The organism is Nonomuraea sp. NPDC003201, from assembly GCF_053590415.1.
On the sequence record NZ_JBSFTC010000027.1, the window covers coordinates 1 to 55,839 of the forward strand.

Below are 55,839 nucleotides of genomic sequence, written 5' to 3' on the forward strand. Positions count from 1 at the left end.
GCCGTCGCGATCGGGCCCGTCGTGAGGCTGAAGAGCAGGGCGAGCCCGGCCGTAAGCACCCCTCTGGTTCTCATGCGGATACCTTTCTGCGCGCACCGGAGGGGCGATGCCCTCGGACGGCGCGCGAATCTTGACTGCTGACTTTGCGTAGCGCCCTTGCCGGTGATCAAGATTGGGAGCCCCGCGTACAAAGAACATCCAAAAGAGCTACAAAGGCCCTCCTACCTTGGACGCTTCGCTCAACGGGGGTCCGGCACGAGGTCCGGCTCGGGGAAACGCGCGGTCATGGTGGTTGAACAGCCCGTAGTCAAGACCCTCGCGCTGTTCGTGCTGACGGTGTTCCAACTGGCCCGCACGGTGAACCCGCTGCCCGACAAGCCGATGTGGTTCGCAGAGGCGATCATCCTGACGGTCCTGATCGCCCGAGGCCGGGTACGGTTGGCGCTGCCCCTGTCCCTGGTCGTGTTCGGCGTGCTGCCCCAGGGATGGACTCCATCGATCCGCGGCTGGGCGGCGTGGGCGACAATGGCGGCGCGGGACGCGCGCTGGGCGCTGGCAGGTGCCATCTATGTCTGGACCGGCCTCGCTCTCTTCCAGTTCGGTGGCGGCGACCTGACCTGGCACAGCACTCGCGACTTCCTCTACTGGGGCGGATCGTCGCTGCTCGTGCTCGTTGCCTTCGCCATGGCCCGTCGCAGCAGACGGGTGATTTGAGCGCATACGGCAACGGGGGAACGCGCCGCGGATTAAAAGCCGACAGAAATTATCCCGGCTGCCACACCGTATTCAAAAGCCGTGACCGAGCCGCTCCGTTGCGTAATATTCCGGCCCCTGGCCACGGACTCCGCACGAATCATCGACCTGAACATACGTCGCCGAGACCGGCTCGGTTAAGGGCGTTCCGGTCAACGTGGTGTCCCTATATCCAGCATTATTGGGTGGGGCGGAGGCTCGGTCTCCCTTCGTCGTGTTCGATCGGGATGCGGGCCTGTAAGGCCTGGTCAGCGGCCACTTCAAGTCGCGGCGGGATGAGCCGTACGGCCTTTTGCGCGCTCATCTCGCCCGGCTTCGCACCGATTCCGGTTCGAGTTGAGTGACGACCGTGAGTGCTGTTACCTTCACACGGTGGACGACAGGCGTGCACGGGCGGAGATAATCGAGGACTTTGCGGCGACGCTGCGGGAGTTACGCAACGCGGTCGGCAACCCACCATTCCGTGAGATGTCCGGCCGGTCAGGGGCGATTTCTCACACGACGTTGCATGAAGCCACGAAGGGTAACCGGCTCCCGAGTTGGGAGACCACCGTCGAATTCGTCAAGGTGTGTAACGCGGACCCGGCCGCGTATCGCGAACTCTGGGAGAGGGCGAACCAGGCGGTCAGATCGACGAGCGCCGGGGATCCCGCGATCCGCGTGGACACCTCGGTGGACGGTCTGTCCGGTGGACTCGCAGTGTCCGCCACGGAGCTTCGTACTATGCAAGTGCCCCGGTTGGTCGGCGAGACCACGGCATCCGTGCCTACGCCGCGGCCACCGTCCGACGAGCTCGCGGGCGACATCCAGCCTCTGCTTCTCGCACCGAGGAGCAGCGGACGATTACGGCTCACCAGCGTGGCCGCGTTCGCGGCAGCGGCTGTCGTCGTGGGGGCAGCGGTCCTCGTCGTGGTCGTCGTCAATCGCGGCTCCGAGCCCGAGGTGAACAGCCCGAACCCGACCGGCAGCCCGTCGATCGCCGCGCTGGCCCCAGCCGACTGCCCGGTGCGTTCGACCAACCCGCCTTGGTCCCCGCCGTTGTACAAGGGTGACGCGGCCGCGTTCATCGAGGACGTCACGCTGCCCGACTGCACGCGCGTCGGCCCCGGCAAGACCATGACCAAGGTATGGCGGCTCAAGAACGCCGGGACCGTGCCGTGGAAGGGATATTCGCTGCGGCGCCTCGACCCCACGCAGCAGGCTGACCATTGCCAGACCATCTCCGACGTGCCGATCAAGGACACGCAACCTGGCGAGACGGTCGACATCCGGACCGACATCACCACGCCCAAGAAGCCCGGCTTGTGCTACGTGCGATTCAAGATGGTGGACGCTTCGGGAGCGGTCGTGTTCCCCGGAAGCCGGCCGATCAACTTCCAGATCATCGTCGACGCACTCTGATTCCCCGACGTGCGTGGCACGCCGGGGAACCGGAGTCGGACGGTCTCAGGGGAGTCAGGAGCCGAGAGCGATCCCTGTGTAGTAGTTCTGGAGGATCCTGGAGTAGCTCCAGCCCGCTCTGGCCTTATCGCGAGAGCCGTACTGCGACATCCAGTCGCCGTCGACCCAATTACCGCAGGCCGTCGTCGTAGAGCAGTACTGGGCACGGAAGATCTTCCCGCTGCGAGTCAGCCGGGTGCCCCAGGTCGCGTCCACCGCGGCGCTCGTCACCGCCTTCGCTGAGCCGGGCTTGTACACCTGGCTCGACGTGTGGTCGTAGACGTCGAAGCACCGGCCGTCTGCCGTCTTGCGGTTGGAGTGCAGCGCCCAGTACCAGCCGAAGTTCTTCACGGCCATCGCCCCGGCCTTGAGGGACTCGCTCGGCCAGCTCGACACCCACTCGTTGGGCAGGACGTTCTTGACGTAGGTCTTGAACTCCACCCGCTCCACGCGATCGAGGGACTTGCGGTACACGAGGATCGTCGTGGGCAGCTTGGTGTCCGTGCCGTCGGTCTTGCACCCGGTCGGCGTCGGCGATGTGGAGCTCAGGAACTGGTGCGAGGCGTTCTGGTTCTTGAGGGTGGCGTTCAGGTTGCCCTTGGCGCCTGCGGCGAAGTCCTGGTATGTGCCGGTGTGGCCGCTGTTGAAGTAGACGCGGACGGTTTTGCTGCTGCGGTTCCAGACGGAGGCGGCGGCGTTCTTGACGCATTTGCCCTTGCCGTCGCCGGGGCCCTTGAAGTCGTAGCAGGTGGGCTGGGTGGTGGCGTAGTCGTCGATCGATCCGGTGAAGTCGGAGAGCGATCCCTGGTTGTTGCTGTTGAAGTAGTAGCAGAATTCGCCGGTATCGCAGACGCCGTCGCGGCTTGCGGCCGAGGCGGGCGATGCGGTGGCGAGGACCGTCCCGCCGAGCGCCATCACGGCGGTCGCCGCGGCCGCGAGCCGCGAGATCAGCCGGACAGTTCGTAAAGGCACAGTGGTCTTCCTCATCTTGTCGGTGGCCGCGGAGCGTTATCGGACGGTGTAGCCCTGGGAGTTCCAGAACGAGGTCGGGTTCGGGTTCTCCAGGTGCGGGTCGCCGACGCTCTTGGCCGCACGCGTCTGCTGTCCGAGACGCATCTCGACGTGGGTGTGCGCGGATGAACGGCTCGACACCCCGTGCCACGACTCGGTGGCGATGACCTGGCCGCGGCTGACCTGCTGGCCCACGCGCAGGGAGGACAGCGGAGCGGAGTGCAGGTAGATCACCGTCTTGTTCGCTGCGGCGTTGTAGACGGCGATCGTGGAAAGTCCCGCCCTGCCGGTGGAGCCGCGTACGACGTTGATGACCTTGCCGGCCACCAGGTTGTAGACATTCGAGCCGATGCCGCGGGCGATGTCGATGCCTTCGTGCCGGCCGGAGGTGGAGGTGTAACCGTCGAAGCCGCAGGTGATCGTGGCGCTGGCCTTGTAGAGCGAGGTCGACATGTTGCTGCGCGACGGCGATGACGACGGGCTGAACTGGTGCGAGGCGTTCTGGTTCTTGAGGGTGGCGTTCAGGTTGCCCTTGGCGCCTGCGGCGAAGTCCTGGTAGGTGCCGGTGTGGCCGCTGTTGAAGTAGACGCGGACGGTTTTGCTGCTGCGGTTCCAGACGGAGGCGGCGGCGTTCTTGATGCATTTGCCCTTGCCGTCGCCGGGGCCCTTGAAGTCGTAGCAGGTGGGCTGGGTGGTGGCGTAGTCGTCGATCGATCCGGTGAAGTCGGAGAGCGACCCTTGGTTGTTGCTGTTGAAGTAGTAGCAGAACTCGCCGGTATCGCAGACGCCGTCGCGGCTTGCGGCCGAGGCGGGCGATGCGGTGGCGAGGACCGTCCCGCTGAGTGCCATCGCTGCGGTCGTCGCGGTGAGGATCCTGGTGAGCGTTCTCATGTGCTGTTCCTTTTCTCTGTGCGGAGTCTGGGTTTCGGATGGAGGAGTCAGCGGCGCTGGTACTCCTCCCAGGTACGGATGGTCACCTTCGGGCCGTCGTCCGGGCCGCGGCCGGCGAGCCCGTTCAGGCCGAGGTAGTAGTCACCGATCTGGTGCTGGGCCTGGCCGGAGAGGCTGGTGTCGTTGATGGCGGTGGCGTGGATGTGCCACGGCCAGTCGTCCTGCTGGGGGTTACGCAGCCATGCGGCGAAGCCGACGAGGCGCAACGCGCGGACGGTCGCGGTGCGGGTGGCGGAATTCATCCCCTTGACCGAGATGTCGACGACGCCCCCGCCGTCGTGGGTGCCCGCGGACGTGGGGTCGCCGCCGGGGTTGTACGAGCCCTGATCCAGCTTGAGGTCGCGGCCGAGCAGCCGCTTGGCCTCCGCCAGCATGTTTCGTGTGCGAGCGTTGATGACGAAACCGCCGGTGGAAACCCGGGCGCCCGGGTCGATGACGCCGGTGACCTTGAAGCGGCCGGCACCGAGCTTGGTGAGCGACGTCTTGCCCGGCAGGCCGTTGGCGTCGAGACCACTGAGGCCGAGCGACTTCTGGTACTTCGCGTAGGCGGTGACCGTTGTGGAGCCGAAGTAGCCGTCCACCCACTTCGCGTCGAGAAAGCGTCCGTCACGCAGCGCCTCCTCAACGAGGAGCACGCTGGCCTTGGCGCCCGGAGTCAGCGTATTGTCGGGACGCCGCGGGTCGATCTGGGCCGCCTTGACGGTGGCTTCCATGTTCACGCTCGGAAGGGCCTCAGCGTCAGCCGTCTGTGTCGCCGCCGACGCCTCGGACACTCCCGTCAGCGAAGTGAACAGGACGGCCGCCATGAGGGCGGCGGCGCGTGAGGGCAGCTTCATCGTTACTCCTGGTTCAGGGGCTGGGGCGATTCCGGTGTGGCGGGATCCAACGTTTCGGTTCGCTCGCGTGTCCGGTAGAAGATCGGTGTTGTCAGCCTGTTCGACAGGCTTTTCCGGACGGGCGTACGCGCCGTTTGACAGGTGATCCGATGACGGGAAACACCAGCTCAGACCGGGTGATGAGGCGGTACATGAGCTCACGTACGGCCAAGATCGTCTGAGGCGGTCACTTACGCGGGCGGCTCGGTTCGCGAACGCTCCGCGGGTCCCCGTTTCCGCCCGCCCAGAGCCTTCGGCCGCTCGGAGAAGTCCCCGGCCTGCCCGCTACCGCCGGTATTTGGTGGGCATAGGGTGGGCGCCATGGGGCTGCAATTCGTTCAGGTGAATTTCAAGGCTCGGGATGACTCGGCGCTCGGCCGGTTCTGGGCGGAGGCGCTCGGCTGGGGTGTTTCCAGCGAGGGACCCGGTGTGACCAACGTCGAGCCCATCGGTTTCGTCTGGCCGGACCCCGTCGCCGTCTGCGTCGATGTCGTCACCGTCCCGGACCCCGAATCGGTGAAGTACCGCGTGCACATCGATCTCGCCACCACCTCTGCGGCCCATCAGACGGAGTTGGTCGCGCGCCTGAAGGAGCTCGGTGCGACGCCCGCCGATGTGGGCCAGGGTGACGTCCCGTGGACGGTGCTGGCCGACCCGGAGGGCAACGTGTTCTGCGTGCTGGAGCCTCGGGAGATCTACCGGGACACCGGGCCGATCGCCGCGGTGGTGGTCGACTGCGCGGACCCGCGGGCCATGGCCCGGTTCTGGGGCGAGGCGATGGACTGGACCGTGCACGAGGTGACCGACGATCACGCGCGGCTGCGCTCCGCCAAGGGTGTCGGGCCGTATCTTGAGTTCCTCCGCACGGCGCCCGGTGCGAAGACCGTGTGGAACCGCGTCCATCTCGACCTGCTGCCGTACCGCGGTGAGGATCAGGCGGCGGAGGTGGCCCGGCTGCAGACGCTCGGCGCGACGCTCGCCGACGTCGGCCAGGGCGACGTCCCGTGGATGGTCCTCGCCGACCCGGAGGGCAACGAGTTCTGCGTCCTCCGTCCGGCGGCAGCCTGACGCGAAGCCTGCTTACCGCTCTCCGGCGGCAGCCTGACGCGAAGCCTGCTTACCGCTCTCCGGCGGCAGCCTGACGCGAAGCCTGCTTACCGCTCTCCGGCGGCAGCCTGACGCGGAGCCTGCGTGCCGGAGAGCGGCAAGCCGCTCGACGTAATCGCGTCGGAGACCGGCGAGCTCTCAGGACGACACTCCGTAGCGGGTGGCGAGCGCGGTGGCCCGGTTACGCAAGGAGTCGCGCAACCACTGCGGGGACAGGGCTTCCGCGTTCGTGCTGAGCTGCCACAGCGCCCATTCGGCGTGTCTCGAATCTTGGAAGGCCACCTCCATCCGCAGCCAGCCGTCTGAGTCGGCTTCCTCGGCGCGGACGGCCAGCGCGGTGCCCAGCAGGTCCTCCCGCCGCGCCGGGTTCACCCGTAGCAGCACGGTGACCTGGTCGCCGCCGGTCCGGAACCGCGTGCTGCGTTCCTGCCAGGCCCGGTCCAGATCGACCCGGTCCGGTCGCTGCGCGGGTTCGTCGAGTTCCTGGGCGGCCAGGACCCGGGACAGCCGGTAGGTGCGCTCCGCGCCAGACCTCGTGGCCAGCAGGTAGCCCTGGTCGCGTACGGTGACCAGGCCGATCGGGTCCACCGTGCGCCACTTCGGGCTCTGGTCCACAGCCGCGTAGTGGATGCGCAGCTTGTGTCCGGCGAGCACCGCGCGCCGGACCTCGGCCACCACGGTGTCGGGCACCTCCTCGGCGACCAGCCGACGCGAGAGGAGGTCGGTCTCCGGGTCGATGAGCAATCGCTCGGCCGCGCCGGCCGCGGTGTCCCGATAGCTTTCGGGCAGCGCGTCAACCACCTTGAGCATCGCCGAAGCGAGCGCCGAGCCGAGGCCGAACGCCTGCGCGCCGCGCCGCGATCCGGCGATCAGCAGGGCAAGGGCCTCGTCGTGGTTCAGCCCGGTGAGCTCGGTCCGGAAGCCGGGCAACAACGCGAAACCGCCGTGCCGGCCGCGTTCGGCATAGACCGGGACGCCGGCTGAGGACAGCGCCTCGATGTCGCGCAGCACGGTGCGGGTGGATACCTCCAGCTCGCGGGCCAGCGCGACCGCGGACAGCCGACCGTGCTGCCGCAGCAGCAGCACCAGCGAGACCAACCGGTCGGCACGCACACGGAAACATTACAAGGGATACACGACACAGGATGTCGTGATTTGTTGGGAGGCTCATCAGCGCGACCCAGAAGATGACGGCTACCGAGCCGATCTACGTGCATCAATCGAATGGAGCTGATGTGGCAATGGAGCGAACGGCGGTCAACCCGTGGGCGTGGTCGGTGGAGATGGGCTACAACCAGGGTGAGATCGTCTCCGGGCACACCCGGACGCTGTACTGCTCCGGGCAGACCGCGATGAGCGGCGACGGCAAGCCCCGGCACGCCGAGGACATGGCGGCGCAGCTGGCGCTGAGCCTCGACAACCTGGAGGCCGTGCTCGGCGAGGCCGGCATGTCCCTCGCGAACCTCGTCCGGCTCAACGTCTACACCACCGACGTCGATCGGCTCTTCGAGCACTACGGCGTGCTGGCGTCGCGGTTGGGCGCCGCCGGGGTGGCGCCGTCCACCACGATGCTCGGGGTGACGCGGCTGGCGATCCCCGACCTGATGGTCGAGCTTGAGGGAACCGCCGTCGCGTGATGCGACCTCGCCGCCTCCGGCAGGACCGCACTGCCGGAGGCTCGTTGATCGCCCAGCGGCTGACCGAGCAGCACCGCGTCACGATCGAGCACCTGCGCCCGTTGTGACGAGCGTCCGTACGATCATGACGCCGCGGAGTGGCTCACCTGCGCGGCGACGTCTCCGTCCGCGATCCACGCGCAGCCGCTGGCCGGGCTTCCGGCGAAGGCGATGACCGCGTCCAGCTGGTCACGGGTGCGGGTCAACGCGGCGATCTGGGCATCGATGCGATCACGCTCGGCGGCCAGCCGGGCCCGCGATTCGGGGGTGCTGACCTTGGCATCGACGCAGGGCAGCAGCTCGGCGATGGTCCGGCTGGACAGGCCGGCGGAGTAGAGCATCTGGATCAGCTGAACGCGGTCGGCCGCCGCTTCGGGATAATGACGCTGCCCGGAGCCGCTCCGGCCCGCCTCCAGCAACCCCTGCTCCTCGTAGTAACGCAAGGCCCGCACACTGACGCCCGACCGCGCCGCCAACTCGCCGATACGCATCGTGACCTCCATCACAACACTTGCCTCTGACGTCAACGTCAGGTTTTAACCTATCCGGTATGCAGATCAACGGAGCACATGTGCTGGTCACCGGCGCCAACCGGGGCCTCGGCCGGCAATTCGTCCTTTCCCTCCTCGACCGCGGCGCCGGCAAGGTGTACGCCACCGCCCGCCGTCCCGACCTCATTGACGTACCAGGAGTCATCCCGCTGCGCCTGGACATCACAGACCCGGCGTCGGTCGCCGCCGCGGCCGCCGCGGCACCCGACGTGAAGATCGTCATCAACAACGCGGGCATCTCCACCGGCGCGAACCTCATCACCGGCGACCTGGACACGATCCGCCGCGAGATGGACACCCACTTCTACGGCACCCTCAACGTGATCCGCGCCTTCGCGCCCCAACTGGCCGACGGAGCGATCCTCAACGTCCTGTCGGCGATCTCGTGGCTCGCCTTCAACGGCGCGGGCGCCTACCACGCGGCCAAGGCCGCCGAGTGGGCGCTCACCAACAGCGTCCGCCTGGAGCTGGCCGACCAGCGCACTCTGGTGACTGGCCTGCACCTCGGCGCCGCGGACACCGACATGATGGCCTGGTACGACGGCGACAAGACCGCCCCCGAGACGATCGTCGCGGCAGCCCTCGACGGCATCGAGGCGCACCGGCCAGAGGTGCTCGCCGACGCCTGGAGCCACCAGGTGAAGGCGTGGCTGTCCGAGGACCCGAGCGTCATCTACCGGGAAGCCGCGGCCGCCCTCACGGCCTGACCCGTGCTGGGCCAGGGTCCGGTCAGCCCGGCGATGCGCGATCGGGCTCCTGAACGGGCTGGATTCGTTCCAGCTCATGTCGGTAGGCGTCGAGGACGAGGCCGTGGAAATGGTGGACCGCGTGCTCGGACAACCCGGACTCCTGGGGGTTATAGACGATCTTCCCCTGGGTGAAGGCAGGAGTGCGCATCCCGCGCTGCACGCTCTCCACCAAGGCGATGTCCTCCACCTGGAGAACCTCGTCGATGTAGCGGATGCTGTCCAGCTCGGCCTCGTTCGGCTCCGCGGTCTCCAGGTAGAAGTCCCAGATCTCGCGAGTGCGTTCCGGCCCGTCAGGGACGATCTGCAGCACCATGAAGTTTCCGCGGCCGGGATAGCGCAGCAGGCAGGTGTTGGGCCACAGCCACCAGACCGCGTGCTCGGTGACCGTCGCCCCCGACACGTCATAGGCGGTGTTCTCCGCCTTCCCCGCCTGGGCCATATGACTGGAGTAGATCCCGTACGTGGTGACCTTGTAGGTGCTCATGTCCACCAGGGACACAAAGTCCTTGTGGGCCACGTGGCAGTGGTAGCACTCCAGGAAGTTGTCGACGACGTTCTTCCAGTTGGAGGCGATGTCGTACGTGAGCCGGCGGGCGAGGGTCAACTTGGCCACGTCCGGCGCCCGCGCTTCGATCTCCGCCCCCAGGCCTCCGGCCTGCTCCGGCAGCGGGGTCGCCCCAGGGTCGAGGTTGACGTAGACCATGCCGCCGAACTCGGCAACCTGGATCTGATCCAGGCACACCGCGGAGGGGTCGAAGCCCGGCATGGCACCGGTGTTGCGTGCTCGCCTCAGCCGGCCGGTCAGGTCGAAGTTCCAGGCGTGGTACGGGCACACGATGCTGCGCCGGACGCCGGAACCGGACAGTAGTTCGTGCGCCCGGTGCTTGCACACGTTGTAGAACGCCCGCAGCGTACCGGCCTCGTCCCGGACGGCGACGATCGGCATGCCGGCCACCGTGCCCGTCACGTAGCTGCCTGCCTCCCGCAGCTTCTCCACATGGCACAACCACTGCCACGTACGCGCGAAGATCGCCCGCTGGTCGACGTCGAACCACTTCACATCGGTGTAGGCATCGGCATGCAAGGACATCGACAGCACGGGATCGGGGTCGTATCCGGCCGAAATGTGATCAATTTCGGGGGCTGGGTCCGAGGCCACCGTACCTCCAATGCAGGCACCAGATGAGAGCCTAATGATCCTTCCGATGAGGATTCAAGGCTCCCAGCCCCGCAACGCCGGCATCGTCGCGCCGGCCACGTATGCGGCCTCATCGCGGGCCGACGGAGCCGACAACAGCCACCCGATCACGACGAGCGGCCGGGGACACCTAACAAGATCGCCCCTCCAGGAGCGGCAGGCCCGCCGCGTACCGGCGGAAGAAGCCGGCGGTCGGCGTGTCCGCCGTCGCGACGACGTCCGGGGTGCCCTCCGCGATCACCGCACCTCCATTCGGCCCGGCCCCCGGCCCCAGGTCGATCACCCAGTCCGCGGACGCGGCCACGGGGATGTCGTGCTCGGCCACGACGACGGTGTTGCCCGATTCGAGCAGCACATCGAGCGCGTCCACCACCCGCTGGATGTCGGACGGGTGCAGGCCCGAGACGGGCTCGTCGAGAACGACGAGGCCGGCCCTGCGGCTCGCCGCACCGCGTTGGATCGCGGACGCCAGCTTCAGCCGCTGCGCCTCGCCGCCGGACAGCTCTGTGGCACTCTGGCCGAGTTGGAGATAGCCGAGCCCGACCTGGTTCAAGGCTCCCAGGGTCTCTGCGAGCTGCCGGGGCTCGGAGAACTGCTCCACGGCCTCGGCGACGGTCAGCTCCAGCACCTGATCGATGGCCAGCCCCTGATACCTGATGTCCAAAGCCTCCCGCTTGTAGCGCCGGCCCTCGCACGCGTCGCAGACCACCCACACATCCGGCAGGAAGTGCATGTCAACCAGCTTGCGGCCATAGCCGGTGCAGATCTCGCAGCGGCCACCACCGGCGGTGTTGAAGCTGAACCAGGAGGCATCGACCCCGCGCCCCCGCGCCGCGCCGGTTTCGGCGAACAGCCTGCGGACGATGTCGAACGCCTTGCTGTAGGTAGCCGGGTTGGACCTCGGCGTCCGCCCGAGCGGTTCCTGATCGACGACGGCGACCCAGCCGAACCCCGCGAGGCCGGTCACTTCCCGCACCATGTCGGTCGCCGTCCCGTTCAGGGCGGCCTCCACGCTCGTCCCGAGCGCGCCGAGCAGGCTGCTCTTGCCGCTGCCGCTCACCCCGGTCAGGCAGGTGAGCCGACCGGCGGGGAAACGTACCAGGTCAGCGGCCACGTTCTGCGCACGCAGGCCGTGCAGCTCCACCCAGCCGGTGTCATCCCCGACCGGGCGGCGGGTCCGGCGCAGCCGCGGCCCCTCGCCGGCCAGATAGCGGCCGGTCAGCGACTCCGGGTGGGCGGCCGCGTCGGCGGGCGGCCCCGACACCAGGACCTCACCGCCGAGGCGGCCCGCGCCGGGCCCCATGTCGATCACCCAGTCGGCCCGGGCGATCAGCTCAGGGTCGTGCTCGACCAGGAGCACCGTGTTGCCGGCCGCGCGCAGCTCCAGGGCGATGTCGAGCAGGTGGGCCTTGTCCGCCGGATGCAGCCCGGTTCCGGGCTCGTCCAGGACGAAGATGATGCCGCTCAACTCGGTGCTGAGCTGCGCGGCGAGCCGGGTTCGCTGCAACTCACCCCCGGACAGCGTCGCCGCGCTCCGGGACAGCTGGAGATGGGCGAGGCCGAGCCGGTCAAGGATGGCGAGCCTGCGGCCCAGGTCCTGCAGCAGCGGCTCACCCACCTCGCGCTGCCGGGCGCCCAGGTCGCCGGCCACCCGCTTCGCCCAGCTGCGCACCTCCCGTACGTCCACCTCGAGCAGGTCGGGGAAGGCCAGCCCGCCGAGCCGCACGGACCGGGCCACGTGGTCGTACCCGCTGCCGCCGCAGGTGCCACACGGCTGCTTGCGCATGTACGGCAGGTAGCGCTGCTTGGCGCTGGAGGTCTGGGCGTTCACGAACACCCGCTCCACCTCGGCGAGCGCGCCCCGCAGCGGCTGGCTCGAGGTGTAGGTCACCGAGACCGTCTCCTTTTTGCTGGACATGTCGACGGTCGCCTCGATCTTCTCGTCACCCGTGCCGTACAGCACACAGCGGCGGAACTCCTCAGGCAGCGACTGCCACGGCCGGCCGAGGTCCACGCCGCGTTTCTCGGCGAGCGCCGGTACGAACGCGTGCTCTCCCGACCGCCACTTCGCGTACCAGGGCGAGGCCCCCTCGAAGAGCGGAAGCTCCGGGTGGGTGATGACCAGGTCCTCCTGCGCCTGCCAGCGCCCGCCCACGCCGTGGCAGTCCGCACAGCTCCCTTCCGGCGTGTTGCGGTCGAAGTGAGCGGTCGTCAGATGCCCGTCTCCGCTCTCCGCCGCCGGGTCAGCGCCGATTCCCGGTAGGCGCGAGTACAGCAGCCCCAGGTGCCCGTCGATACCGGTGATCGTCGCGACCGTGGAGCGGGGGTTGCGGTTCAGGCGGCGCTGGTCGACCGCGAGCGTCGCGCCGAGTCCCAGGATGCGGTCGACCTTCGGCCGGTTGCGCTGGGTGATGTACTGCCGTACGAACGGCGAAAGCCCCTCCAGATACCGTAGTTGCGCCTCGTTGTGCAGGGTGTCGACGGCCAGCGAGGTCTTGCCGCTGCCGCTCACTCCGGTGAAGGCGACAAGCCGCCCTTTGGGGATGCTCACCGACACGTCCCGCAGATTGTTGGTACGAGCCCCCACCACCTCGATGGTCTCGACGTCCCGTACGAACGCGGTCAACCTTCGTCCCCATCGTGCAACGCGGCAGTGAGCTTGGCGACGTCGGGGGCGTAGGCGGTCATCCAGTGCGGGTGCAGCCGGTAGTAGACCACGTCGTTGTCCCAGTCGAAGGCGTCGTCGCCGTAGAAGTCCTTGAAGTACGCGAGCAGGTCCGGCCAGTCCGCGGCCGGCTCGCCGTTCCGGGGGTTGAGGATCTCCACCGTGCCGTGCGTGAACACGCCCAAGTCCTCCCCGCGCATGTGCGCGACGCTGACGGCGGGGCGGGCGGCCAGGTGGCGGGCCTTGGCGGCGCCGGGCGCCGTGCCGAAGTGCCACTTGCCGTGCAGGAAATGCCCGTCCGCGCCACTGATTCGCGGCTCGCCCTTGGCCGTCACGGTGGACAGGGCAAGGGTGCACATGCCGGTGAGGAGTCCGGTGAGTTGCTCTGCGGTCAGCGTCCTCTCGGTGTTGATGATCGAACGGAGGTGCGCGTTGGAGCGGGAGAGGGAGGCGTCCAGGAGGACCTGGAGCCTTTTGAGATCTTCTGGTGTTTCGCGCATCGAGGCCCTGTCTATCCGTCTATCCGTGTCACCGGTCCACGTCCGCCGACCGGTGACACGATCCTCGACCAAAAACCCGACACCTTCTGTCGCATTTTCCGGCGTTCTGCGGACGCCATGTCATCCAGGTGCGCGGAGCAGCCGGACGGCGTCGGCGATGACCACGCCGTTCGCGTTGTTGCTCAGCTCGACCCTGCCCACCCCCTCGCTGATGCGGTACGTGCCGAGCGAGACCCAGGAACCGCCGCGCGGCTCCGTCACACCGCTCCTGCGCTGATCGACGCGTACGAGCGTGGTGCCACCGGCGTGACGGACCGTGAAGGGAGCGTTGCCGGCGCGGTTCGCGTGCGCGGTGTACGAGACCTGTACCTCGTAGTCGCCGGTGAGCGGGACCACGGGCCGCCACCGGACGACGTGCCCGCCCGTGCCGGCGGGGGCGTAGTGGTAGTTGCCGCCCCGGTAGCCGGGCACGCTCGAGCTGGCCGACCAGGTGCCGCTGATGACCTCGTAGCCGAGTTCGTCGTTGTCGACCACCACCTCTTCCCGTACGTCGGGTCGGGAGGGCGCGTCGATCAGGCTCAGCGTGTCCAGCGAGACCAGCCTGCCGCCGCCGCGGCCCACCCCGGAAGCGGTGAACCGGATCTTGTGCGAGCCGGCCGTCAGATCGAGGCTGCCGAGTTGCGCGACGTCGTGGCCGTCAGCCCGGTCGGCGGTGGTGTCCACCAGCGCAGCCCGCGGTTTGATGCCGTCGACCGAGACGGTGACCAGACCTCCGTCAGCGGTACGGAAGTAGCGCAGCAGCAGCTCATAGGTTCCGGATGCCGGGACGTTCACGGTGTATTCGAAGTACGTGCCGGTCTGGGAAGTGGTGAACGCCACCCGTTTCCCGCCGCGGGCCATGGGGTCCTGGACGACGGACATGGTGCCGCCGGACGTGGCGGCGCCGGTGGTGAGGTCGATGAGACGTTCGGTGTAGCCGGGGCCGCCGGACAGGCTGTCCCGGTCGCCGCTCAGCCATTCGAGCGAGAACCGGCTCATGACCACGCGGCGGGGGAAGCTCGGGTCGTCTCCGTCACGGCCGTAGAGGAGCAGGATCCTGCCGTCGGAGAGCCGGCCGAGTTCGGAGTAGTACGACCGGCCCTCGTTGATCACGCGGCTGTAGCGGAAGGAGTGCGCGTCGTCGTAGCTGATCGACACGGTCAGGTTGGTACGGACGGGGGAGTCGGGGCGGCTGAACAGCACCCGGCTCACTTCGGACGTGCCCGGCCCGCCCGTGTAGCGCAGCAGGCTGGCGTCCACGGCGTTGAACGTGCCGGTGGCCCCGTCGAGCTGCGGCGGCGACCAGCTGAGCCCACGGTCGGCGCTGACCGACACGATCCGCTGCCGGTTGCCGCCCGCCGCGGCCCGGCCGTTGATCAGCACCGTGCCGTCGGACCTCTGGATCAGCCTGGCCTCGTTGATGGGGTAGGCGGCGGAGACGGGCACCTCCCCGGTGGCGTGCCAGGTCTTGCCGTGGTCGTCGCTGTAGATCGACGCCACGCCGTAGCGGCGTTCGGCGACGGTGTTGCCGGTGACCTCGCGGCGGTGGGCGCAGTTGAGCAGCAGCCGGCCGTTGTCCAGCTGGATGCCGTGTCCGGGGCCGGGGCCGTGCAGCGTCCATCCGTAGGGGAACTGGCTGAACAGACCTGACATGTCGCGCGGCGCGCTCCAGGTGAGACCGCCGTCCGCGCTGGAGATCATGAAGAGGTCGCCCTTGTCGCCGGAGCAGCCGGTGTTCTCCGGCAGCCGGGTGGAGAGCATGTAGAACAGGAAGATGCCGCCGGTGAGCCGGTCGACCACGAAGGTCGGGTTCCCCCACGACTGGCCTCCGACCGAGGCGACCAGCGTTCGGGTCGGCTCCCAGGTGTCGCCGCCGTCGGGGCTACGGCGTACGAGCAGGTCTCGGGGGCCCGCGTCGCACACCTCGTGGCGACCTTCCGTGACGACCAGGATGGTGTCGTCCGGCAGCACGGCCAGCCCGTGGACGTGGTAGCTCTCCAGCGGATCGACGGTGTTGTCCCACAGCGTCGTCTCGTCGAAGGCCGTGCTGTCGGACAGTGTCGCCCGCCGCCGGGACGTCGTCGCGTCCGCGGACAAGGCGGGACCGAGTGCGACGGTCAACGAGGCCGCGGCGACTCCGAGGCCGAAGGCTCTGCGCCCGATGAGGGGGTGATGGGGATCTGGCTGTGGCATGTGCTGCCTCCGGAGTGGGGGGTGGGGGCCGGGGCCGGCGATCCGTCACGTGCAGGTACGGGGGCGGGAGTCTGAGGGTCGCCGCGGAGATCATCTCACCGGATGGATGAGATGACGATCACAACGGCGCTGCCGACGAGCATGGTGCCGGCTGTTGCTGATCAGGTGACGGGGGCCGCGTCCCCAACAGGACGCAGTACCACGGCGACCTGCCGGGCCTGCCGGACTCCCCATGTAGCGGCGGCCGTTGACGGTGATCGGAGCGGTCGTTCCAGGAAACGCGGAGCTCGACGCCGCGGCCTCGACCAGGGTCGCCTCGCCGTCGCGGTCCCATACCTTCGGTTCGCCGGTCTCAGCATCCACCGCGACGATCGCGCCGGCGGAGGTGCCCACGATGAGGTCGGCTTCGGCGAGGTCGATGCCCTCGCGGCGCAGCCCTGCGGCGAGGCCCGTCAGCCACGCTGGCGCCGACCTTGTACCGCGTTCAAACGGCCGGCGGACTCCCTTCGATCACCCTTCTGCGCGCTCAGGCGTGAGATCGCGGTCGGCCAGCAGGTTGACGGCGACGGTGTTGCCCAGATGGGCGTGGGCGCGGAGCACGGTGATGGCCTCCTCCTCCCGCCCCAGCCTCGTCAGGAGATGGCTGAGCAACGGCAGGACGGCATACGCTTCGACGGATTGAACCGCTGGGACAGCGTGGTGCAGGAGCAGGGTGACCGCATCCTCCAACCGCTCCTGCTGGGCAAGCAATCGGGCGAGGCTGTGGGCCGCGTGCGGGTCGCCTGCCGTGGCGCGGGCCCGCAGTTCTTCCACGCGCCCCTGTTCGGCCAGCAGTCGGGCCAGCCGGTCGCCGGTGGCCCAGTCGCCCTGGTCGGCGTGGGGGCGCAGCAGGGTGATGGCGTCCTCCACGCAGCTCTGCCCGGCGAGCCGGAAGGCGGCGTCGGGGTCGCCTGCTGTGGCGCGGGCCCGCAGTTCTTCTACGCGGCCCTGTTCGGCGAGCAGTTTGGCCAGTTGGTTGCCGGCGGCCCGGTCGCCTTGGTCGGCGCGGACGCGCAGCTCTTCAGTCCGGCCCTGCTGAGCCAGCAGCTCGGCCATCTGGAGAGTCCAGTTGTCGTCCTGGTCGGGGTGGGCGTTGAGCAGGTCGATGGCCTCCTGAGCACCATCGTGGCGGGCGAGGAGCCGAGCCAGCTGCGGGGCGGCGCCTCGGTCCGTGTGGGGACGGAGTACGGTGATGGCCTCCTCGATCCGGCCCTGTCGTTCCAGCCGGTAGGCCAGTATCGCGACGGCATGCCCGTCGCCCGCGTCGGCACGGGTGCGCAGTTCCTCGACGCGGTCGTGCTCGGCCAGCAAGGCGGCCAGTTTCAGGCTGGCCGACGCGGCGGTGCCGGAGGTGTCGTGGTCGGCCCAGGCGCCGAGCATGGCGATGGCCTCATCAAGCCGGTCCTCTTCGACCAGCCGGTCGGCGATGCGTCCAAGGGCGCCCGCGTCACCTTGGCGGGCGCAGGCATACAGGTGCTGGGTGTACGGGGTGGCGGCGAGGTGGTGTTGAAGCAAGGCGTGGCGAAATTGCCAGGCAGTTCCAGATTGGCGCAATGTCTGGCGTTGGTGCTGGTCTTCGAGGAATGTCCACAGTCTCCAGGGGAGGCGGCCCTTGGCGGCAAGACGAAGATGGGTGATCTTGTAATCGATCCAGGTCCACAGGCCCGCACCGCAGGCTGCGACCCATCCGTAGACGGCGGCCGCGGTGACAGCGGGGATCCAGAGGGTTGATGCCGGGGCGAGCACCGCGACAGAGGCGGTGAACACCAATGCGCCGGTGATGCCGTGCTGGGCGGCGGCGATGGCGGTGGCGTGGTGATTGGCGTTCAGCGTGGCGCGTGGAGTGGTGCCCCGAGGCCGGGTCCTGGAGGGCAGGGTGGGCATGACCAACGCGAGTAGCCCGGTGACCAGGGCGCCGGCCGCTCCGATCAGCGGATTGCCGAGAATGACCCCGGTCAGCAGCCCCGGCGCGATACCCAATCCGGCCCGCAGCGCCAGGACCCGGCGACGACGTTCGCGAGCCAGCGAGTAGGAGGTGGGGGTGTACGCCGGGTAAGCGTGGGGCCACAGCGGCCGCAGCAGGCCCGCCGCCGCGGTCAAGGCCGCGGCGGACACGGTGAACGCTGCCGCGCCCCCCGACACGGGCCCGGCCGCGGCACTGACACCGGCACCCACGCCGACTGCGACAGCCAGCACCGTGCGGGTCCTGATCACCTCCGCCTTGAAGGTGAAGAGGTCGGGGGACAACTGCCACCACACCAGTTCCGTCCTCCCCACCAGCTGCAGGTGCAGGGCCAGGCAGCCGAGCCAGCGCTGGGCGGCGGCGGGACCGTAGCGGCGCGCCGGCCGGCCTTCGGGCGGCGTCGGCCGGTCGGGGTCATGAACGCTGGTCACGAATGTGTCCAGAAGCGTCGCGGCGATGGCGTCCTGGCTGTCGAGGCGCGTCAGGGCGATGGGGTCGGTGTTCGGGGGCCTGTAGGCGGTACGGGCCAGTGAGACCATCAACGGCGTGGACAACACCCGCGCCAGCGGACCCTCGCTGTCGTGGCGGAGGTGGGTGAACACCGGTTCCCAGCGATGCCGGAACGGCTCCGGGTGGGACAGGAACGCGATCGCCTGTTCCACATCGACCGGCATGATCTCCACCACCGCGGCCCGGGAGATGATCGAACGACTGGCGTCCACGGCTCGCTGGTATTCGCGGGCCCGGCAGGTCACCACCAGCGGCCGTCCTGTCGCGGCGAACTCATCCAGCCTCCGCAGCGCCCGCTCCTGCGACTCGGCCGGGAGCTCGTCCAGTCCATCCAGCACCAGCAGTACCCGACCTTCGCTCATCAGCAGCTCCGCCACGCAGCGGCCCTCCGACAAACCGGCCGGCATCGGATAATCCTCAGCCATCCGCCGAGCCGCGAACCGGCGTACCGACTCGTCCTGCGGGTTCCAGGAGGTGATCGACAGGAGCACCGGCACCGGGTCGTCCTCCACCGACCGCTCGATCAGCCCGAGAGTGAGCAGCATCGCCAGGACGCTCTTGCCCGCGCCCGCCTCTCCGAGCACCACCAACTGCCGATGGGGCAGCTCGCAGAACTTCTCGACGACCTGCGTGACGTCGCCTTCCAACGGCCTGTCCTGCCACGTGGTCTCCGGCTCGTCCAGCACCACCTGACGCGTCTCCGCGACCTGCCGATCGGTCGAGGACCACCGCACCCGCAACGGCACCGGCTGCCGAACACCCCGCAGCACCGTCTCGTGCTCCCACTGCTCCCGGACCATCCGTCGCAAACCCGCCGCAGCGCTGCGCATCGCCGCCTCCCGGCTCTGCGGCACAACGCGCGACTGCACGATCTGCGACGCGGTGGCGACCACGACCAGCACGCCGGTCAACACCCAAGTGGCCGGGGTCCACCACCAAGCCTTCACCTCAACGGTGCCGGTCGCCAGATTCCCCACCAGCCCGATCCCGACCGGCACCACCGCGAGCGCGACCGGCGACACCACCCAGCGGCCCCGACCTCCACTGCCCATGCTGCCAGCATCGCTACCAGGCGTCACCGGCGCAACACTCAGCGGAAAACCACGGTCCGAAGGGTCAGGAGATCTCCGCGATCAGATCCCCTTCATCCAGGACGTCACCTTCGCCGACGGGCAGCGCGGTGACGACGCCGGACGTCTCGGCCTCGACAGGGATCTCCATCTTCATGGATTCGCGGATCACCAGCGTGTCGCCGGCGGCGACGCTGTCACCCGTGGCGACGAGCACCTTCCAGACGTTGGCTGGAGTGCCGCCTCACCAAGACCGACCTGCGCCACCGCCTCACGCCCGGCGTCATGGTGGACGGCTCACGGATGGAGCTGTCCCGGCTGCTGAACAACCTGCTGGACAACGCCGAACGCGACCCCGGCGGCACCGGGCTCGGGCTGCCGATCGCGCGGCACATCGCCCAAGCCCACGGCGGAACCCTGACCGCCCAGGACAGTCCCCGCGGGGCCCGGTCCGTGCTGCGTCTGCCCGAGCACGGCACGCCTCGGCCCCCATCGGGGTTCCCCCATGGCTGAGTGGGCTCGGCCGGCGGTGCTCAGCGTCGGCGCCTGGACATTCTCCCGAGCGAGGCGCACGCCACGCCGATCACCAGGATGACCGCTCCTGTGGCGACGTTGTTGGCGATCGTCGAAGCGCCGGCTCCGTGTGGGGGCAGCACCCACGGCGTGATGATGGTCCAGACCCCGATGATCGGCAGGACCCAGGCGAGACCGTGGATACGGCCGTTGGCCGAGGCGATTCCGGCCGCCAGCAGGGCCACCGCTATCCCGGTGATCAGGTTGCTGACGGTCAGGGTCGTGTGGCCGAAGAAGCCCACCACCCATGGTGAGATGGCCAGGTAGAGCCCGCTCAGGAAGGCGAGCCCACTGACGGTCTGCCCCGACGGCCGCTGCACCGCCCAGTCGTAGCGCGCGCGGAGCGCGGCGATGTCGGGATGCTGATCTATATCGGAAATCGGGTGCGTCGGCCGTTCGGCCATGATGTACACCACCTTTCCTCTCGCAGGGAGGAGCGTTCACTGATCCCATGCCCGCCCCGTCGTCCCAACACCGCTGTTCAGGTAAAGGGTCTCTTTAGCCCTCCGGCAGCGCGCGCTCATCGCTGCGCGCCGCCCTGCTCCGGCGGACGCGTTCGCTGCGGCGTGCCGCTTCGGCGCGAAGGGCCGACTGGCCGCGACGGGCCGCCGTGACGACCAGAACCGCCAGCAGCGCGGTCATGGCGGCTGCCACCGCGAAGGCGATGCCGGTGGCCGCGTCGGGGTGGATCAGCGACTGGCCGCGCAGTGCCTGCCAGGCGGTGATGGCGAACACGGAGCCGTAGCCGAAGATGACGACTCCGGCCGACTGGGCGCGGACGCGTTCGCTGCGCAGCCGGCCCACCCGGGCCGCGAGGGCGGCGAGGACCAGCGCCGTGAGCACGAACACCTGGATGGAGTGCAGACCGATGAAGTGCGGGACGCGCAGGTCGCCGCCGGTGGTGCTCCAGTTCGTGATCGGCATGCCGTCGCCGTCCGGCACCCCGACGCCGTGTCCGCCCACCAGCGGGACCGGGCGGCCGTAGGCGTCCTCGACCGTGCGAGGCCCGGCCGATGACGTCCACCCGGTGATGAAGGACGCCAGCGCCATGCCGGCGACGGCCAGGCCGAGCCCGGCACGCAGGGACCAGGTGAGCACCGCGTCGCCGACGCGCTGGAAGAGCAGCATGACGGCGACGATCAGGCTCGTGCCGAACAGCCCGAACACGCCGCCGGAGAAGATCTGCTGCCCGATCTGGTCGAACGGGTCGGTGCCGGCGTTGAAGTGGCTGTAGGTGCCGCGCGCGGCCTGCACCGCGATGAACCCGACGTCGATCATCCCGGCGGTGGCGAAGACCGTTCCGAGGGTCCACATCGTGCGCCGTGCCCGGCTCAGTTGCGGTATCAGCCAGGCGAGCGTCGCGCCGTACATGACGAACGACACGCCGAACTTCAACGGTTTGGCCCACACCGACTGGTGCATGAGTTCGCGACCGTCGGCGAACAGGCCGATGCCCGCCACGACGACGAGCACGGACATGGCCGCCGTCATGATCACGAGGGGACGGTGCCAGGACCTACGTAAGACGGTCAGCCGGCTCATTCGTCGAACCGGTGCGTACGGTGTACCAAGTGTCGTGCGTACATCGTATGCACGGCGGACGAGTCTCCATGTCTCACTCCGACAGAGCAGGCGACAAAGTGTTCTAGTGCACTAGCAAGTGAACTAGGACACTAAGCTTCAAGGTCCACGCGAGTCATAAGAAGAATCGGAGGGCGACCAAGGTGGTGGCGGCTCTTCGTGATGAGGGGCTGGTCGAGGCGAAGGTCGGCGCGGGCACGGTGGTCCGCGCCCGCCCGAGCCGCAACGAGCGACCGGCGGCTCCGCCAGGGTCGGCGAAGCGGACCTGCCCGCATCCGGGCCGGAGGGGTGGCGGGCCAAGCTCGAACTGATCTCCCGCCGGCAGTGGGAGCTGTGCCGGCGACACCTCTGGCTGCCCAAAGCCGTCTCTTTCACCCGCCCGCTGCTGGTGCCCAACATGATGGCCCACACCGAGTGGACCCTGCGCGCACTCGACGAGCTCGACCTGCCCATGGACATCCGGATCCGCGAAGCGCTCACGCTGCCCGCACTGGTCATCACCGTGGCGCTGTCCCTGGCCCAGGAGGCCGAAGCCGAGCAGGAGACCGGCACGACGCTCCACGGGTGGTGGCTGATCCAGCGCAAACGCGCCGACGCGCTCCTCAACGGCGAGCCTGGGCGCCCAGTAGCAGGCCGCGCTGCCGGCATCTCCACGGTCTCTGCCGACACGTTGCCTTACGGCAGCATGCCCACCAGCGCGGCCAGCTCGGGGTCGCTTTCGTACCGTCGCCGGTGCAGGTCGGCGATCTTCGCCCCCATCTGCGGGTCGTCATCGTCGGTGATGTCGTACGACTCGTACTTCTCGACCAGGGGCATGCCGATCCGGTCGGTGTGCGCGTGCGCCGAATGCGTCAGGTACTCCCAGTAGCCGTCGAGGTCCTCGATGACGAACACGCCACCCCAGTCGAAATCGCCTCCGAAGTCGCGGCCGACGACGAACGACTTCACCGCAGAGATGACCCGGCCCTGGTTGCGCATGCTCTCCAGCGCCTCCTCGACCTGCTCCTGCGTCACGCCCGCCTTGGCCTTCATCCGGATGCTGTGGTAAATCATCGTGCTCCTTTTCGTGGGTGCTGAACGTAGAGGTCCAGCCGCCTGGCCTTGACCATGGCGCGTACGGTGCTGAGCACCCGACTATGAGCTGGCCTGGTTTCTCGTCGCATCGGCAGGACTTGCCTATTCGACGGCAACGGCGCGTAGGCACACGCCCGTCGGCGAAGGCGCCCCTCGGCCGACCGCAATTCAAGCTCGCTGTTCCGCAATCTCCCGCATCGACTTCATGTCCCACCTGCGCCTACGGTTGCCGCTTGATCGGCATCGCTTGTGGCGAGGCGAAGGCCCGCTGCCGCCGACTTCGCGCATTGCGCCCTTTCCTTCTCGTTCCCGCGCAGGTATTGGAGTTCGCGTGTCCACTGCGACCATGTCACGGGCCGTTCGCCGCCGCTGGTGGTGGACCCTGTGGAGTCTTCTCACCGTGTCGGCGATCGGCATCACGGCCTACTTCGTTCCGCCGTACCTGGTCGGAAGTACGAACATTCCGAATCTCGACATGAGCATCCCGGGCTACTACACGAGTCTCGTGATCCATGGGGTGCCGGCCGGCCTGGCACTTCTCATCGGGCCGTGGCAGTTCGTGCCGCGGTTGCGGGCCCGTTTCCCCCGGGCGCACCGGATAGCGGGGCGGGTGTACCTGATCTCGGTCTTGGCCGCCGCGATGGCGGCGCTCTACTCCGCCGCGGTGACGCCGAGCGGCTTCACGCTGCAGGTCGCGTTCTTCGGGCTGGTCGTGGTGTGGTTGTACACGGCCGCCAAGGCGTACCGGGCGATCCGGCGCCGTGAGGTGCGGTTGCACCGGATCTGGATGGTCCGCAACTACGCGTTCACGTTCGCCGCCGTGACTCTGCGGCTCTACCAGCTGGCCCTGCTGCCGCTGATGAACGTCATACCGTCACTGGAATACAGCTCCGTCTACGAGTCGGCCGCGTGGCTGTCCCTGCTGGGCAATGTGCTGGTCGCGGAGTACTTCATCGTTCAGCGCACGCTGGCACCGCTGGCGCGGCGGCAGCCATCGGAACAACCGGCCGAGGAGGTTCTACTGCCGCAGTGAATCGACTTCGTCGGCGTACAGCAGCGCGACGTCGATGTCCATGCCGGTGAAGTGGCCGGCGAGTTCGAGGGACAGCACGCCGTGCAGCCGGGTCCAGAACGTCATGGCCTGGCGCAGGACGGCCGCCGGCGCCGTGGGATCAGGCGACCAGTGCCGGTGGCTGTCGAGGTGAGCGGCAAAAGGGGTTTCCGGCGATGGGATGTCCGCCTTGCGATAAGCGGCGATCAGCACGGACATGATCTCCTGCGTCATCGCGACGGTGTCCGCGGGCGCCTGGTACCCGGGCACGGGTGTGCCGTAGATCAGCAGGTACCGGTGGGGATCGCTCAGGGCCCACGCGCGTACGACGTGAGCCAGAGCGGCGATGTCGGCGCCGGAGTCGTACGCCTCGCGAACGGCGTCGGCGAGGCTGCGGTAGGCGTCCCTGATGAGCGCCGTGATCAGATCGTCGCGACTGGCGAAGTACCGGTAGAGGGCCGGGCCACTCATGCCCAGGTGCTTGGCGATCGCCTTCAGGGACAACGCCGACACGCCCGTGGTGGCGATCTGCTGCCAGGCGTGTTGCTTGATCTCGGCTTGCACCTGCGCCCGGTAGCGCTCACGCGGGCTCACCACATCGCGGTCCATGGGTCAGCCTCTCCGAGTTCCATGCGACTAACTGGAGTTAGAGGCTATCACCATCGCGATTGACGAAAATGGGGAGTGAGTTATATGGTGTAACAGGAGTGAGTTGGCGTAACGCAGCGACTGCACGTGCGCCGCTGCTCGTCACCCGTACCGGAGAAGTGGTCTCGCTGATGCAGAGGGAATCGCGCTTCGACATGGGCGGCTACGCCGGCCTGGACCTGGACCGGTTCGTCCGCCGATCGTTGTGCAGCTGGGAACGGCCCGGATGGCGCTCGCTGCTCGTCCAGAAGTTCGAGCACCTCGAGGCCGCCGGTGAGATGGTCATGCCGGCCTCGGCCGACACACACCTGTGGCTGATCACCGGCGGCGCCGGCAAGCTGCACATCGACACCGGCGAAGGCTGGCGGACCACACCCATCACGCCGGGCGAGATCGGCATGGCCACGCCGGGCGTACCGACTCGCCTGCGGTACGAGACGACGGCGCCGATGCACTCCATCCACGTCCATCTCCCCGCTGACGTGGTCGGCCGGACGGCTGCCGAGCTCGGTGGCCCGGCACCCCCGGCGCGGCATCCGGCCTCGGGCAGCGGCGAACTGATCGGCGCGGTGCTCAAGTCGCTGGCCGCCGCCACCGCGGCGGGTGCGGACGAGCTCTATGCCGATGCGGCTGCGCGATTTCTGGTGGTGCACCTGGCGATCCGCGACGGCCGGCGAGGCTCGGCGGACCGTACGAGGCGTGAGGACGTTCGCGTGCAGAAGGCCATCGCGTACATGCATGACCGGTTGAGTGAGCCGGTGCGTCTGGCGGAGCTGGCCGAGGAAGTGCGGTTGAGCCCTTATCACTTCCTGCGGGTGTTCAAGCAGGCGACGGGAGAGACCCCGGGCCGGTACCTCACCCGGCTGCGCATCGCGCACGCCACACACCTTCTGGAGAACGGGATGACGGTGAGCCAGGTGGCTCGGCGTTGTGGTTTCAGCAGCCCCGGGCACCTGTCGTCGGCGTTCCTGCGGGAGACCGGTGTACGGCCCTCAGCGGTGCCGGCCAGGTAGCACGTGACAACAATCCAACCGAGGAGCCTTCGATGACCGGCACAGCCCTTGAGATCGTCATGCCCGGCAAGGTCGAGCCGGACGGGTTGCAGCTCCGCACCCGGCCGCTGCCGACACCGGCCGCCGGCAACGTCCTGCTGCGGATGGAGGCGACCGGCATCTCGTTCGCCGAGCAGCAGATGCGCCGCGGCCGGTATTACGACCAGCCGAGCTTCCCCTTCGTACCCGGCTACGACGTGGTCGGCACGGCGGTCGCGGCGGGCCCCGGCGTGGACGCCACGCTGATCGGCAGGCGGTACGCCGCCGTGACCAAGATCGGCGCCTGGGCCAGCCACGTCCAGGTGGACGCCGCCGACCTGGTACCCGTGCCGGACGGCCTGGACGCGGCCGAGGTGGAGACGGTCGTCGTCAACGGGATCACTGCCTGGCAGATGCTGCACCGGATGGCCAAGGTTCGCCGCGGCGGGACGATCGTGGTCCTCGGTGCCAACGGCGGCGTCGGCACGACGCTGGTGCAACTGGCCCGCCACGCCGGGATCACGGTGATCGGCACCGCGTCGGCACGTCACCATGAGACGGTGCGGAAGCTGGGTGCGACCCCGGTCGACTACCGCGACCCCGGCATGTACCACCGGATCCGGCAGCTCGCCCCGAACGGCGTGGACGCGGTGTTCGACCACGTCGGCGGCACCGGGCTGCGGCAGTCGTGGCAGTTGCTGCGCCGCGGCGGAACCCTGGTGTCGTACGGGACCGCGGCCACCAAGGACAGCGAGGGCAATGCCCGGATTCCGGTCCTCAAGTCGTATTTCCGGCTGATGCTCTGGAACTACCTCCCCAACGGCCGCAACGCCTACTTCTACGACTTCTGGGCCGGCCGCCGGCGCGCGGACGCCTTCCGTACCCGCCTGCGCGACGACCTCACCGAGGTGCTGCGACTGCTGGCCGACGGCACTCTCGCCCCGCAGATCGCCGCGAGGCTCCCGCTCTCCGACGCCGCGGCGGCGATGACCCTCGCCGAGTCACGAACCGTGACCGGCAAGGTCGTCCTCGTGCCCGACGCCGGATAGCGGTTCCCTTCCGGGGAGCGGTCTCACCGGCCGTCGGGTCTGTCCTGGATGGCGAGGTCGGGGTGATCCTTGAGCTGCCTGCGTGAGTTGATGCCGAGCTTGCGGAAGATGTTGCGCAGGTGGGCGTCCACGGTGCGTTTGCTGACGTAGAGCTGGACGGCGACCTCGTTCGAGGTGGCGCCCGAGGCCACGAGGCGGGCGACGGCGACCTCCTGCATGGACAGCTTCCCGTACGTTCGCTCGGACCGGGCCGGGACCTTCTCGCCGGTGGCGCGCAACTCGTCGGCGGCCCGCCGGGCGAATGCCTCCGCTCCGGCTCCGGACAGCAGCTCGTGGGCGGTGCGCAGGTGCTCGCGGCAGTCACGCCGTCGCCCTTCGCGCCGCAGCCATTCCCCGTACAGGAGGTGCGCCCGGGCCAGGTAGGGGAGCAGCGGGCCCTCGGCGAGCAGGTCGACGGCTTCCCGGTAGTGATCCTCGATGCCGGTCACGAGCCCTCGTGAGTAGGCCGCGACTCCCCGGCCGGTGATGGTTCCGCCGGCCTGTGTGCGCTCGGTGAGGGAGTCCAGTGCCTGCGATGCGGTGAGGTAGTCGTCACAACGGACCGCGGCTTCGATCAGCTCCGGCAGGGCCGCTCCGGTGAGGAACAGGTCACCGTGCTCGGTGGCCCTACGGGCCGCGGCCAGCGCGGCCGGGTAGTCGGCCAGCCCGTTGTGAAGCATGGCTGTGGTCCAGTGCAGGTTCGTGACCTGCCCGGGCCATCCGGTGGTCGGTGCCGCGGTGGCCGCCTCGCACAGCTCGAGAGCCTCGTCGCGGCGGCCGCGCAGCGCGGCGAGATGCAGCCGGTGATGGAGCAGCGGGGGAGCGCCGGTCGCGTCGGCGATCGCCGCCTCCTCCGCGGTGGTGGCGATCGCCTGCCCGATGTCGCCGATCAGGATGGCCTCGACCGCCTTCTGCGCGAGGCCGAGCCTGAGCAGCAGCGGCGAGCCCGACGCCCGGCCCGCCTTCACCAGCCATGCGGCGATGGCGGCCAGGGTGTCCAGGTCCCACAGCTCGACGGCGATCATCGTGGCGAGCGCGGGACGGCGCGTCCAGAACCGCTCGCCTCTGTCGTAGAGGGCGTGGCGAAGCAGCGGTACCGCGGCCTCGTACCCGTCGGTGGCCAGCACGATCAAGGCGTCAAGGGCGTCCGGTGAGCTCGGCGCCGGCGCCGTGGACCGGGCCGCGGTGAGGACCCGATCGATGACGACACCGCCGCGGCCGACGGACAGGCTCATCTCGACGGCATCGAGGAAACAGTCACGTGCCCGGTCCGGATCGAGACTCGCCAGCCGTTGGGCGGCACGCACCATCAGCATCGGTCCGGAGCCGTCGCCGTGCCGGGTGAAGGCGATCCGGCCCTGCAGCAGGTCGACGTCAGCGTGCTGGAACTCGTCCAGCGGGGTGGTCTCGAGGATCGCGAGCAGGCTCGCCGCCTTGCCGGACGCCCCCGCGTCGAAGCTGGCCTGGGCGGCGTGCAGAGTTCGAACGATCCGGCGTTCCGGATCCAGCGACAGCGCCACCGAACGCTCGAGGAAGGCCGCCGCGGCTGCCACGCCCCCGCGTCCCTGAGCACGCGTCGCGCACCGTTCCAGCTCGTCGGCGACGCCGTCATCGGGGCCGGGGCTCGCCTGGGCGCGGTGCCAGGCCCGGCGGTCCGGCGCCGTGATCGGGTCGGTGACCGCCGCCAGCGCCTCGTGTGCCGAGCGGCGTTCGACGGCGTCGGCGGCGCGGTAGACCGCCGAACGTGCCAACGGGTGACAGAAGCGGATGCGGGCACCGAACTCGACCAGTCCCGTCGCGTCCGCCTCCGCGCTGGCCGGTGTCACATCGAGGTTCAGCTGACCGGCGGCCGGCCAGAGCAGGCCAGGGTCGCCGGTCGGGTCGGCGCTCGCCACGATCAGCAGCAGCCTGGCCTCGGCGGACAGACCGGCCAGCCTGGCTCGGAAGCCGTACTCGATCCGGGTCGGAACCGAGGACCCGTCAGGCGGGACGAAGCCACCGGCGCGGGGCAGCTCCAGCAGCGCCAGCGGGTTCCCGTGGGCCTCGGCGACGAGCCGGTCCCGGACCTGATCATCGAGGGGGAACGGGCTCCGCGTCGTCAGCAGAACCTTGGCGTCCTCGTCGCTCAGACCATGGACGGCCAGCTGCGGCAGCTCGCCGAATCCATGCGCCGCGTACGTCGGCCGCACCGCGAAGATCATCGCTGCAGGGTCGGCGGCGACCCGGCGGGCGAGGAAGACCATCGCCCTCGCCGACGCGGTATCGACCCACTGCGCGTCATCGATCAAGCACAACAGGGGCCGCTCCTGGGCCGCCGCTGTCACCAGTCCGAGCGCCGCCAGACCGATCCGGAACGGGTCGGGTGTGCCCTCGGCCAGCCCGAAGGCCACCCGCAGGGCGTCGCGATGCCGGTCCGGCAGCTCATTGAGGTGCTTCAGCATCGGCACACACAGCTGGTGCAGCGCGGAGTACGGCAGTTCCTGCTCGAACTCCGACCCGGACGTCCGGACCACCCGGAACCCGGACGCCGCATTTCTGGCGTATTCCAGCAGGGCACTCTTGCCGATGCCCGCCTCGCCTTCCAGCACCAGTGCGCCGCCCTGTCCCGTACGAGCAGCGCCGGTCAGTTCGTCGACGCGCTGCTGTAACTCGTGCCTGCCGACGAGCACATCGGTTGTGAGCGCAGGAGTCCGCATAACGGGAACCGTAGGTGATCGCCGCTTACCGGGCACGGGCTTCCCTCAGGAGTGCGGTCAACGTCTCGCCGCATGCCGTTCCGTTCGTGCGGCATCCCGCCGAGCCGGCCCATCGACGCCACCGGCCACTCGACGCTTCCTCAAGCGTGGCGTGTCAAAGGAGCCATTTGTCCGGCTGCTGTAGCGGCACCGCGGCCGGCAAAGGGCGAGGACATGCGCGGTGATCTGAGAGTGGCGCGGCTGCACCGAGACGGTCACCAGCCGGCCGAGGAGCTCGGCTGCTGGAGGCTGCTCGCCCGGCATCGCGCGCGACTTCGACCCGGGGCCGGCATCCAGACCGTACTCACCGCGATCCGGATGCCGCGCGTGAACGCGGTCATGGAGCGATGGGTGCAGTCGTGCCGCCGAAAGCTTCCCGTCACCGCCGCCCACACCAAGGTGGACGAAGTCAAACCCCGGGCGACCTGCGCATACATCTCGACCTGACCGGCATGGTCGTCACTGCTGTGGAACGATTTTCAGGCGTCCGGGATCCAGTTTCCGTGGAAGCCGAGGGGCACGCGTACGGGCAGGTGGACGCGTGCCACGGGCGGCCCGGTGAAGTCCTGAGCGGACAGGATCACCAGGTCCGAGGCGCCGCGCTCGGGATCGGCGACGTAGGCCATCAGGTAACCGGCGTCCTCCGCGTCCTCGTTCTGGTCGCCGCTCGGGTTCGCGGCGAAGGCGGCCTCGCCGACGGCGGCGTCTCGCGCGAAGCCGTGCACCTCCGTCGTGCCCCGCACCAGGTCGTGCTTGACCAGCGCGTTGGTGAACGCGTCGTCGGGGTGCGGGCCTTCGGGGGTGAATTGCATGCCGTACACCGGGGTCACCGCGGAGTAGCCGTAGCGGTGCGGACGGGAGGCGTAGGCGTCGTTCACGCGCGGGAAGTCCTGGGCCCGGTCGTCCACGCACCGCTGCTCCAGCCGTCCGGCGCGCAGGTCGATGCTCCAGCGGTCGAGCCTGGGCTTGATGCCGCCGGGATCGGCGACGTCCACGGGCCCGTCGGCGACGATCAGGTCCACGGTGATCGTCGAGCCGTCGTCGTAGGCGTTGAGGATGTGGCTGACGAAGAAGGCGTCGACGGGGAACCAGCGGACCTGCCCTCCCGCCCGGGGCAGGACGCCCACGTGGGCCTGGTGCGCGGGGTTCCAGCGGAAACGCATCGCGTCCATGTTGAACGTCAGCGGGATGTCGAACACGACCACGAAGTTCTCCGACAGCGCGAAGTCGTGGAGGAACGGGAGTTCCCCGGGCAGCGGGATGTCAGTGATCCGGGTGACCGTTCCCGCCGGGTCGGTGACGATGTGCTGCGCGAACGGACGTCCCAGCACATACGCCACCGAGTGCAGGTCGCCGGTGCGCGGATCGACCTTGGAGTGTGCGTTGGCGCTGGAACCGTCGGGCGTGGCGCCCATGGGGCACTCCCCGATCGTGTCGAGCTCGTAGCCGAGCTCGTGCGGCAGCCCGCCGGCCTCTGACAGGGCCAGGGTGCGCCCGGCGTGACGGAGCACGTGGATGTTCGGGGAGGGCGGCAGGAACGCGGGCGGCTGCAGCCCGCGCCGCATCCTGTCCAGTGCGTCGGAGACCTCCGTCGAGCGGACCCACCGGTTGCGGTACCACTCGGCGCGGCCGTCGCGGATGCGCACTCCGTGCACCATTCCCGCGCCGAAGGCCCAGAAGTGCGTGACGGGGTCCTCCACGCCGAGCGGGTTCGGGCCCAGTCGCAGGTAGCGGCCGTTCAGATCGGCGGGCAGGCGTCCGGTCACGGGCAGGTCATAGGCGGTGATCTCCTCCTTCACTGGTGCGAAGGGTCCGTGCAGGTAACGGTCGTAGTGGTCCATGTTCACCTCGGTCAATCAGTTGTACGGTGTACGAAGCGAGACGGTACACCGGACAAACGCCCGGTACAGCGCAGCCGCTCGCGATGTGCTAGGCCAAGAATCGACCGTTCACCAGGGGCGGGACGAGGGCTGCTCGGCCGCTGCGGCCGCGTCGCAGCTGCCCTAGTACAGAAGTTGGGAGACGATTGGCCGTGCAACGAGCCGGGAGCGGTTCCGAGCCGCCGTACCTGCGGATCGTGCGGGAGATCGAGCGGCGCATCAACAGGGGCGAGTTGCGGCCCGGCGACCGCGTCCCCTCCATCAGGCAGGCCGCCGCACAGTGGGGAGTGGCCACCGCGACCGCCACCAAGGCGCTGGACACGCTGCGCCGGCGGGGGCGGGTGATGGCCGTCCCCCGCGTCGGCACCGTCGTGGCCGAACCGGCCCCCGTAACCGCACCCGCGCCCCGTCCCGGGGCGGGCCGGGCTCGCGCTCGGCGTCCGGTGGCGGCCCGCCAGAACGCCGAGCGCGAGCGGGTCGTGCGCGCGGCGATCGCCATCGCGGACGCGCAGGGCTTCGAGGCGGTGTCCATGCGCGGCGTCGCGACAACGCTCGGCATGCCCACCATGTCGCTGTACGGCCTGGTACGTGGCAAGGAGGAAATGGCCACGCTCATGGCCGACGCCGTGTTCGGCGAGCTGGAGCTACCGCAAGAGCCTCCGCCGGGCTGGCGGGCCCATCTGGAACTCGCGGCGCGCCTGCAGTGGCGCCTCTATCTGCGCCACCCCTGGTTGCCCCGGCTCATGTCGCTCACCCATCCGCAGCCGCGGCCCAACATGCTCAGGTTCGGCGACTGGGGCATGAGCGCCGTACTGGGGCTCGGCCTCGACCCCGAGGCGGCCCGGGTCGTGTGGTGGGCGGTGGCCAACCACGTAAGGGGAACGGCCACGAACCTGGAGGCGCAGCACGACGCGGAGCGGCACACGGGGCTGTCGCCTGACCAGTGGTACAACGCCCATCTCCCGTCCTTTCATGCCGGGCTCTCAACGCACACGGCGCCGCTCGACGACCGGCTGCAATTCGACCTGACCGCGTTCTTCGAGGCCGGGCTGCGGCTCTTGCTGGACGGGGTCGCGGTCCAGATCGGGCGGCAGCACCGGCCGTAGCCGCCGTCGCCGTCACGGCGCGCTGTGAGCTGACCGCGTCAACCGCGGGCTCCCGAAGCGCTCCCATCGTGGGCGATCCCTTGCGGTCGGCCGCCGGACCTCGGGCTGTGAACCCCTGGATGCCACTACTGGATCGGGATCTGCAGGTCGCGGAACGGGCCGATCTTGACCTTGAGGGTGTCGGCGGTGTCAGGCAGGGCGAAGAGGTTCCAGAACTCGCGGGTCCGGCCTGGTGCGAACTTCTCGGTGCTGATGCGGACGCCGGAGACGTCGGTGCATGCGCAGTAGGAGTCCACGCCGTCATCGGTGGGGACCTCCAGGCGGCCGGGCAGGTACTGGCGGCGGGCGGCGACGTCGGTCACGCGGACGTTGGTTGCGGCCTGGTATTTGTACGCCTCCCAGTCCTGGGTGTGGTGAAGGTCTCTGAACCACGTCTCGGCCGTTCCCTCATTGGTGATCTTGTAGGTGAGCAGGCCGAGGCCGCCGGGCAGCCGGCGCAGGCCCGTGATCTCCATGGCGATGGGCTGTCCGTCGGCCTTGGTGGTGCCGGTCAGGCCGGTCGGGCCGGGAGAGGTCGTGGCCACCGGTTCCTGGGCGGCAGGCTGAGGTTTGGGGAAGGTCACGGTGACGCGGCGGTTGCGGCGCTTGCCCTCATCGCTGTCGTTCTTGTACAGCGGGCGGCGCGAGCCGTACCCCTTGGCCTGGAAGCGGATCCCGTCCCGGGACAGCAGTGCCGACAGGGTGCGCTGCACCGCCTGGGCGCGGCGCAGTGACAGCGGGTCGTTGATGGCGTCGTTGCCGGAGGAGTCGGCGTGCCCCGCCACCGTCACCACTGTGGCGGGGGAGGCGTCGATGAGCTTGGCCGTGCGGGCCATGATCGACTTGGCACGGGGAGTGAGAGTGGCCTTGTCCACCGCGAACAACACGTCGGAGGAGAGGTTGACCTGCAACTCCTTGCCGTCGTCGGCGGTCTCCTCCGATTTGTCCAGGGACTCCGAGGGGAGAATGAGGCGGCGGGTGACCGGCGTGACGGGCTCGGCATCAGGGTCGGGAAAGTCGCCGGTCGGAGTTTCGTCGCTGATGGGCACGTTGAGCATCGGCGGGCTCACGGGGGTGACGACGGTGGTCGCCACAGGGTTGCCCGACGGTGCGGGCAGCACCGCGTAGACGGTGATTGATTGGCCGGGGTCGATGAAGCGGCCGAGGCCGTCGCGGTCCAGGTCACTGCACAGGCAGGGGGAGTTGGCAGGTTGGTACGGCAGGATCCAGGTACGGGCCTGCGCGTCAAGGACGCCGATGCCGGAGGCCCACTTGATCTGGCCGAGGGGGCGGGTGTGGTCGCCCATCTCGCCGGGCCAGGACAGGTGCTTGTCGGTGCCGGTGTTGGATAGCCGGATCTGGGCGATGAGGTGCTTGCCCTTGACGCGATTGAGGCCGACGACCTCGACCTTGAGGTGCTCGGTCATGGTGCTGCGGGTTTCGGCCAGGGCCGGTCGGGCGTCTTGATCCGATGCCGTGGCGGTGGCGGGTGGAGCGCTGGTGGCCGGGGCACTCGACGTCGGCGCGGTGGTGGCGGGCGGGGGCGCGGCTTCCTTCGTCGGCAGCACCCCGCATCCGGCCGTGGCCAGCGTGAGTACGGCGGTCAGGGCCAGGATCCGATGAGGCATGGGGGAGAAGGTATCCGTTCCGAAATGTTGGAGATCAGGCCGCGTGAGAGCGGTGCGCACACCCCGGCCTGAGGTGTGCCGCCCGTCAGTTGCGCGCATGCGACACCACCAGGAACGAGCCCGGAGGTACCACGTCCATCACCGGCTTGACGATCGCGTGCGGGTCAGTCTCCTGCGCGCTGGAGCGGTAGGAGTTGCACCAGCGAAGCCTACGGCAAATCCTGCAGCCCGCCCGCGCTGCCTGCAGCCTTCGTGCGTGGCGTAGTTCGCGAACGGCACTCACACGGCTTCGATCGAGGTCTGGACCTGAATTCGCTGCGTTGATTCCGCTTGAGCGAGCGCGGTGGTGAAGAGAGCTCCACAGCACATCAGAACTGCCGCCGACATCAGCATCGTGACTGACCGCGCCACGCCGAGCCGCGCACTCTTCCTCTCCTGAACGCGCACGGTCGATCGCGTCACGCACCTTTCTCCTCATGGGCATCAGGACGGTCTCGGCCAACCGCGCCTGCTCCTGGGACTCGGCGCGTAGCCCATCCATTGCCTGCCGGCAAGGCCGGCCTCCATCCGCGCGATCCATACTATACGGTATGGTACGGCACTAGTGCATCATCATAGCCAGAGGAGAGACATGTCAGCATTGCCCGATCCGGTTTGGCCGGTTGTCGTGCTAGCGATCATCCAGGCCGGTGACGCCGTCATGTGCATCAAGCCCGTTCCGTTCATCGCCCAGTGCTTCGAAGACGTGAACTGGCCGCGACGTTACTGGTGGATCATGCCGCCGCTGAAGTTCGCCGCCGCGGCCGGTCTGATCCTGGGCATCTGGCTGCCGTATCTCGGTGCTGTGACCTGTGCTGCGCTCGTCCTCTACTTCATGGTCGCCATCGCGATGCACATCGCGGCTCGAGACTTCGGCCGTAACCTCTTCCTCAACGCCACCGTCATGCTGCTGATCTGCATCGCAGTCGGCGTCTTCAGCTTCGTGGCATGAAGCTCGCATGCGCCTCGGCGAGCGCGGATCACTCCATACCCGATGGTATGTTTGCCGGATGAGCGCGGCACGAGACCGGTGGCTGAACGAAGGCTTGAAGGTCCTCGCTGAAGAAGGCGCAGCAGGGATTCGAATCGACCGGATCGCCGCTCGACTCAACCTGTCGAAAGGGTCGTTCCACCATCACTTCGATGGCGCCGAGGGATACAAGAAAGCGCTTCTCGCCCATTTCGAGCACCTATCGATCGAAACGCTCGAAAATGCAATTTCCGACGTCGGTGAATCGGCTGGTGCCCGGGTGATCCTCGCACGGCTGACGAAACTCGTCCGCCCTGGCGGCACAGGACTTTATCGTCCAGAACTCGATGTCGCAGTGCGGGCGTGGGCGACATGGGATGCGGATGTGCGTGCCGTGCAGACTCGCCTGGACGAGGCCAGACTGTCCGCACTCCAGCGGGTGTGGCGATCGGCCGTCGCCAGCGACGAGGAGGCCCGGACGGCGGCCCTGTTGCCCTACCTGCTTGCGGTTGGAGCAACCGTCGTCTTTCCCCCCGTCGACGCTGACCGGCTTCGCGACCTCTATGAAATCCTCCTACGACTCGTACCGGATAGCGCCGGCCAGAGGCAGGATGGCACGACGTCACCACCGTGACCCGGCTATGCGTCGGCCCTTCATCTTTTCCCCAGCCACGAAGGAGCATGGGAGCTGGTCAGGGCCGAAGCGTTCTCAGCTGGTGGGAGACACCACGGGTTTGACGATGTTCCGCCCTGATCCCGCCGGGGCCCGTAAACCCTCGTCGTCCCGTCATTCCCGAGCAGGTGCCAGTGTGACCACGGCGCCGTCGTCATCGGGACTGCCTCTCTCCGGCAAGCACAGGGGCTCGTGTCGGGCTTCACGACATCCCGCAATCCGGAAGCAGAACATCCGGAACGGAACCTGACACGCGAAGGATGACCGGGCCCACCGTTCCGGCCCACCGCCCAGGTTCGCGCGGCTCGGAGCGGTTCATCCTGCGGTCTTGACCTCGGGCCCTCCACCGACAAGGAGTAATGTGCTCATTTCCGTTGTCGCGGCCCTCGGGCTAGGCGCGGCCGCCGTCCTTGATGGACACGATCGAAGCGGTCTGGAACCTCTTGTGCCCCTTGCCGTCGGCCTTGACGACCGCCGTGTAGTTCTTGGTGGTCCAGCCCAGGCTGTACTTGATGTACAGCTTGCGCTTGTTGCCGCACCGGTTGTGCCAGTACACGGTCACGGACGTGTTGCCGTCCCCCCAGGACCAAGCGAAACACCCGGCGACTCCGCGGTGGACGTCCGCCGAGGCCGGAGTGGCGCTGACCCCGACGCCCAGACCGGCGACAACGGCGGTGGAGGCGGCGACGACGGCCGCTCGGATCCGCAGGCCGGCCATACGAGTGATCACGGACATGAACAGTTCCTTTCTACTGTGCTCAGGTCACCTCGCCGAGCTGCGGATTCAGCCCGCCGGACCGGCGTGCCCGGGGACGTCGACGGCAGGGACGGCGCCCCCGACGGCCGACAGCACGTAGGTGACACCGACAGCCGCGACGGCCGGCGGGCTGAATCATCCCCCGTTGGGAGTCCCTTCGCAGGGCCAAGGCGTGACGCCGTGAGCGTGGACGTCATCCCGGTGATCCCGGCGGCGTGCCGGCGGGGATGTCCACCACCCTGCCATCGGATGGCCGCCCATCCCAGCGAACTTTGTCCAGGCTCCGTCCAAAGGACCGGGCTTGGACATTGGACGGAGCCAGTGGGAGGAAGAGAAAGGCGCCACCACCGGCCACCGGTAGTCGGCACACGAGGAAGGTGAACAGAACGTGGAGACGCAGGGTCCCAGGAATCGACGAGGACGACAGCCGACTCGGCCCGATCCCGGCTCAGGGCCGACAGAGGCGTTCGCAGACAAGCTGGTGCAGCTGAAGCAGGTGGCCGGCGACCCGTCCTACGCGGAGATGGCCTCCCGGCTCGGCGCGGCGGCCTCGAAGTCGTCCCTGGCCAGCGCCGCACAAGGACGCAAGCTTCCTACGTGGGAGACAACCTGGGAGTACGTCCGGGTCCTGGCGGTCGACCGCCTGGGCGGCGACCCGGAGAAGACCCGGCAGGAGTGGCGGGACCTCTGGGAGCGTGCCAGGGCGGACAGCTCCCCTGCCGGCACGGGCACCGTCGACGGGACGCAGGACGAGGCGCCGCCGCTTGACGCGGGGACGGACCCGGCTCTCCCACCCCGGCCTGCGCAGCGCAGCCGTCTCCTCTTCTACGTGGTGGCCGCGGCCACGATGGCGGTGGCTGGAGCGGTGTTCTTCACGCTGGCCACGAAGGTGCTCCGAAACAATCCCCCGCCCTCGGGGCCGACGACGAGCCCGGCTCCCGTGGACAACTCCGAATTCGTGGCCGACGTCACGTACCCGGACGGTTCGAAAGTGCGGCCGGGCTCTTCCTTCAAGAAGATATGGAGAATTCACAACACCGGAACGGTCGCCTGGGAGGGCCGATTTCTGGCACGTGTCAGCAAATCCCCGTGCCGGTCGCCGGAAAAGGTGACCATACCTTCGACGGCGCCCGGCCAGACCGTGGACATCGCGGTGCGGGTGAAGGCGCCGGATAAGCCTGGGAACTGCCACATCTCCTGGAAAATGACCGATGCGCAGGGCCGAGTGCTGTTCCCGCTCAAACGCGGGGTGTTCCTCGACGTCCAAGTGGGCCCGCCCTGACCTGCGATTTCATTTGTCCAACCCGCTGGAACGCCGCTTTGGACGGGCTCTGGACAAAGATTCCTTGGTCGGCTGGAGGCCGCGTGCCAGCATGGTGGCCAAGGCGCGATACGACGCCTTTTTCATCCATACGCACGAATATCCGACCACAGGAGAAACGAAAAGTGACCACGGTAAAGCGTTCGCTGGCCGTCGGCGTCGGCGTCGGCATGATTTCCGTACTGCTGTCGATCGGCGGCGGCGTTGCGCAGGCGGCGGCCTCCTCCACGTTCACGGCAAGCGGAGCGAGGGTGGCATGCAATACTCCCGGCACTGGCAACACGACCGTCTGGGGAAAGTGCTGGAACAAGGGGAACAGGACCGGTAAGGCTCGCCTGGTGTTCTGGTGCAAAAATATGATCGGCAATGGTTCCCAGCAGAAGAGCACCGGCTGGAAGAGCATCAAGCCCGGCAAGACGGTCAAGTTCGTGGGTGAGTGCACGTTCAAGGCCCGCAACCCTGACTTCCAGATCCGCTGACCTCACGCGGGTTCCGCGTTACCTGGTGACATCGAACGCTGCGTGCATGCCCGCGGCGTAATGCCCCGGGAAGGTGCACAGCAGCTCGTACCGTCCAGGGTGCAGAATCAGCGTCACCCAGCTCACGGAGCCCGGCGCGATGCCCTGGCCCTCGCCTCCGCCGCAGTTGCGCGACGCCTCGCCGAGGCTGCCCGTCTCGCTCACGCGAGCATCGGATCCCGTCGGCCGCTTCCCGATGGCCCGCCCCTTCGCGAGCGGCAGCACGACGAGTTCGTGGGTCAGGGTGCCCGTGCTCGCGCGGAACGACACGGTGCCCTCCGGGACCTTGCCCGGTGTCACCGTCACGCGCATCGGCCCGGCCGCTCAAGTGTGGCAGCAGCGGCTGGAAGAGGCTCGTCCCGATTCAGGCGACTGAGATTGTCCTCAGGTAGTCGACCACTGCGTCGCCTGACCGGGTCCGTACGGCCACATAGCCGTCCGGCCGGACGAGGACGAGCGTGCCCCTGTTGGCGCCATAGCGCTTGCTCGGGGGCCCTGGCTCCAGATGGTAGACGCGGATGTCGTCGCCGTAGAGTGCGTCCAGGCGCTCGGCCAGACCTGGCACCACCGCGCCGAACTGGAGCAGCGTGAAGTGAGGGCCGCGGAAGAGGTCGAACAGCCGCGACTGCTCGCCGGTCACCGGATGCCGGCACGGCGAGTCGGGCGCCCGGTCGCCGGGACGGACCTTGCCCTTGTCGCCGACCGACAGCTCGGAGTTGCGGTAGTTCACGCTGAGCTGGGAGGTCTTGCTGACGATCGCCTTGGTCACCGCGGGGCTGCGCATCAGCGGCAGGATGATCCGGTCGCGAAGGAAGGTCATCAGAGGCTTGGTGGAGAACAGCGCGGTCATGCTGGCGCCGCTGGTCTTGAGCACGGATTCGGCCACCGGGCGGCGCTCCCGCTCATACGTGTCGAGCAGGCTGTCGGGGGCTTGGCCGCGTACCGCGAGGGCCAGCTTCCAGCCCAGGTTGTAGGCGTCCTGGATGCCGGTGTTCATGCCGAGACCGCCCGCGATCGGGTGGACGTGGGCGGCGTCTCCGGCGATGAAGACGCGGCCGGCACGGTAGCGGTCGGCGAGCCGTACCTTGTAGCTGAAGCGCGACAGCCAGGTGGCGTTGTGCAGGCGCACATCCGTCCGGCCGGTTCGCTGCGCGAACAGGCGCTGGAAAAGCTCGAGTGAGGGTTCCTGGCCGGCGCCCTCCTCGCCGGGGCGTACGGTGAGGCCGAACTGCCACGACTGCGTACCGGGCAGCAGCGCGAGGCCCACGGAGGACTCATCCGCCGCGTACCAGACATAGGAGCCGTCGCGGGGCAGGCCGTCCACCTCCACGTCGCCGAGCAGGTAGTGCTCGGTCTCCGACACCAGCCCGAGGAAGGTGATCCCGGCGGCCTCGCGCACGGTGCTGCTTCCGCCGTCGCAGCCTACGAGGTAGGAGGCGTGGATCACCTCACCCGTGGTGAGCTGCGCGACGACCTGGCTGTCGGACTGCTTGAGGTCGGCCAGCTGCAGGCCGCGCTCTACGTGACCGCCCAGCTCGGTCAGGCGGGCGCGCAGTATCTGCTCGGTGCGCCACTGCGGCAGCAGGACGAGCGTCGGGTACGGCACATCCGGCCGCGGATGGGCACCGGCCAGGAGGTGTAGCTCCGCGACGAACCGGCGGTCCATGTAAATCCGCGCCGGCATCTCGGCGGTTCCTGAGTCCAGGAAGTCCTGGACCACGCCGAGATCGTCGAACACCTCCAGGCTGCGCGGCTGTATGCCCTTACCCCGGGACTGGCGGTGGAATTCGGATGATCTGTCGATCACTCGGAAGGTGACGCCGCGCCGGGCCAGCTCGCAAGCCAGCGTCAGCCCGGTCGGTCCGCCTCCGACGATGAGCACGTCTACGTCGGTCATGTCTTCCTCGATTCAGGACGGAACCTATCCGTTCCATTTGGAGGATAGGCGGCCATGAAGTTGGGACGCAACCGTTCCGTCTCGGGTACCATCGCCGATATGGCCGAGATCCGCCCGCGTGGTCGTGGCGCCGCCGTGCTGCGCCAGACAGTTACCGACACCATCGTCGCGGCGGCGGTCGCCGAGCTGGCGGAGGCAGGTTATGCCGGTATGTCAATGGGGGCGGTGGCCCGGCGGGCCGGTACGGGAAAGGCCGCGCTCTACCGGCGGTGGCCGTCGAAAGAGGCGATGGTGGTCGACCTCATCGACGTCGTCGCCTCCCGGGAGGTTCCGGCAGGCGGGGCCGGTGACCTGAGTGGCGACGTGCGAGCCTACGTCCGAGCGGTGGCGGATACGCTGTCGGATCCCCTGGTCATGCGCATCGTGCTCGATCTGACAGCCGAGGCCGCCCGCAACCCCGGGCTCTCCGAGGCATTCGACACCGCGATCCGGCAACCGCGCAGGACCGCGTGCGAGCGGTTCCTGAGGAGCGCGGTGGAGCGTGGCCAGTTGCCCGCCGACCTCGACCTCGACCTGGCCCTCGACCTACTGGTCGGGCTCACGCAGTGGCGTGTCGTCAACACCGGCCGGACCGTCGACGACTCCTCTGTCGAAGCGACGAGCAAGCTGATCATCCAGGCGCTTCCGCTCTGCGTTGGCGCTGGCGCTGGCGACAGGCGCGGTGTGCGGGGATGACGGTCCCTATGCGTGCCAGCAACTCGGCGCCCGAGGTTTTTCTGCGCGCCGGACTGCGCCAAGGACGCCCCATCCTGCTCTGAGCGTGTGGGGGGTGGCTGTTCATCAAGCCGAAGGGCAAGAGCAGGCGAACCTGTACGACCCTGCTGGTTAACTCGCGCGGTGTCGGCTGGTTCGTGCTTGTGGTGCCGCTGGAAGGCCGGATTCAGCGCCGAAAGGTGCTCAGCGGAGCGATCAACGAGTGCGCCGAGGGGCCGGTCCGGCTTGCCCGTCAGGTCCCACGGGTGCGCCCGCCGGGCAGCGCGATCACCTTCCAGCAGTTCCGCTGGCCTACCGGTTGGTGAGGTGCTTGTCCGGCCCGCTGGCGGTCCTCGTCCGCTCTAATCTGTCGAAGGACGTCGAGTGCTGGTGCTCCGTCGCGAGAACCAAATACTCGCCGTCAGCTCGGTGGTCAGTTGCCGTGGGGTCACGCCGACCGACTCTGGCTTGCGTTATTGTCCCGGCTGATCCGCCGCCGGCGGTGGGCGGAGGTGTTCCCGGTCACCCCGGCGACGATCTTACGCTGGCATCGCAACCTCGTGGCACGCAAATGGACCTTCACGGACGGGCGGTGCCCAGGACGCCCCGCGCTCCCGGCGGCCGGTCAAGGCAATGATGGTGCGGATGGCGCGGGAGAACCCGACCCAGGGGCACAGGAGACTCCAAGGCGAGTCGGCCCGCCCGGGATGCACGATCGCGGCCTCCACGGTCTGGGAGATCCTTCACATCGCCGGTCCCCGGGAGTTCACCCTGAATCAACTTTTGTGGAGCGAGAGCACTCGTCAAATCCGCTCTTATGTGCCGCATTGACGCTCCGTTCCATATTGACTATAAACATCAACGCCGGCCATCCCGGGAGTCATCGCCATATTGGCCGGCGATGGCGCGCACCTCTTCGGCAAACCCGTAAAGGAAAACAGTGTTAGCATTCCACGGCAAGCTGGTCCGCCGACGGGTCACTGGCGTCATCGCCATGGCCCTCGTTCCTCTGATGATCGCAGTGGGGGTGGCCTGGGCCGCCGCCACCGACAACATGTTCCCCACCTCGGTCACCGGCGGCCTGTGCCTGAAAGGCATGCACAATGGATATCCCTGCCAGACCGACAATTCCGCCGTCTACTACTACATGGACAGCAGCGGCGAATTCAAGCTGGAGTCCGTCGACAAGGACATGGTCAGAAACGCCCTGAGCGGCGAATACTCGCCCACCCGGCTGTCCATTCACTACGACTCGACGCCGGTGTTCTCAGGAAGCGGCGAGACCGACATCGTGTACCAGGAGGGCTCCGCGGGCCTGAACGACACCGCCGCCGGAATGACGTGGTGCGACGCGACAGGCAACGACCTCCTGGACTGCGACCAGCAAGTTGTCCGCATCCGGGGCAACGGCCGCTACACCTACGCGCGGGTGTGTCACGAGACCGGGCATGCCGTCGGCCTCCAGCATGGCGACAACTCCAGCCCCGAGCTGTCCAAGACCGACGACCGGCTGGGCTGCATGGTGACGCCGTCGACCGGCCACAACAAGCTCGGCGCCAACAACGTCGAGAACATCAACGCCACATACTAGGGGGAGCCGTGAGACGTCATTTCACCATCGCCGGCGTGGGGATCGCCGCCGCGCTCATCACGGCCACGGCCGCCGTGAGCGGCTCGATGGCCACCGCCACCGGCGGCTCTCCCGCGCAGCCGCACAAGATGGTCATGGCCGAAGCCGACGACCGCCTGCCCAGTGTCACCGCCACCGACTGGGTGACGTACGCCGACCACGTGGTCGTCGTCAGTGCTGCCTCCGAACAGCGGCTCCAGCCCACTCAGACCGAACTCGAACGCGGCGAAGGTCTCATCGGCCGCGCGGTTGACCTGCGGGTCAACGAGGTCCTGTGGTCGCGCGAGGGCGCGCCTAAACCCGCGCCGGACGGCTGGACATACAACGCCGTGGGTTTCGCCTTCAACGACGGCAAGGTGGGCGAGCCCGTACCGATGGCCCTGCACGATCGCCCGCGCATCGAGGCAGGCCACGACTACATCATGGCCATCGTGTGGGAGGAGGCCCGTTGCTCGGAGGGTGACGAGCCGGAACCCGGCAAATGGTGGGGGCTGGGCGAGGGCTCCGAAGTTCCCTATGACGGCAGTGTAATCGGACAGGGCGAGCAGGAGGGCCGCGTACAGACCGTCGCCGACGCCCGCACGCTGGCCGCGCAGGCCGGGCCCAACGCTGGGATTGAAGAAGAGATGGTGGGAAACAACGCGGCAACACTGACCGCCAGGCTGAAGGCGACCGCACCAGGCGAGAAGCAATTCGAAGCCGAGGCCGCCACGACCAGTTGCGGGTGAGTTCACCACGCACGCGCGTGCGGCCGGATCGTCGTATCCGCCGCACGGGCCGGTCACCCGCCGGCGGGTCCTCCTCCCGCCCCAGAGCTATCGATGTCAGGCCCGGCCGACGCAAAACACCGGCCACCAAACCCGGGCGGTCTCCTGGCCGCTCGTCAGGGTGTGGGGGGGCAACGGCGCCACTCCACGGGATCTTCGCGGTAGTTGTCCTGGTTGAACTTCGCGCCGATGATGTCGATGCCGGAACAGGCGGCTGTGAGCCGGCAGGTCTCGAAGCTCGCGCCGGCCCTGGCGAAGTCCTTGGGCGCGGACTGCCGCTTGCAGCCGGGCATGCTGCCCGTCACCACGGCGCCCGCGCCCCCGCCGTCTGCGGTCACCGGCTGCAGGAAGGGGGCGGACATGAACGACATGTCGCTCCCGTTGACGTTCTGGAAAGGCTGCCCGGTGCTATGCCGTATCAGGTGCCGACGAGACCGGCTCGGCGGAATCCTCCACGAATACACGCATGCCGCTGATACACGCATGCCGCTGAGTCGGCCCCGCCAGTACCCCTGCCAGGCAGGGTCGCGCTGCGTTGCTGATCGACGTGGCCCGCGAGCAGGCAGTCGTAGATCTTCGGGGTGGTGCTGGTTGCCATGGACGGACTGAGCTTGCGCTCTCATCGTTCGTGGTGGGGATGGTTCGGCGCCGGTCTGGCGCTCGCCGGGGTGGTGGCCGCGGCATGGGCGTACGCTGCCTGGTGGTCGCCGCCTGACTGGCCGCCGTTGCCTGCTGCATCCTCGCACCCGCCGCGCTTCGCCACGGCGGTGCTTGTGCTGGGGATTGCTCCGGTCCTGTGGCTGGTCGTCGCCACCGTCAGGGTGGTCCGTGGTGCGCTGCCTGCCGAAGATATCCGTGCCGCGGCGTTGGCGTGCGCCGTTGTCTGGGGAGGGGCTGCCACATACCACTGGATCCAGGTGAGTGACGCCTTCGCGTCAGGACGGCTGGGCGCGTACGAGGCTGCCTTCGGGACAGGACTGGCGGCAGCGGCTGCGGGGCTCGCCGGCATGGCGATCGCGTTCAGGCCGGTGATGAAGGGAGCCAGCGGTGTTCTGGGCGGATCGGCCGCCGCAGTGGTGATGAGCGTCGCCGCCCTTGTCGCCGTCGCGATGCTGCCCGTCGGCGCCGCGAACATAGATGCCACCACCGCGAAGAAGGGCGGGCCGCCGGCCGCGGCGCCTGCTTCGGTGGGCAGAATCGCATGGCAGCGGACAACCCCGGAAGACGTGCTCGTGACAAGCGTGGTCACCGCAGGGGCAGGAGCGGTGGTGCAGGTCACGGATGGCCTCGTGGCGCTGGACAGCACCACCGGCAAGGAGCGCTGGCACTACCGCAGGGTCGGAGACATCGCCTTCGATCTCCAGGTCTCGCCTGACGGGAGCATCGTGATGGTCGGCTTCTTGCGGCAGACGTTGCTGGTGGACGCCTATACGGGGGTGGTCCTGGCCGAGCACGCGAAAGCCTGGGGAGGTGCCCGCTACCCAGAGCTGAACTCCAAAGGCATCGTCACCGCGCGCCGCTTGGAGGGCCATCACAGCCAGTCTCCGGGACTCCTCACCGGCTGGGATCCAGCCACCTCCGTGCCCACCTGGCGCTACGCCCCGCCGAAAGGCTGCGTGGGCGGCTACGAGCCCACCCCTGGCATGTTCGCCAGCCCCCAATACATGGCCCGAGATGTGCTCGCCGTGCTGATCATCTGCGCCCCCTGGACCGAGGAGAAAATCCGAGAGGACAAGCCGAGGACGTTCACCTTCGCCGTGCTGGGGCTGGATCCCGCGACGGGTACCGAGGTGTGGCGTCACAAGCGGAAGGTGCTGGTCGAGCCCAACAGCGTCCGCGTGTACCGGTCAACGGACGCGCGCGCTGTGTCGGTGGTCTGGGGCGAGCACGAAGGCGTGGTGTTGGATCAGACGTCAGGAAAGGTCCTCGCCCGACAGCGGGTGACCGGCGTGTTCAGCGCTGAGGGGTTCCTCGACGTGCTTTCCAGCTCTGGCGGAGAACCCAGGCGGGCCTACCACTGGGAGCCGTTCGGCATGGGCGCGCGGAAACAGGTGTCGTTCTCCCCGGCGGGGCTGGGAGCATCCATCGGGGGTTCCGAAAGACATCACGTGCCTCTGGACGACTCGCTGGTCGTGGCCGCCACGTCCTGGAAGGAGAACGTAGGCAGTGTCACCGTGTTCGTCACCCCGTGGGGCACGGCTGACACCGTCCGGATCCCGATGACCTTCCCCGCGCGTTGGCCGATGCTCTCGGATCAGCCTCCTTCCGCAGGTCTGGTGCGCGCGCCTGGTGCGGTGATCGTCGTCCAGCCGATGAGCAATGTGATCGTCGGCCTGGCGTGAGAGGCCGGACCAGCGCAACGAGTCACATCAGAGTCCGCAGCGCGGGAAAGCGCACGACAGGACGGAATTCCAGGGCGTCGTACGGCTCCGGACCCGGATGAGGAAGGCGTGCGGCCGGTCGGCGCGGTCCAGCGCGAGCGTCACGGCCGGTACAGGTAGGTGACCTGCCGGGTCGTCCCGTCGGGGAACGCCTTCTCATCGGCGCGCTGCAGCAGCCGCATCGTCTTTCCCGAAGCCCGCGACGCGCAGGTTCGTCAACCAGGGCGGCACGACCATCGCGAACTTGTCCCCCACCTCCTACCAATTATTCGGGAGGTAGTCCCGGACAAGCGGGATGGGGCGACTATCGGCGGGCCGTACCCCCCTGGAAGCCCGGAAGTCGCTCTCACTCTCAGGGAGCGAGGCCGCTGGTGGCCCCTGATCCCGCACCGCCCGGTCCGCGGTAGCCCGGGTTGTACACCATCAGAGAAAGCTCCGGACTCTCCAACTGGACGATCGAAACCGGTTCGCTGGAGCCGGTGCCGGGCGCGCGATCCGCACGGATATGACCGCTGTTCGGAATCATGCCGGAGAACACCACAGACCCAGAGAGACTGCGCAAGTCCTGAAATTCGATCGGGTCTGCCCCGCCGATCCAGTTCCGCCGGTCGTCGAATGACGTGAGCCAGGCACGCATGCCCTCCTGCGCGTGGTCCACCTCGCCCCTGCGGTTGCCCAGCGTCGGCCATGTGCCGTATCCACCGCCGGCGCGAAGGGCTTGCCGGGGCGAGATGATCTTTGTTGCCCTTTCGGGCAGATCCAGCTCTTCGACGCGGCCTGTCAGAAAGCCTGCGCCGAGGCCTCCCACGAGGAGTATGGCGCCCATGATCAATCGCCGGCTGGGTCTGCGCAGCTTTCCGGACGGATGGGCGGCGTCCATTGGGTTATTTGATTCGGATTCATGTTCGCTCATGTTCGCCGCCCGACTTTACCCCATCTCTGGCCGAAAGGGCGTTGCGAGAGTTGATGTCCGCAATGCTGTAGCGAGATCGGATGGATTTGCGGCGTTAGCGCGTCGGTGGACTCCGCTGTGCTGAGTCGCAGCTCGGTAGCGATGAATCTGACATGGGGGTGGCGGCTCGCCACAGGGCAGTCTTGCCCACGCCCGCTGCCCTGGCCGGCAACTGGCGCTCTTCTCGCGGCTCAGCTTCGAGACGCCCGTCCCTCCGCGGACACGGAGGGTGATTCAGCCCCATTTCAGTGTTTTTTCAGCGCACGTCGTAATCATGGTTCGGGCAAGACGGGGAGACGCGCCGTCACCCCTGGCCCGAACAGAAATATGAAGATAAATGCCTATTCGCAGAAAAATCGGCACCGTTGTAGGCGTGCTGGTCGCCTCGACCTGGCTTGTCGCCTCCGCCACTCCGGCCGCCGCGGCAGGTCCCTGTGGGACCGGCTACAGCCGGATCGGTGTCTACAACATCCCGAAGTCCGGGACGAAGCAGGGCACGCTAGAGGTCTACTACAACGCCAGTTCCGGAAAGAACTGCGCCCTCGCCTACGGCTCGGGCGGTAACTACGGCAAGAAGGCGTACAAGGCCGTGGGCATCGCAACGCCCTCGAGCAACGGCTGGGCCGACTATGAAGATGGCGACTATGCCTACTATGCGGGCCCCGTCTACGCCTCCGCCAAGGGCAAGTGCATCGACCTGGTGGGCGCCGTCGGCTCAGCCATCCGGTATGCGACGAACGTCCACTGCGGCTGACGGTCCGAGAGGAACAAGGCTGGCAGGACACGGTGCGTGATGGGCTCGCCGCCTTGGCAAGCGTGCTGGTTGGAGCGAACGCTCCAACCAGCACGGGCACTCTGGGGCGAGCATCATGATGCCAGGGCAGCATAATGCCAGCCGAAAATGCTGACACGTCAGGGACAAATGCCCGAAACTCTACTCCGTCAGATGCCAGTCATGTGAAATCGCGAGGAGTTCTACCTCTATGAAGAGAGTCATCCTGTCGGTTGTTGCGGCTGCTGTGCTCCTCGGCGTGGCGCATGGGGCCGTCTCCACGGGTGAGAGCCGCCATCCCCATACGCTCGCTCTGCCGTCCAACTCCTGCCTGCCGGACGACCTCGAATGCGACCCGGTCAACCTCGGCTGGCAGGACGAGCTGTGATTGCTCACAGCCCGGCGAACCGGCATGACTCTACGCAGGGCTCGGCTACCAAGGAGGCGATCAAGGGGAGATGACCTCTCACATCCGTGTTTCCCGCCGAGGGCTCCTCAGGCTCGGCACCGGTGTCGCCGCGGCCGCCGCGCTGGCCGCCAAGTCCGCGGCCGCCGCAGAGGGACGGTTCCAGCTGACTGCCCCGTCAACCTCGCTGATCTGGAAGAAGGCCCTGTACGACGAGACCGTCCTGCAGTCGATCGCCTTCGACAACCGCAACGGCCACATCTACACGCTTCAGGTGAAGAACGGTGCCGGCTCCGGCGCGGCGGGCCATCTGTGCCTGTCCAAGCTCAGCCTCACCGGCACACTCCTCGGCCATATGTACCTGATGGGCTTCGGGCACGGCGTCCAGTTCGGGGTCGAGCCGTCGGGCACGTCGGCCTACCTGTGGACGGAGACGGACGGGGTGAGCGACGGCAAGAGTTCCCGGGGCACGAAGCTGGCCAGGTTCGAGTTCGCCAACGGCCAGACGCTGACCACCTCGTCGTCGGCGCTGACCAAGTACAAACCGATCGCGGACTCGGACAACACCACGTGTGCGATCGACCCCTCCACGAACCGGCTGGTCATGCGTTACTGGGACGGGAGCCGTTTTCGCTACGCGGTCTACTCGTTGGCGGACGTCAAGGCGGGCGCGCCAAAGGCGCTGTTCGACGTCGCTCAACCGTCGGGCCTGGGCACCTTCCAGGGGTACGCGGCCTACGGGAATTTCGTCTACATGCTGACCGGCACGGCGTACGGGGACGACAATCCGCCGCCCGGCAACACGTACATCACCTGCCTGGACCTGCGCACAGGCGAGCAGGTCCAGCGGGCGCGCAGCGTGGCCGGCAAGTCCCTGGACTATCGCGAGCCAGAGGGCATGGGTATCCAGATCGTCTCCGGTGCCCCTCGCCTGTGCCTCGGCCTGGCCTCAGGCGTCGAGAAGGCCCGCCTGGCCAGCATCTTCTACAAGACAGAGCTGATCTGAGACGGACGTGGGCCTGGCGATCGCATCGGCCGCTTGGCCCTTTGATCATCTCTCGAGCAACGTCAGACCGCCGTTGTGATGCTCGATCGTGGTGCCGATGGAAAGGCCGGATCGCGCCGCAGGAGATCAGATCGCCAGGCGAAGAGTGACGGCCGCTCATCATGCCGTACGCGTTTGCTTCGCCTGGTGGATGGGTCGGGCCGGTGGCCGTAGGTCGACTACCTGGTGGACGGCCTGCCCTCGGGCCAGGATCCGGCTGGCGCTGTCGTGGAGGCGATGGTGTCGTGTACGGCCTCTACCTGCATTCGGGCTGCTCGCGGTCAGGTGCTCCAGCGCGATGACATCGCCATGTTCGAGCAGACAGGAGGGAATGTGGGCGAAGAGAGCCGGGCAGTGTTGTTCGACGAACTCGGCGGACCTAGGTTGCTCAACGTCAAGGATGCGGGGATTGAAAAGCCCGGTCCCGGCGAGGGACACCCTGTGCTGCGGGCCTTCCAGCCTTGGGAGGCAAGATGACCGAGGACACCCTTCTGGCTCCCGCACTTCCTCGCGAATACCGTGCTCAGAGCCATGACTCCGGCTCGGTGATGGAGTCGGGCAGCGAGTGCGTCCGCATGGACGAACGGGAGATCTCGCTCGGCGGCCTGCGCTTGACGACGGAGACCGTCGTCCCGATGCGTATCCGGCAGACCCCGCGGCCAGATCACGAGACTGGCCCACGATCCGCAGAGTCCTACCACCTCCTGATTCCTCTGGCGGGCCGAGTGGACATCATCTGGGAGCACCGACGGTTCAGCTCGGGGGTCGGAGACCTGTTCGTCCACGATCCCACCCGCATGGTCGCGTGCGACGTGCGGCCTCCAGGCGACGGACCCGCCTTCCGGGCCACGTGCATCACGGTCCCCCAGTCCCTGCTGAACCTGCCGGCCGAACACCTGGACGGACTGCTGGGCCGTCCCCTCTCCGCCACCGAGGGCATCGGCGGCCTGCTCACCGACTTCGTCACCAATATCAATAAGAATGTGCACAACTTGCGGCCCGTCGATGGCTCGCGGTTGGGCATGACGCTCGCCAGCTTGGTCTCCGCGCTGCTTTTCCACGCCCTGGAGGTTGACGGGGTGAGCACCACCGGCCAGTCCCACCGGCATGTCCTCATCTTGCGCATCCAGGCGTTCGTACAGCGGCATCTGCGTGAGCCGGATCTGACACCGCGGGCGTTGGCTGCCGCGCATCACATCTCCACCAGTTACCTTCATCGGCTGTTCCAGGAAGAGGGGTTGAGGGTGGCCGCATGGATCAAGGCGCAACGTCTGGAGCGTGCGCGTCTTGATCTGGCCGATCCGGCGTTGTGTCATGTCCCCATCCGCGCGATCGCCTCCGGGTGGGGCTTCTCCCACCCCTCGGACTTCAGCAGGGCCTTCCACCGTGCCTTCGGCATCTCGGCCAGCAAATTCAGACAGCAAGCGCTAAGCCTGGACTGAGATACCGACGCACCATCACGGCGTACGGAGATCCGCCATGGCTCGCCGAGATTGTCCTCATCAGGCCCAGCTACGGCATGCACGCCTCACCCGGATCTGGAAGCACCGCGCCTAGCAGAGCGCCTGTGCCGCGCAGACCTCCGGCCACCGCGAACCATGCGGTGGTCCCCGAACCAGGACGACTCTCATACTTGGAGGACCTGGCACACGGGCCGATCGGAGGGTCAGCGAGTCAGTTGCGGCTGGGGTGATCGGGATGTGGTGTCTCTCCTCGGAGAGGAGTGGGTCAGTTTGGCGGGAGGCATGTACGCCGGTCCAGTTGCTGTGAAACCGTGTCCTGGGCGTGGGCGGCGTCGACGGTCTCGTCCTTCCCAGCGCTGGAGGTAGCCGCGGAAGCCGGTGACATGGGGTTGTAGATGGCGCGCTGATCCCGGCCGCATCGCCCCCGTCTCCGCGCGTACCCGGCAGGCGCGGGGATCAGCGCGCGGTAGGGGCGTCGTCGGCCAGCCAGCCGACGCGCTCGGCGAGCACACCCGCCTGGAACCGGCTCTTCGCGCCGAGCCGGCTCATCAACTCGGCGGCGAGACGGCGCTCGGTACGCAGCGAGATGCCGAGCTTGCGGGCGCAGACGTCGTCGGTGTTGCCTTCGGCCATGAGCCGCAGTAAGGACAGTTCCTGGCGGCTCAGGCCGTCATCCTCACGTTCGGGAGGGACACCAAGCGGGGTGGCCTCTTCCCAGAACTTCTCAAACAACGCGCACAGAGCGGTGATGATGCTGCCCTGTCGCACGACCATGGCGCCCATGGCCGTGTCGTCGATCTGCACGGGCAGCAGCGCCCGCTGCCGGTCGAAGATGATCATCCGGAGCGGCACGACGGGAATGGTCCTGATCGATGCCCCCTCCCCGACCAGCCAGTTGACGTAGGCGAGGGTGTTGGGGTCGTTGGCCAGGCTCTCCAGGTAGATCGAGCGCATCCGCACGGCGCGGGCGAGGACCGCCTGGTCCTGCGGCCTGCTGGCCTCCATGTTGTCCTTCGTCTGGGGACCACCATCGACGAACGCCATCACGTCGGAGACGCATTCTCGGCCCAGCACCTCGATTTGGGTCCTGATGTCGTCCAGGCCGAAGAGATACTTGATCTCAGGTCGTCGCGAGGATCCGTTGTGGAAACCGTACTCGGCGATCAGTTCGCTCACCCCTGCCCGGCCGGCGGCGATGGCCTGCTGGCGCTGGAGCAGGTCAGCCTCGTGGCTGGCGAGGAGCGAGGTGAGGCTGATCTCGGGGTCGATGAGGTGCAGCTCTCCCGGCCGTTCCCAGGACGGCTGAAGTAGCCCCAGGCGGGTCAGCTCGTCCAGGGCGTCGTCCATGTGGCCGGACAGCAGCTGTACGCGGTCGGCGATCTCCTCCACTCGCAGCTTCGGCTCGCGCAGTATGACGCGATAAACGGACTCGGCGTCGACGCTGAGGCCCAGCGTGTCGAAAAATCCTCGTGCCATATGGTCACTATGGCCGAGATACCGGGGCCACGAGCACAAGCGCGGGCAGCGAGACATCAAGGTGTCAGGGACGACTGCTGGCATTTGGGAAGGCGACACTCTTGCGGCAGATATCCGAGGTAAATAGAGATTCGCGAGCGGCTCGCTACAGCGGTTGAAAGGCTGAGGTAACACGGCGTGGTTGCGTGCTCGCGACGGGGTTCGGGAGTATGCCGGTGGGATGCGTTATCCGGATGGTGGTGGTCTGTCCCCGGCGGCGCGAGCCAAGCGTGAGCAGGTCCGCTTGGAGGCTGCCGGGCTATTCGCCGCGGGCATGTCGCCACCTCAGGTGGCCAGGAAGCTGCGGGTCTCACGCAAGTCGGCTTATGTCTGGCATAAGGCCTGGCGCACGGCGGGAGCCGAGGCGCTGGTGTCGAAGGGCCCGGGCGGGCAGCACTGCCGGCTGAACGCCGCGCAGGTGGAGCGGTTGGAGGCCGCCTTGGACGCCGGTCCGGCCGTGTGGGGGTGGGCCGAGGATCAGTGGTGGACCCTGGCGCAGGTCACCATTGCCGGAACAACGGTGCGGGATCAGGATGCGTGGATCTGCTTCGAAGACGAAGCAGGCCAGTCACTGAGGCCACCCAAGGCCCGTACCTGGTCCCGCCGTGGATGCACCGCTACCGTCACCGTCTCGGGCAAAGGCTCCGGGCGCGTCAACCTGGCTGGGCTGATCTGCCTCAAGCCAGGGCCGCGGACTCGGCTGATCTACCGCATGATGATCTACCGGTGTCGACACGCGCCCGTGGCTGACGGTCTTCTACTTACCGACCTACGCTCTGAACTCAACCCCGTGGAGACCGTGTGGTCGCACCTCAAACGCGGCCTGGGCAACGTGGCCCCCTGCACGCTCGACCACCTCGCCGCGATCATCCGCCGCCGACTCGAACAGATATGCAGTACCGCCCCGACCTCCTGGACGCATTCCTGGCACACACTGGCCTGATCACGAACCCGAGATCGACATGACACCCCGAACTTTCAACCTCTGTACGCGCTTAGCCGATCCTCGACCGGCGAGCGGCCCGCTGCCGCCGAGTACCTCGCCGACCTGCTGGTCTGCTCGGTCGTACAGGCAGGCCGCGCTGGCCGGGACACCTGCGGGGCCCGGAACCGTAAGCCTTTCCCAGCCTGAACGCGGCCTCTTTGATGAGTTGCAGGACGAGGACATTGCCTGGCCGATCGGGGTGGCGCGGTGCGGGCAACAGCGCAGTTGAACCTGGAACTTGCAGGTCAAGGCGGCAATGGCGCGCGGATGATGTCGGCGTTGGCGGGGGCATGCGGAGCACGACGGCACATGTGCTAGATTGGGCTCAGTTGCAGTTGTGGTACCCATAAAGACTTGTGTGCACCTGACGGTATGTAGCCTCAGGTGCATTTTTTGTTCTCCGGTCATCTCCGGGTGTGTGGTTCTATCGCGGCGACGCGGAATCCGTTCGATGCGGATTTCGGCTTTGCACCCATCGAAGGAGATCAACATGGCTTCTGGCACCGTGAAGTGGTTCAACGCGGAAAAGGGCTTCGGCTTTATCGAGCAGGACGGCGGCGGCGCCGACGTCTTTGCGCACTACTCCAACATCGTCGCCAACGGCGGCTACCGTGAGCTGCGCGAGGGCCAGAAGGTGGCCTTCGACGTCACGCAGGGCCAGAAGGGCCCGCAGGCCGAGAACATCGTTCCCGCCTGACACTGCGCACCACGTAGCCGGGGCCCGCGCCGCAGGGCGCGGTCCCCGGCGCGTTGCTTTTGTGGCATCCATCGTGCCGTGATGACCTCACAACCCGAGAAGCACAGCGTGTCTGTTCTTCCGCCGCACACCGGATGCACCACCGATGGCTCCGGTTCGGGCATAGGCCCGCTCCAGTTCTACGGCGCCGCATCACAGCCGCGTTCTTCCCGGCGAAAGCCGACCATTTCGACGTACGAGCCCAGGCTGTTTCCGCCGGTTCGACTCGTCTTTCTTCGGCTCGTGCTAGCTGTTCTTGTGCCGCTCATCGCGCCGAGGATCCTGACACGTGCCGCATCGAGGAAGGTTCTGCATGAACCACGTAACTCGCGCGCACGATCGCAACTCTTCGCCCCGTACGGGCGGCTCCGCCCGAAGCAGGGGCGGCCGATTCAGCTCTCCGGCTCAGGGCCGTTCAGGCGCCTCCAGCCGGTCCGGCAACGGGCGGCGTCCCGCCGCGCTCCAGAGAGAGTTCGCGCTGCCGGTCACCGTAACCCCGGCCCTGCCGGCAGCCGCGACATTCGCTGAGCTGAGCATGCCGCCCGCACTGCTGAAGGTGCTCACCGGCCTGGGCTTGAACGAACCGTTCCCGATCCAGGCGGCCACGCTGCCGAACTCCCTGGCCGGCCGGGACGTCCTGGGGCGGGGGCGCACCGGGTCGGGCAAGACACTTGCCTTCGGCCTGGCCCTGCTCGTCCGCACCTCCGGACAGCGGGCACAATCGCGGCGACCGCTTGCCCTGATCCTCGTCCCCACCAGGGAACTGGCCCAGCAGGTCACCGATGCGCTCACGCCGTACGCCCAAGCACTGAAGCTGCGGCTGGCCACGGTCGTCGGCGGCATGTCGATCAGCCGCCAGGCCCATGCGCTGCGCAACAGTGCCGAGGTCGTCATCGCGACCCCGGGACGGCTCAGGGATCTCATCGAGCGCGGCGACTGCCGCCTGGACCAGGTCGGCATCACCGTGCTGGATGAGGCCGACCAGATGGCCGACATGGGCTTCATGCCGCAGATCACCCACCTGCTCGACCAGGTGCGCCCAGATGGCCAGCGGATGCTGTTCTCCGCCACTTTGGACCGCAACGTCGATCTGCTGGTCCGCCGCTATCTGAGCGACCCGGTGGTCCATTCGGTCGACCCCTCGGCGGGCGCGGTCACCACGATGGAGCACCACGTGCTGCACATCCAGGGTGCCGACAAGCAGGCCACCACTGTGGAGATCGCTGCTCGCGACGGTCGGGTGATCATGTTCCTGGACACCAAGCACGCTGTGGACCGGCTCACCGAACAGTTGTTGAACAGCGGAGTGCGCGCCGCCGCGCTGCACGGAGGCAAGTCCCAGCCCCAGCGCACCCGCACCCTCGCCCAGTTCAAGAGCGGCCACGTCACGGCGCTGGTGGCGACCAACGTCGCGGCCCGCGGCATCCACGTCGACAACCTGGACCTCGTCGTCAACGTCGACCCGCCGAGCGACCACAAGGACTACCTGCACCGCGGCGGCCGCACCGCCCGCGCCGGCGAGTCCGGCAGCGTCGTCACCCTGGTGCTGCCCAATCAGCGCCGTGACATGACCCGCTTGATGGCCGACGCCGGTATCGTCCCGCAGACCAGCGAGGTCCGTTCGGGCGAGGCCGAGCTGAGGCGTATCACGGGCGCCCAGGCTCCCTCAGGCATCCCCGTGACCATCACCGCACCGGTGGTCAGTCGTCAGTCGGGACGGAACGGCAGACGATTCCGGTAGCAGCGGATGGGGGCTCGCCCAAGGCCAGGTAGTTAAGGCTTTTGGGCTGTTGGCAAGAGTGCTGAAGAGATTGGCCGGGCGGTGTAGATACCCGGCCTGATCTTGCGGATGAGTTGGCTGCTGGCCCAGCGAGACAGTCGCCGGTACATGGTGTTGAGGGTGACCTCGCGGAGGTGGCGGGCGATGTCCCGGGCTGGTCAGGGGCGGTTGGGGTCTTGGTGGAGCAGGGCCAGGACCTGGCAGTTGGTATTTCGCCGTCCAGGTGACGGACGTGTCCGGACGGCGGCAGCGACTGCGCCGTGGCGGCTTCCCCACGGCCGGGGTAGCGCGGCAGGCCGCCCGCGATATCGCTCAGTCGCTGGAGGGAGCGCCGGTGACCGGGTACTGTACCGTCGCCCAATGGCTGCGCTACTGGTTGTCGGTGGCTGAGCAGCGGATCCGGCCGACCACGTACAAGGCCTACCGCGATCACGTCCGGCTGTTCCTGATCCCGTATCTCGGCCTGATCCCGCTTCGCGGGCTGTCGAGGCGGCACGTCGTGAGGATGTTCTCGAGTGTGGCCCAGCGCCACACCCGTTACGGCAAACCGATCAGCGCGGCCACCCTGGAAAGGATTCGCGCGACGCTGCGGGCCGCCTTGAACGAAGCCGTCCGGGAAGACGTGATTCATGGCAACCCGGCTCGGGATCTACGGGCTTCCACAAGCTGGTCATGGCCAGCGGCCTTCCCCCGGTGCGGCTGCACGATTTGAGACATGGAGCCGCGACGCTGGCCCTGGCGGCAGGAGCGGATCT

53 protein-coding genes and 2 pseudogenes (1 of these 55 only partly in view) are annotated in these 55,839 nt (G+C 68.0%); 30 read left to right on the forward strand and 25 right to left on the reverse strand.

What is annotated here, in order from left to right; genetic code table 11:
• The first annotated feature begins 285 nt into the window (after positions 1-285).
• Both ACWDX9_RS13405 and ACWDX9_RS13410 read left to right on the forward strand, forming a co-directional pair.
• Positions 286-714, forward strand: coding sequence for a hypothetical protein (locus ACWDX9_RS13405; RefSeq protein WP_449952841.1), 429 nt, complete (start codon positions 286-288; stop codon positions 712-714).
• Between the two features lie 411 nt (positions 715-1,125).
• Positions 1,126-2,154 (forward strand): NBR1-Ig-like domain-containing protein, encoded by a 1,029-nt coding sequence (locus ACWDX9_RS13410; protein WP_449952844.1) that lies wholly within the window; start codon positions 1,126-1,128, stop codon positions 2,152-2,154.
• Positions 2,155-2,208: 54 nt separating this feature from the next.
• Here ACWDX9_RS13410 and ACWDX9_RS13415 read toward each other — a convergent pair whose 3' ends face one another.
• The 3 genes from ACWDX9_RS13415 to ACWDX9_RS13425 are packed head-to-tail and all read right to left on the reverse strand — an operon-like array spanning position 2,209 to position 4,991.
• Complete coding sequence (locus tag ACWDX9_RS13415; RefSeq protein ID WP_449952847.1) at positions 2,209-3,165, reverse strand: SpoIID/LytB domain-containing protein; 957 nt, start codon at positions 3,163-3,165, stop codon at positions 2,209-2,211.
• A 36-nt stretch (positions 3,166-3,201) separates the two neighbouring features.
• Positions 3,202-4,095, reverse strand: coding sequence for a peptidase inhibitor family I36 protein (locus ACWDX9_RS13420; protein WP_449952850.1), 894 nt, complete (start codon positions 4,093-4,095; stop codon positions 3,202-3,204).
• 47 nt (positions 4,096-4,142) lie between these two features.
• A complete protein-coding gene (locus ACWDX9_RS13425; RefSeq protein ID WP_449952853.1) occupies positions 4,143-4,991 on the reverse strand; it encodes a peptidoglycan-binding domain-containing protein in 849 nt (282 codons plus the stop codon).
• Positions 4,992-5,351: 360 nt separating this feature from the next.
• Here ACWDX9_RS13425 and ACWDX9_RS13430 point away from each other — a divergent pair, with 360 nt between their 5' ends.
• The gene (locus tag ACWDX9_RS13430; RefSeq protein ID WP_449953028.1) at positions 5,352-6,098 is read left to right on the forward strand and encodes a VOC family protein; all 747 of its coding nucleotides are present in this window, start codon (positions 5,352-5,354) and stop codon (positions 6,096-6,098) included.
• 177 nt (positions 6,099-6,275) lie between these two features.
• Here ACWDX9_RS13430 and ACWDX9_RS13435 read toward each other — a convergent pair whose 3' ends face one another.
• The gene (locus ACWDX9_RS13435) at positions 6,276-7,250 is read right to left on the reverse strand and encodes a helix-turn-helix transcriptional regulator (protein WP_449952856.1); all 975 of its coding nucleotides are present in this window, start codon (positions 7,248-7,250) and stop codon (positions 6,276-6,278) included.
• A gap of 128 nt (positions 7,251-7,378) precedes the next feature.
• On the opposite strand from ACWDX9_RS13435, the gene ACWDX9_RS13440 reads away from it, so the two are divergent.
• Positions 7,379-7,774, forward strand: coding sequence for a RidA family protein (locus ACWDX9_RS13440; protein WP_449953031.1), 396 nt, complete (start codon positions 7,379-7,381; stop codon positions 7,772-7,774).
• A 122-nt stretch (positions 7,775-7,896) separates the two neighbouring features.
• Here ACWDX9_RS13440 and ACWDX9_RS13445 read toward each other — a convergent pair whose 3' ends face one another.
• Entirely contained in the window at positions 7,897-8,304 is a 408-nt protein-coding gene (locus ACWDX9_RS13445) for a MerR family transcriptional regulator (protein ID WP_449953034.1), read from the reverse strand.
• 59 nt (positions 8,305-8,363) lie between these two features.
• Between ACWDX9_RS13445 and ACWDX9_RS13450 the strand changes: the two genes are divergently transcribed.
• Entirely contained in the window at positions 8,364-9,071 is a 708-nt protein-coding gene (locus tag ACWDX9_RS13450; protein ID WP_449952859.1) for an SDR family oxidoreductase, read from the forward strand.
• 22 nt (positions 9,072-9,093) lie between these two features.
• On the opposite strand, the gene ACWDX9_RS13455 is transcribed toward ACWDX9_RS13450, so the two are convergent.
• The 6 genes and pseudogenes from ACWDX9_RS13455 to ACWDX9_RS13480 form a co-directional block, all read right to left on the reverse strand.
• On the reverse strand, positions 9,094-10,203 hold the full coding sequence (locus ACWDX9_RS13455) for an aromatic ring-hydroxylating oxygenase subunit alpha (RefSeq protein WP_449952862.1): 1,110 nt from the start codon (positions 10,201-10,203) through the stop codon (positions 9,094-9,096).
• Between the two features lie 238 nt (positions 10,204-10,441).
• Positions 10,442-12,937 carry an excinuclease ABC subunit UvrA gene (locus ACWDX9_RS13460; protein WP_449952865.1) on the reverse strand — a complete coding sequence of 832 codons (2,496 nt, stop codon included), beginning with the start codon at positions 12,935-12,937 and terminating at the stop codon, positions 10,442-10,444.
• Complete coding sequence (locus ACWDX9_RS13465) at positions 12,934-13,476, reverse strand: pyridoxamine 5'-phosphate oxidase family protein (protein ID WP_449952868.1); 543 nt, start codon at positions 13,474-13,476, stop codon at positions 12,934-12,936. The genes ACWDX9_RS13460 and ACWDX9_RS13465 overlap by 4 nt, the downstream gene beginning before the upstream one ends.
• Positions 13,477-13,596: 120 nt before the next feature.
• On the reverse strand, positions 13,597-15,612 hold the full coding sequence (locus ACWDX9_RS13470) for a golvesin C-terminal-like domain-containing protein (RefSeq protein ID WP_449952871.1): 2,016 nt from the start codon (positions 15,610-15,612) through the stop codon (positions 13,597-13,599).
• 606 nt (positions 15,613-16,218) lie between these two features.
• On the reverse strand, positions 16,219-19,272 hold the full coding sequence (locus ACWDX9_RS13475; RefSeq protein ID WP_449952874.1) for an NACHT domain-containing protein: 3,054 nt from the start codon (positions 19,270-19,272) through the stop codon (positions 16,219-16,221).
• A gap of 64 nt (positions 19,273-19,336) precedes the next feature.
• Positions 19,337-19,522, reverse strand: a pseudogene (locus ACWDX9_RS13480) (biotin/lipoyl-binding carrier protein); the annotation flags it as partial.
• A 53-nt stretch (positions 19,523-19,575) separates the two neighbouring features.
• On the opposite strand from ACWDX9_RS13480, the gene ACWDX9_RS13485 reads away from it, so the two are divergent.
• The gene (locus tag ACWDX9_RS13485; RefSeq protein WP_449952876.1) at positions 19,576-19,803 is read left to right on the forward strand and encodes an ATP-binding protein; all 228 of its coding nucleotides are present in this window, start codon (positions 19,576-19,578) and stop codon (positions 19,801-19,803) included.
• 20 nt (positions 19,804-19,823) lie between these two features.
• On the opposite strand, the gene ACWDX9_RS13490 is transcribed toward ACWDX9_RS13485, so the two are convergent.
• Positions 19,824-20,267 carry an SPW repeat protein gene (locus tag ACWDX9_RS13490; protein ID WP_449952879.1) on the reverse strand — a complete coding sequence of 148 codons (444 nt, stop codon included), beginning with the start codon at positions 20,265-20,267 and terminating at the stop codon, positions 19,824-19,826.
• Positions 20,268-20,361: 94 nt separating this feature from the next.
• Positions 20,362-21,360 carry a hypothetical protein gene (locus ACWDX9_RS13495; protein WP_449952882.1) on the reverse strand — a complete coding sequence of 333 codons (999 nt, stop codon included), beginning with the start codon at positions 21,358-21,360 and terminating at the stop codon, positions 20,362-20,364.
• 349 nt (positions 21,361-21,709) lie between these two features.
• Between ACWDX9_RS13495 and ACWDX9_RS13500 the strand changes: the two are divergent.
• Positions 21,710-22,036, forward strand: a pseudogene (locus tag ACWDX9_RS13500) (TetR/AcrR family transcriptional regulator C-terminal domain-containing protein); the annotation flags it as partial.
• Positions 22,037-22,119: 83 nt separating this feature from the next.
• On the opposite strand, the gene ACWDX9_RS13505 reads toward ACWDX9_RS13500, so the two are convergent.
• Positions 22,120-22,497 carry a Dabb family protein gene (locus ACWDX9_RS13505; RefSeq protein ID WP_449952885.1) on the reverse strand — a complete coding sequence of 126 codons (378 nt, stop codon included), beginning with the start codon at positions 22,495-22,497 and terminating at the stop codon, positions 22,120-22,122.
• Positions 22,498-22,849: 352 nt separating this feature from the next.
• On the opposite strand from ACWDX9_RS13505, the gene ACWDX9_RS13510 reads away from it, so the two are divergent.
• Positions 22,850-23,551 carry a DUF2306 domain-containing protein gene (locus ACWDX9_RS13510; protein WP_449952887.1) on the forward strand — a complete coding sequence of 234 codons (702 nt, stop codon included), beginning with the start codon at positions 22,850-22,852 and terminating at the stop codon, positions 23,549-23,551.
• On the opposite strand, the gene ACWDX9_RS13515 is transcribed toward ACWDX9_RS13510, so the two are convergent.
• Positions 23,537-24,178, reverse strand: a complete 642-nt coding sequence (locus tag ACWDX9_RS13515) for a TetR/AcrR family transcriptional regulator (protein WP_449952890.1) — start codon at positions 24,176-24,178, stop codon at positions 23,537-23,539. The genes ACWDX9_RS13510 and ACWDX9_RS13515 overlap by 15 nt on opposite strands.
• A 170-nt stretch (positions 24,179-24,348) precedes the next feature.
• On the opposite strand from ACWDX9_RS13515, the gene ACWDX9_RS13520 reads away from it, so the two are divergent.
• Positions 24,349-25,230: a helix-turn-helix domain-containing protein gene (locus tag ACWDX9_RS13520; protein WP_449952893.1), complete on the forward strand. Its 882-nt coding sequence runs from the start codon at positions 24,349-24,351 to the stop codon at positions 25,228-25,230.
• Between the two features lie 32 nt (positions 25,231-25,262).
• On the forward strand, positions 25,263-26,297 hold the full coding sequence (locus tag ACWDX9_RS13525; RefSeq protein ID WP_449952896.1) for a medium chain dehydrogenase/reductase family protein: 1,035 nt from the start codon (positions 25,263-25,265) through the stop codon (positions 26,295-26,297).
• Positions 26,298-26,320: 23 nt separating this feature from the next.
• Here the strand turns inward: ACWDX9_RS13525 and ACWDX9_RS13530 are convergent, their stop codons facing one another.
• A complete protein-coding gene (locus tag ACWDX9_RS13530; RefSeq protein ID WP_449952899.1) occupies positions 26,321-29,032 on the reverse strand; it encodes an ATP-binding protein in 2,712 nt (903 codons plus the stop codon).
• Between the two features lie 213 nt (positions 29,033-29,245).
• Between ACWDX9_RS13530 and ACWDX9_RS13535 the strand changes: the two genes are divergently transcribed.
• A complete protein-coding gene (locus ACWDX9_RS13535) occupies positions 29,246-29,518 on the forward strand; it encodes a hypothetical protein (protein WP_449952901.1) in 273 nt (90 codons plus the stop codon).
• 32 nt (positions 29,519-29,550) lie between these two features.
• Here ACWDX9_RS13535 and ACWDX9_RS13540 read toward each other — a convergent pair whose 3' ends face one another.
• Positions 29,551-30,918, reverse strand: a complete 1,368-nt coding sequence (locus tag ACWDX9_RS13540; RefSeq protein ID WP_449953037.1) for a carotenoid oxygenase family protein — start codon at positions 30,916-30,918, stop codon at positions 29,551-29,553.
• Positions 30,919-31,103: 185 nt separating this feature from the next.
• On the opposite strand from ACWDX9_RS13540, the gene ACWDX9_RS13545 reads away from it, so the two are divergent.
• Positions 31,104-32,057, forward strand: a complete 954-nt coding sequence (locus ACWDX9_RS13545; RefSeq protein WP_449952904.1) for a GntR family transcriptional regulator — start codon at positions 31,104-31,106, stop codon at positions 32,055-32,057.
• Between the two features lie 125 nt (positions 32,058-32,182).
• Here the strand turns inward: ACWDX9_RS13545 and ACWDX9_RS13550 are convergent, their stop codons facing one another.
• Positions 32,183-33,724 (reverse strand): OmpA family protein, encoded by a 1,542-nt coding sequence (locus tag ACWDX9_RS13550; RefSeq protein ID WP_449952907.1) that lies wholly within the window; start codon positions 33,722-33,724, stop codon positions 32,183-32,185.
• Between the two features lie 279 nt (positions 33,725-34,003).
• A complete protein-coding gene (locus ACWDX9_RS13555; protein WP_449952910.1) occupies positions 34,004-34,186 on the reverse strand; it encodes a hypothetical protein in 183 nt (60 codons plus the stop codon).
• A 169-nt stretch (positions 34,187-34,355) separates the two neighbouring features.
• On the opposite strand from ACWDX9_RS13555, the gene ACWDX9_RS13560 reads away from it, so the two are divergent.
• Both ACWDX9_RS13560 and ACWDX9_RS13565 read left to right on the forward strand, forming a co-directional pair.
• A complete protein-coding gene (locus ACWDX9_RS13560) occupies positions 34,356-34,715 on the forward strand; it encodes a DoxX family protein (protein WP_449952913.1) in 360 nt (119 codons plus the stop codon).
• Positions 34,716-34,773: 58 nt separating this feature from the next.
• Entirely contained in the window at positions 34,774-35,367 is a 594-nt protein-coding gene (locus ACWDX9_RS13565; protein ID WP_449952915.1) for a TetR family transcriptional regulator, read from the forward strand.
• 430 nt (positions 35,368-35,797) lie between these two features.
• On the opposite strand, the gene ACWDX9_RS13570 is transcribed toward ACWDX9_RS13565, so the two are convergent.
• On the reverse strand, positions 35,798-36,142 hold the full coding sequence (locus ACWDX9_RS13570) for a hypothetical protein (RefSeq protein WP_449952918.1): 345 nt from the start codon (positions 36,140-36,142) through the stop codon (positions 35,798-35,800).
• 502 nt (positions 36,143-36,644) lie between these two features.
• Here ACWDX9_RS13570 and ACWDX9_RS13575 point away from each other — a divergent pair.
• Together ACWDX9_RS13575 and ACWDX9_RS13580 are read left to right on the forward strand one after the other, a co-directional pair.
• Positions 36,645-37,445 carry an NBR1-Ig-like domain-containing protein gene (locus ACWDX9_RS13575; RefSeq protein WP_449952921.1) on the forward strand — a complete coding sequence of 267 codons (801 nt, stop codon included), beginning with the start codon at positions 36,645-36,647 and terminating at the stop codon, positions 37,443-37,445.
• A gap of 164 nt (positions 37,446-37,609) precedes the next feature.
• Positions 37,610-37,963 carry a hypothetical protein gene (locus tag ACWDX9_RS13580; RefSeq protein ID WP_449952924.1) on the forward strand — a complete coding sequence of 118 codons (354 nt, stop codon included), beginning with the start codon at positions 37,610-37,612 and terminating at the stop codon, positions 37,961-37,963.
• 18 nt (positions 37,964-37,981) lie between these two features.
• On the opposite strand, the gene ACWDX9_RS13585 is transcribed toward ACWDX9_RS13580, so the two are convergent.
• Both ACWDX9_RS13585 and ACWDX9_RS13590 read right to left on the reverse strand, forming a co-directional pair.
• The gene (locus ACWDX9_RS13585; protein ID WP_449952927.1) at positions 37,982-38,314 is read right to left on the reverse strand and encodes a hypothetical protein; all 333 of its coding nucleotides are present in this window, start codon (positions 38,312-38,314) and stop codon (positions 37,982-37,984) included.
• 52 nt (positions 38,315-38,366) lie between these two features.
• Positions 38,367-39,899 carry an FAD-dependent monooxygenase gene (locus ACWDX9_RS13590; protein ID WP_449952929.1) on the reverse strand — a complete coding sequence of 511 codons (1,533 nt, stop codon included), beginning with the start codon at positions 39,897-39,899 and terminating at the stop codon, positions 38,367-38,369.
• 54 nt (positions 39,900-39,953) lie between these two features.
• Between ACWDX9_RS13590 and ACWDX9_RS13595 the strand changes: the two genes are divergently transcribed.
• From ACWDX9_RS13595 to ACWDX9_RS13605, 3 genes are all read left to right on the forward strand, one after another.
• Positions 39,954-40,634, forward strand: coding sequence for a TetR/AcrR family transcriptional regulator (locus ACWDX9_RS13595; protein WP_449952933.1), 681 nt, complete (start codon positions 39,954-39,956; stop codon positions 40,632-40,634).
• A 1,012-nt stretch (positions 40,635-41,646) separates the two neighbouring features.
• Positions 41,647-42,243 (forward strand): hypothetical protein, encoded by a 597-nt coding sequence (locus tag ACWDX9_RS13600; RefSeq protein ID WP_449952935.1) that lies wholly within the window; start codon positions 41,647-41,649, stop codon positions 42,241-42,243.
• A gap of 35 nt (positions 42,244-42,278) precedes the next feature.
• Positions 42,279-43,010 carry a hypothetical protein gene (locus ACWDX9_RS13605; RefSeq protein WP_449952938.1) on the forward strand — a complete coding sequence of 244 codons (732 nt, stop codon included), beginning with the start codon at positions 42,279-42,281 and terminating at the stop codon, positions 43,008-43,010.
• Positions 43,011-43,165: 155 nt separating this feature from the next.
• Here the strand turns inward: ACWDX9_RS13605 and ACWDX9_RS13610 are convergent, their stop codons facing one another.
• Positions 43,166-43,411 carry a hypothetical protein gene (locus ACWDX9_RS13610; protein ID WP_449952941.1) on the reverse strand — a complete coding sequence of 82 codons (246 nt, stop codon included), beginning with the start codon at positions 43,409-43,411 and terminating at the stop codon, positions 43,166-43,168.
• A gap of 219 nt (positions 43,412-43,630) precedes the next feature.
• Between ACWDX9_RS13610 and ACWDX9_RS13615 the strand changes: the two genes are divergently transcribed.
• Positions 43,631-45,391 (forward strand): outer membrane protein assembly factor BamB family protein, encoded by a 1,761-nt coding sequence (locus tag ACWDX9_RS13615; protein WP_449952944.1) that lies wholly within the window; start codon positions 43,631-43,633, stop codon positions 45,389-45,391.
• 391 nt (positions 45,392-45,782) lie between these two features.
• On the opposite strand, the gene ACWDX9_RS13620 is transcribed toward ACWDX9_RS13615, so the two are convergent.
• Complete coding sequence (locus ACWDX9_RS13620; protein ID WP_449952947.1) at positions 45,783-46,343, reverse strand: hypothetical protein; 561 nt, start codon at positions 46,341-46,343, stop codon at positions 45,783-45,785.
• A gap of 412 nt (positions 46,344-46,755) precedes the next feature.
• On the opposite strand from ACWDX9_RS13620, the gene ACWDX9_RS13625 reads away from it, so the two are divergent.
• From ACWDX9_RS13625 to ACWDX9_RS13645, 5 genes are all read left to right on the forward strand, one after another.
• Entirely contained in the window at positions 46,756-47,136 is a 381-nt protein-coding gene (locus ACWDX9_RS13625) for a hypothetical protein (RefSeq protein ID WP_449952950.1), read from the forward strand.
• Between the two features lie 229 nt (positions 47,137-47,365).
• Positions 47,366-47,542, forward strand: a complete 177-nt coding sequence (locus tag ACWDX9_RS13630; RefSeq protein WP_449952953.1) for a hypothetical protein — start codon at positions 47,366-47,368, stop codon at positions 47,540-47,542.
• Positions 47,543-47,612: 70 nt separating this feature from the next.
• Complete coding sequence (locus ACWDX9_RS13635; protein WP_449952956.1) at positions 47,613-48,566, forward strand: phage baseplate protein; 954 nt, start codon at positions 47,613-47,615, stop codon at positions 48,564-48,566.
• Positions 48,567-48,791: 225 nt separating this feature from the next.
• Positions 48,792-49,082 carry a hypothetical protein gene (locus ACWDX9_RS13640; protein ID WP_449952959.1) on the forward strand — a complete coding sequence of 97 codons (291 nt, stop codon included), beginning with the start codon at positions 48,792-48,794 and terminating at the stop codon, positions 49,080-49,082.
• Positions 49,079-50,047, forward strand: coding sequence for a helix-turn-helix domain-containing protein (locus tag ACWDX9_RS13645; protein ID WP_449952962.1), 969 nt, complete (start codon positions 49,079-49,081; stop codon positions 50,045-50,047). Before ACWDX9_RS13640 ends, ACWDX9_RS13645 begins: the two co-directional genes overlap by 4 nt.
• A 477-nt stretch (positions 50,048-50,524) precedes the next feature.
• Here the strand turns inward: ACWDX9_RS13645 and ACWDX9_RS13650 are convergent, their stop codons facing one another.
• Positions 50,525-51,544, reverse strand: coding sequence for a LuxR C-terminal-related transcriptional regulator (locus tag ACWDX9_RS13650; protein ID WP_449952964.1), 1,020 nt, complete (start codon positions 51,542-51,544; stop codon positions 50,525-50,527).
• A gap of 220 nt (positions 51,545-51,764) precedes the next feature.
• On the opposite strand from ACWDX9_RS13650, the gene ACWDX9_RS13655 reads away from it, so the two are divergent.
• The 5 genes from ACWDX9_RS13655 to ACWDX9_RS13675 all read left to right on the forward strand — a co-directional run.
• Positions 51,765-52,526, forward strand: a complete 762-nt coding sequence (locus ACWDX9_RS13655; RefSeq protein ID WP_449952967.1) for a helix-turn-helix domain-containing protein — start codon at positions 51,765-51,767, stop codon at positions 52,524-52,526.
• A gap of 532 nt (positions 52,527-53,058) precedes the next feature.
• Positions 53,059-53,265 carry a cold-shock protein gene (locus ACWDX9_RS13660; RefSeq protein WP_020545593.1) on the forward strand — a complete coding sequence of 69 codons (207 nt, stop codon included), beginning with the start codon at positions 53,059-53,061 and terminating at the stop codon, positions 53,263-53,265.
• A 352-nt stretch (positions 53,266-53,617) separates the two neighbouring features.
• Positions 53,618-55,045 carry a DEAD/DEAH box helicase gene (locus tag ACWDX9_RS13665; RefSeq protein WP_449952969.1) on the forward strand — a complete coding sequence of 476 codons (1,428 nt, stop codon included), beginning with the start codon at positions 53,618-53,620 and terminating at the stop codon, positions 55,043-55,045.
• 271 nt (positions 55,046-55,316) lie between these two features.
• A complete protein-coding gene (locus ACWDX9_RS13670) occupies positions 55,317-55,796 on the forward strand; it encodes a tyrosine-type recombinase/integrase (protein ID WP_449952972.1) in 480 nt (159 codons plus the stop codon).
• Positions 55,778-55,839, forward strand: partial view of a tyrosine-type recombinase/integrase gene (locus ACWDX9_RS13675; RefSeq protein WP_449952975.1) — the beginning only. The gene runs 172 nt beyond the window's last position; the window shows 62 of its 234 coding nt (coding positions 1-62); its start codon is at positions 55,778-55,780; its stop codon lies off the right edge, out of view. Before ACWDX9_RS13670 ends, ACWDX9_RS13675 begins: the two co-directional genes overlap by 19 nt.

Bases quoted from the DNA above. Each gene is read 5' to 3' on its own strand.
- ACWDX9_RS13485 (WP_449952876.1), top strand. From the start codon at position 19,576: ATGGTGGACGGCTCACGGATGGAGCTGTCCCGGCTGCTGAACAACCTG.
- ACWDX9_RS13465 (WP_449952868.1), bottom strand. From the start codon at position 13,476: ATGCGCGAAACACCAGAAGATCTCAAAAGGCTCCAGGTCCTCCTGGAC.
- ACWDX9_RS13425 (WP_449952853.1), bottom strand. From the start codon at position 4,991: ATGAAGCTGCCCTCACGCGCCGCCGCCCTCATGGCGGCCGTCCTGTTC.
- ACWDX9_RS13455 (WP_449952862.1), bottom strand. From the start codon at position 10,203: ATGTCCTTGCATGCCGATGCCTACACCGATGTGAAGTGGTTCGACGTC.
- ACWDX9_RS13645 (WP_449952962.1), top strand. From the start codon at position 49,079: ATGACCGAGGACACCCTTCTGGCTCCCGCACTTCCTCGCGAATACCGT.
- ACWDX9_RS13505 (WP_449952885.1), bottom strand. From the start codon at position 22,497: ATGATTTACCACAGCATCCGGATGAAGGCCAAGGCGGGCGTGACGCAG.
- ACWDX9_RS13520 (WP_449952893.1), top strand. From the start codon at position 24,349: ATGCAGAGGGAATCGCGCTTCGACATGGGCGGCTACGCCGGCCTGGAC.
- ACWDX9_RS13420 (WP_449952850.1), bottom strand. From the start codon at position 4,095: ATGAGAACGCTCACCAGGATCCTCACCGCGACGACCGCAGCGATGGCA.
- ACWDX9_RS13600 (WP_449952935.1), top strand. From the start codon at position 41,647: ATGGCCCTCGTTCCTCTGATGATCGCAGTGGGGGTGGCCTGGGCCGCC.
- ACWDX9_RS13635 (WP_449952956.1), top strand. From the start codon at position 47,613: ATGACCTCTCACATCCGTGTTTCCCGCCGAGGGCTCCTCAGGCTCGGC.
- ACWDX9_RS13530 (WP_449952899.1), bottom strand. From the start codon at position 29,032: ATGCGGACTCCTGCGCTCACAACCGATGTGCTCGTCGGCAGGCACGAG.
- ACWDX9_RS13450 (WP_449952859.1), top strand. From the start codon at position 8,364: ATGCAGATCAACGGAGCACATGTGCTGGTCACCGGCGCCAACCGGGGC.
- ACWDX9_RS13550 (WP_449952907.1), bottom strand. From the start codon at position 33,724: ATGCCTCATCGGATCCTGGCCCTGACCGCCGTACTCACGCTGGCCACG.
- ACWDX9_RS13440 (WP_449953031.1), top strand. From the start codon at position 7,379: ATGGAGCGAACGGCGGTCAACCCGTGGGCGTGGTCGGTGGAGATGGGC.
- ACWDX9_RS13630 (WP_449952953.1), top strand. From the start codon at position 47,366: ATGAAGAGAGTCATCCTGTCGGTTGTTGCGGCTGCTGTGCTCCTCGGC.
- ACWDX9_RS13565 (WP_449952915.1), top strand. From the start codon at position 34,774: ATGAGCGCGGCACGAGACCGGTGGCTGAACGAAGGCTTGAAGGTCCTC.
- ACWDX9_RS13535 (WP_449952901.1), top strand. From the start codon at position 29,246: ATGCGCGGTGATCTGAGAGTGGCGCGGCTGCACCGAGACGGTCACCAG.
- ACWDX9_RS13655 (WP_449952967.1), top strand. From the start codon at position 51,765: ATGCGTTATCCGGATGGTGGTGGTCTGTCCCCGGCGGCGCGAGCCAAG.
- ACWDX9_RS13590 (WP_449952929.1), bottom strand. From the start codon at position 39,899: ATGACCGACGTAGACGTGCTCATCGTCGGAGGCGGACCGACCGGGCTG.
- ACWDX9_RS13430 (WP_449953028.1), top strand. From the start codon at position 5,352: ATGGGGCTGCAATTCGTTCAGGTGAATTTCAAGGCTCGGGATGACTCG.
- ACWDX9_RS13570 (WP_449952918.1), bottom strand. From the start codon at position 36,142: ATGTCCGTGATCACTCGTATGGCCGGCCTGCGGATCCGAGCGGCCGTC.
- ACWDX9_RS13650 (WP_449952964.1), bottom strand. From the start codon at position 51,544: ATGGCACGAGGATTTTTCGACACGCTGGGCCTCAGCGTCGACGCCGAG.
- ACWDX9_RS13620 (WP_449952947.1), bottom strand. From the start codon at position 46,343: ATGAGCGAACATGAATCCGAATCAAATAACCCAATGGACGCCGCCCAT.
- ACWDX9_RS13660 (WP_020545593.1), top strand. From the start codon at position 53,059: ATGGCTTCTGGCACCGTGAAGTGGTTCAACGCGGAAAAGGGCTTCGGC.
- ACWDX9_RS13665 (WP_449952969.1), top strand. From the start codon at position 53,618: ATGAACCACGTAACTCGCGCGCACGATCGCAACTCTTCGCCCCGTACG.
- ACWDX9_RS13585 (WP_449952927.1), bottom strand. From the start codon at position 38,314: ATGCGCGTGACGGTGACACCGGGCAAGGTCCCGGAGGGCACCGTGTCG.
- ACWDX9_RS13515 (WP_449952890.1), bottom strand. From the start codon at position 24,178: ATGGACCGCGATGTGGTGAGCCCGCGTGAGCGCTACCGGGCGCAGGTG.
- ACWDX9_RS13610 (WP_449952941.1), bottom strand. From the start codon at position 43,411: ATGTCCGCCCCCTTCCTGCAGCCGGTGACCGCAGACGGCGGGGGCGCG.
- ACWDX9_RS13445 (WP_449953034.1), bottom strand. From the start codon at position 8,304: ATGCGTATCGGCGAGTTGGCGGCGCGGTCGGGCGTCAGTGTGCGGGCC.
- ACWDX9_RS13525 (WP_449952896.1), top strand. From the start codon at position 25,263: ATGACCGGCACAGCCCTTGAGATCGTCATGCCCGGCAAGGTCGAGCCG.
- ACWDX9_RS13475 (WP_449952874.1), bottom strand. From the start codon at position 19,272: ATGGGCAGTGGAGGTCGGGGCCGCTGGGTGGTGTCGCCGGTCGCGCTC.
- ACWDX9_RS13595 (WP_449952933.1), top strand. From the start codon at position 39,954: ATGAAGTTGGGACGCAACCGTTCCGTCTCGGGTACCATCGCCGATATG.
- ACWDX9_RS13490 (WP_449952879.1), bottom strand. From the start codon at position 20,267: ATGGCCGAACGGCCGACGCACCCGATTTCCGATATAGATCAGCATCCC.
- ACWDX9_RS13405 (WP_449952841.1), top strand. From the start codon at position 286: ATGGTGGTTGAACAGCCCGTAGTCAAGACCCTCGCGCTGTTCGTGCTG.
- ACWDX9_RS13560 (WP_449952913.1), top strand. From the start codon at position 34,356: ATGTCAGCATTGCCCGATCCGGTTTGGCCGGTTGTCGTGCTAGCGATC.